At 71.0% G+C, this 55,302-nt stretch carries 56 protein-coding genes and 1 pseudogene (2 of these 57 only partly in view); 24 read left to right on the top strand and 33 right to left on the bottom strand.

Going from position 1 to position 55,302, the window contains the following annotated elements; all coding sequences use genetic code 11:
- Positions 1-567 carry the 3' portion of a hypothetical protein gene (locus JGR64_RS01030; protein WP_199374672.1) on the top strand. Its footprint begins 78 nt before the window's first position, so the window shows 567 of its 645 coding nt (coding positions 79-645); its start codon lies off the left edge, out of view; it ends in the stop codon at positions 565-567.
- A 33-nt stretch (positions 568-600) separates the two neighbouring features.
- On the opposite strand, the gene JGR64_RS01025 is transcribed toward JGR64_RS01030, so the two are convergent.
- The 3 genes and pseudogenes from JGR64_RS01025 to coaBC all read right to left on the bottom strand — a co-directional run bounded on the left by JGR64_RS01025 (position 601) and on the right by coaBC (position 4,656).
- Positions 601-2,931 (bottom strand): phosphomannomutase/phosphoglucomutase, encoded by a 2,331-nt coding sequence (locus JGR64_RS01025; RefSeq protein WP_199374670.1) that lies wholly within the window; start codon positions 2,929-2,931, stop codon positions 601-603.
- A 17-nt stretch (positions 2,932-2,948) separates the two neighbouring features.
- On the bottom strand, positions 2,949-3,407 hold the full coding sequence (gene dut, locus JGR64_RS01020; protein ID WP_199374669.1) for a dUTP diphosphatase: 459 nt from the start codon (positions 3,405-3,407) through the stop codon (positions 2,949-2,951).
- Positions 3,408-3,442: 35 nt separating this feature from the next.
- Positions 3,443-4,656, bottom strand: a pseudogene (gene coaBC / locus JGR64_RS01015) (bifunctional phosphopantothenoylcysteine decarboxylase/phosphopantothenate--cysteine ligase CoaBC).
- A gap of 202 nt (positions 4,657-4,858) precedes the next feature.
- On the opposite strand from coaBC, the gene radC reads away from it, so the two are divergent.
- The 6 genes from radC (at position 4,859) to JGR64_RS00985 (ending at position 9,901) form a co-directional block, all read left to right on the top strand.
- Entirely contained in the window at positions 4,859-5,533 is a 675-nt protein-coding gene (radC, locus tag JGR64_RS01010) for a DNA repair protein RadC (protein ID WP_199374667.1), read from the top strand.
- A gap of 97 nt (positions 5,534-5,630) precedes the next feature.
- Complete coding sequence (gene argS, locus JGR64_RS01005) at positions 5,631-7,319, top strand: arginine--tRNA ligase (protein WP_199374665.1); 1,689 nt, start codon at positions 5,631-5,633, stop codon at positions 7,317-7,319.
- On the top strand, positions 7,320-8,111 hold the full coding sequence (locus JGR64_RS01000) for an SPOR domain-containing protein (RefSeq protein ID WP_199374663.1): 792 nt from the start codon (positions 7,320-7,322) through the stop codon (positions 8,109-8,111).
- A 62-nt stretch (positions 8,112-8,173) separates the two neighbouring features.
- Positions 8,174-8,674 carry a hypothetical protein gene (locus tag JGR64_RS00995; RefSeq protein WP_199374661.1) on the top strand — a complete coding sequence of 167 codons (501 nt, stop codon included), beginning with the start codon at positions 8,174-8,176 and terminating at the stop codon, positions 8,672-8,674.
- 16 nt (positions 8,675-8,690) lie between these two features.
- Positions 8,691-9,449, top strand: a complete 759-nt coding sequence (locus tag JGR64_RS00990) for an SDR family NAD(P)-dependent oxidoreductase (RefSeq protein WP_199374659.1) — start codon at positions 8,691-8,693, stop codon at positions 9,447-9,449.
- Positions 9,446-9,901 (top strand): DMT family transporter, encoded by a 456-nt coding sequence (locus JGR64_RS00985; RefSeq protein WP_199374657.1) that lies wholly within the window; start codon positions 9,446-9,448, stop codon positions 9,899-9,901. The genes JGR64_RS00990 and JGR64_RS00985 overlap by 4 nt, the downstream gene beginning before the upstream one ends.
- Before the next feature lie 30 nt (positions 9,902-9,931).
- Here the strand turns inward: JGR64_RS00985 and speA are convergent, their stop codons facing one another.
- A complete protein-coding gene (speA, locus tag JGR64_RS00980) occupies positions 9,932-11,815 on the bottom strand; it encodes an arginine decarboxylase (RefSeq protein ID WP_199374655.1) in 1,884 nt (627 codons plus the stop codon).
- Positions 11,816-11,972: 157 nt separating this feature from the next.
- Between speA and speE the strand changes: the two genes are divergently transcribed.
- Complete coding sequence (speE, locus tag JGR64_RS00975; protein ID WP_199374653.1) at positions 11,973-12,821, top strand: polyamine aminopropyltransferase; 849 nt, start codon at positions 11,973-11,975, stop codon at positions 12,819-12,821.
- 48 nt (positions 12,822-12,869) lie between these two features.
- Here the strand turns inward: speE and JGR64_RS00970 are convergent, their stop codons facing one another.
- Positions 12,870-13,208 (bottom strand): P-II family nitrogen regulator, encoded by a 339-nt coding sequence (locus JGR64_RS00970; protein ID WP_182823362.1) that lies wholly within the window; start codon positions 13,206-13,208, stop codon positions 12,870-12,872.
- A 132-nt stretch (positions 13,209-13,340) separates the two neighbouring features.
- On the opposite strand from JGR64_RS00970, the gene JGR64_RS00965 reads away from it, so the two are divergent.
- Positions 13,341-13,631, top strand: coding sequence for an accessory factor UbiK family protein (locus JGR64_RS00965; protein WP_199374651.1), 291 nt, complete (start codon positions 13,341-13,343; stop codon positions 13,629-13,631).
- Positions 13,632-13,641: 10 nt separating this feature from the next.
- Positions 13,642-15,156, top strand: coding sequence for a YifB family Mg chelatase-like AAA ATPase (locus JGR64_RS00960; RefSeq protein WP_199374649.1), 1,515 nt, complete (start codon positions 13,642-13,644; stop codon positions 15,154-15,156).
- 90 nt (positions 15,157-15,246) lie between these two features.
- On the opposite strand, the gene aceA is transcribed toward JGR64_RS00960, so the two are convergent.
- Both aceA and aceB read right to left on the bottom strand, forming a co-directional pair.
- Complete coding sequence (aceA, locus tag JGR64_RS00955; RefSeq protein ID WP_199374647.1) at positions 15,247-16,542, bottom strand: isocitrate lyase; 1,296 nt, start codon at positions 16,540-16,542, stop codon at positions 15,247-15,249.
- A 65-nt stretch (positions 16,543-16,607) separates the two neighbouring features.
- On the bottom strand, positions 16,608-18,239 hold the full coding sequence (gene aceB / locus JGR64_RS00950; protein ID WP_199374645.1) for a malate synthase A: 1,632 nt from the start codon (positions 18,237-18,239) through the stop codon (positions 16,608-16,610).
- Positions 18,240-18,349: 110 nt separating this feature from the next.
- Here aceB and JGR64_RS00945 point away from each other — a divergent pair, with 110 nt between their 5' ends.
- Positions 18,350-19,315 carry a LysR family transcriptional regulator gene (locus tag JGR64_RS00945; protein ID WP_234446973.1) on the top strand — a complete coding sequence of 322 codons (966 nt, stop codon included), beginning with the start codon at positions 18,350-18,352 and terminating at the stop codon, positions 19,313-19,315.
- Positions 19,316-19,339: 24 nt separating this feature from the next.
- Here JGR64_RS00945 and JGR64_RS00940 read toward each other — a convergent pair whose 3' ends face one another.
- From JGR64_RS00940 to JGR64_RS00930, 3 genes are read right to left on the bottom strand one after another with little or no spacing between them, the layout of a single operon-like run.
- Positions 19,340-19,933 carry a lysophospholipid acyltransferase family protein gene (locus tag JGR64_RS00940; protein ID WP_305067918.1) on the bottom strand — a complete coding sequence of 198 codons (594 nt, stop codon included), beginning with the start codon at positions 19,931-19,933 and terminating at the stop codon, positions 19,340-19,342.
- Positions 19,934-19,961: 28 nt separating this feature from the next.
- A complete protein-coding gene (gene arfB / locus JGR64_RS00935) occupies positions 19,962-20,378 on the bottom strand; it encodes an alternative ribosome rescue aminoacyl-tRNA hydrolase ArfB (RefSeq protein WP_199374641.1) in 417 nt (138 codons plus the stop codon).
- A gap of 41 nt (positions 20,379-20,419) precedes the next feature.
- Positions 20,420-21,181, bottom strand: a complete 762-nt coding sequence (locus JGR64_RS00930; protein WP_199374639.1) for a pseudouridine synthase — start codon at positions 21,179-21,181, stop codon at positions 20,420-20,422.
- A 14-nt stretch (positions 21,182-21,195) separates the two neighbouring features.
- Between JGR64_RS00930 and JGR64_RS00925 the strand changes: the two genes are divergently transcribed.
- Positions 21,196-21,801 carry an outer membrane beta-barrel protein gene (locus tag JGR64_RS00925; RefSeq protein WP_343225142.1) on the top strand — a complete coding sequence of 202 codons (606 nt, stop codon included), beginning with the start codon at positions 21,196-21,198 and terminating at the stop codon, positions 21,799-21,801.
- A gap of 26 nt (positions 21,802-21,827) precedes the next feature.
- On the opposite strand, the gene ubiB is transcribed toward JGR64_RS00925, so the two are convergent.
- The 5 genes from ubiB to oleC form a co-directional block, all read right to left on the bottom strand.
- Positions 21,828-23,501 carry a ubiquinone biosynthesis regulatory protein kinase UbiB gene (gene ubiB, locus JGR64_RS00920; RefSeq protein ID WP_199374635.1) on the bottom strand — a complete coding sequence of 558 codons (1,674 nt, stop codon included), beginning with the start codon at positions 23,499-23,501 and terminating at the stop codon, positions 21,828-21,830.
- Complete coding sequence (locus tag JGR64_RS00915) at positions 23,498-24,157, bottom strand: SCP2 sterol-binding domain-containing protein (RefSeq protein ID WP_199374633.1); 660 nt, start codon at positions 24,155-24,157, stop codon at positions 23,498-23,500. Before JGR64_RS00915 ends, ubiB begins: the two co-directional genes overlap by 4 nt.
- A 135-nt stretch (positions 24,158-24,292) precedes the next feature.
- Positions 24,293-24,451, bottom strand: coding sequence for a DUF1328 domain-containing protein (locus tag JGR64_RS00910; RefSeq protein ID WP_182823388.1), 159 nt, complete (start codon positions 24,449-24,451; stop codon positions 24,293-24,295).
- Positions 24,452-24,510: 59 nt separating this feature from the next.
- The gene (gene oleD, locus JGR64_RS00905) at positions 24,511-25,515 is read right to left on the bottom strand and encodes a 2-alkyl-3-oxoalkanoate reductase (protein ID WP_199374631.1); all 1,005 of its coding nucleotides are present in this window, start codon (positions 25,513-25,515) and stop codon (positions 24,511-24,513) included.
- 2 nt (positions 25,516-25,517) lie between these two features.
- Entirely contained in the window at positions 25,518-27,188 is a 1,671-nt protein-coding gene (gene oleC / locus JGR64_RS00900; RefSeq protein ID WP_199374629.1) for an olefin beta-lactone synthetase, read from the bottom strand.
- Positions 27,189-27,306: 118 nt separating this feature from the next.
- Here oleC and tenA point away from each other — a divergent pair, with 118 nt between their 5' ends.
- Both tenA and JGR64_RS00890 read left to right on the top strand, forming a co-directional pair.
- Positions 27,307-27,978, top strand: coding sequence for a thiaminase II (gene tenA / locus JGR64_RS00895; RefSeq protein WP_199374627.1), 672 nt, complete (start codon positions 27,307-27,309; stop codon positions 27,976-27,978).
- Between the two features lie 81 nt (positions 27,979-28,059).
- A complete protein-coding gene (locus JGR64_RS00890; protein WP_199374625.1) occupies positions 28,060-28,512 on the top strand; it encodes a YkgJ family cysteine cluster protein in 453 nt (150 codons plus the stop codon).
- A 7-nt stretch (positions 28,513-28,519) separates the two neighbouring features.
- Here the strand turns inward: JGR64_RS00890 and JGR64_RS00885 are convergent, their stop codons facing one another.
- The 5 genes from JGR64_RS00885 to JGR64_RS00865 form a co-directional block, all read right to left on the bottom strand.
- Positions 28,520-29,437, bottom strand: a complete 918-nt coding sequence (locus tag JGR64_RS00885; protein WP_199375126.1) for an alpha/beta fold hydrolase — start codon at positions 29,435-29,437, stop codon at positions 28,520-28,522.
- Between the two features lie 82 nt (positions 29,438-29,519).
- Positions 29,520-30,299, bottom strand: coding sequence for a TSUP family transporter (locus JGR64_RS00880; protein WP_199374623.1), 780 nt, complete (start codon positions 30,297-30,299; stop codon positions 29,520-29,522).
- Positions 30,300-30,374: 75 nt separating this feature from the next.
- Entirely contained in the window at positions 30,375-31,391 is a 1,017-nt protein-coding gene (locus JGR64_RS00875; protein WP_199374621.1) for a 3-oxoacyl-ACP synthase III, read from the bottom strand.
- Positions 31,392-31,508: 117 nt separating this feature from the next.
- Positions 31,509-31,823, bottom strand: a complete 315-nt coding sequence (locus JGR64_RS00870) for a DUF4156 domain-containing protein (RefSeq protein ID WP_199374619.1) — start codon at positions 31,821-31,823, stop codon at positions 31,509-31,511.
- 70 nt (positions 31,824-31,893) lie between these two features.
- Positions 31,894-34,758 (bottom strand): pitrilysin family protein, encoded by a 2,865-nt coding sequence (locus JGR64_RS00865; RefSeq protein ID WP_199374617.1) that lies wholly within the window; start codon positions 34,756-34,758, stop codon positions 31,894-31,896.
- A gap of 121 nt (positions 34,759-34,879) precedes the next feature.
- Between JGR64_RS00865 and JGR64_RS00860 the strand changes: the two genes are divergently transcribed.
- From JGR64_RS00860 to JGR64_RS00850, 3 genes are all read left to right on the top strand, one after another.
- Complete coding sequence (locus tag JGR64_RS00860) at positions 34,880-35,593, top strand: SDR family oxidoreductase (RefSeq protein WP_199374615.1); 714 nt, start codon at positions 34,880-34,882, stop codon at positions 35,591-35,593.
- A 58-nt stretch (positions 35,594-35,651) separates the two neighbouring features.
- Positions 35,652-36,116, top strand: a complete 465-nt coding sequence (locus JGR64_RS00855) for a tRNA (cytidine(34)-2'-O)-methyltransferase (RefSeq protein WP_199374614.1) — start codon at positions 35,652-35,654, stop codon at positions 36,114-36,116.
- A 187-nt stretch (positions 36,117-36,303) separates the two neighbouring features.
- Complete coding sequence (locus JGR64_RS00850; RefSeq protein ID WP_199374612.1) at positions 36,304-36,870, top strand: diffusible signal factor-reguated Ax21 faimly protein; 567 nt, start codon at positions 36,304-36,306, stop codon at positions 36,868-36,870.
- 421 nt (positions 36,871-37,291) lie between these two features.
- On the opposite strand, the gene JGR64_RS00845 is transcribed toward JGR64_RS00850, so the two are convergent.
- The 5 genes from JGR64_RS00845 to JGR64_RS00825 form a co-directional block, all read right to left on the bottom strand.
- Positions 37,292-38,332 (bottom strand): NAD(P)H-dependent glycerol-3-phosphate dehydrogenase, encoded by a 1,041-nt coding sequence (locus JGR64_RS00845; protein WP_199374610.1) that lies wholly within the window; start codon positions 38,330-38,332, stop codon positions 37,292-37,294.
- Positions 38,333-38,338: 6 nt separating this feature from the next.
- Positions 38,339-38,863: a protein-export chaperone SecB gene (gene secB, locus JGR64_RS00840; protein WP_199374608.1), complete on the bottom strand. Its 525-nt coding sequence runs from the start codon at positions 38,861-38,863 to the stop codon at positions 38,339-38,341.
- Positions 38,864-38,919: 56 nt separating this feature from the next.
- Positions 38,920-39,360 carry a rhodanese-like domain-containing protein gene (locus JGR64_RS00835; protein WP_199374606.1) on the bottom strand — a complete coding sequence of 147 codons (441 nt, stop codon included), beginning with the start codon at positions 39,358-39,360 and terminating at the stop codon, positions 38,920-38,922.
- Positions 39,361-39,427: 67 nt separating this feature from the next.
- Entirely contained in the window at positions 39,428-39,862 is a 435-nt protein-coding gene (locus JGR64_RS00830) for a hypothetical protein (RefSeq protein ID WP_199374604.1), read from the bottom strand.
- A gap of 34 nt (positions 39,863-39,896) precedes the next feature.
- On the bottom strand, positions 39,897-40,355 hold the full coding sequence (locus JGR64_RS00825; protein WP_199374602.1) for a YiiD C-terminal domain-containing protein: 459 nt from the start codon (positions 40,353-40,355) through the stop codon (positions 39,897-39,899).
- A 60-nt stretch (positions 40,356-40,415) separates the two neighbouring features.
- Here JGR64_RS00825 and JGR64_RS00820 point away from each other — a divergent pair, with 60 nt between their 5' ends.
- The 3 genes from JGR64_RS00820 to JGR64_RS00810 all read left to right on the top strand — a co-directional run bounded on the left by JGR64_RS00820 (position 40,416) and on the right by JGR64_RS00810 (position 43,461).
- Positions 40,416-41,195 carry a uroporphyrinogen-III synthase gene (locus JGR64_RS00820; RefSeq protein WP_199374600.1) on the top strand — a complete coding sequence of 260 codons (780 nt, stop codon included), beginning with the start codon at positions 40,416-40,418 and terminating at the stop codon, positions 41,193-41,195.
- 30 nt (positions 41,196-41,225) lie between these two features.
- Positions 41,226-42,212: a uroporphyrinogen-III C-methyltransferase gene (locus tag JGR64_RS00815; RefSeq protein ID WP_199374598.1), complete on the top strand. Its 987-nt coding sequence runs from the start codon at positions 41,226-41,228 to the stop codon at positions 42,210-42,212.
- An 82-nt stretch (positions 42,213-42,294) separates the two neighbouring features.
- On the top strand, positions 42,295-43,461 hold the full coding sequence (locus JGR64_RS00810) for a heme biosynthesis HemY N-terminal domain-containing protein (RefSeq protein ID WP_199374596.1): 1,167 nt from the start codon (positions 42,295-42,297) through the stop codon (positions 43,459-43,461).
- A 50-nt stretch (positions 43,462-43,511) separates the two neighbouring features.
- On the opposite strand, the gene JGR64_RS00805 is transcribed toward JGR64_RS00810, so the two are convergent.
- Positions 43,512-44,789: an acetyl-CoA C-acetyltransferase gene (locus JGR64_RS00805; RefSeq protein ID WP_199374594.1), complete on the bottom strand. Its 1,278-nt coding sequence runs from the start codon at positions 44,787-44,789 to the stop codon at positions 43,512-43,514.
- A 78-nt stretch (positions 44,790-44,867) separates the two neighbouring features.
- Here JGR64_RS00805 and JGR64_RS00800 point away from each other — a divergent pair, with 78 nt between their 5' ends.
- Positions 44,868-45,785 carry a hypothetical protein gene (locus JGR64_RS00800; RefSeq protein ID WP_199374592.1) on the top strand — a complete coding sequence of 306 codons (918 nt, stop codon included), beginning with the start codon at positions 44,868-44,870 and terminating at the stop codon, positions 45,783-45,785.
- A 7-nt stretch (positions 45,786-45,792) separates the two neighbouring features.
- Here JGR64_RS00800 and JGR64_RS00795 read toward each other — a convergent pair whose 3' ends face one another.
- From JGR64_RS00795 to JGR64_RS00775, 5 genes are all read right to left on the bottom strand, one after another.
- Positions 45,793-46,419: a superoxide dismutase family protein gene (locus JGR64_RS00795; protein ID WP_199374591.1), complete on the bottom strand. Its 627-nt coding sequence runs from the start codon at positions 46,417-46,419 to the stop codon at positions 45,793-45,795.
- 85 nt (positions 46,420-46,504) lie between these two features.
- Positions 46,505-47,080: a superoxide dismutase family protein gene (locus tag JGR64_RS00790; protein WP_199374589.1), complete on the bottom strand. Its 576-nt coding sequence runs from the start codon at positions 47,078-47,080 to the stop codon at positions 46,505-46,507.
- Between the two features lie 58 nt (positions 47,081-47,138).
- Entirely contained in the window at positions 47,139-48,563 is a 1,425-nt protein-coding gene (gene ntrC, locus JGR64_RS00785; RefSeq protein ID WP_199374587.1) for a nitrogen regulation protein NR(I), read from the bottom strand.
- On the bottom strand, positions 48,550-49,650 hold the full coding sequence (locus JGR64_RS00780) for an ATP-binding protein (protein ID WP_199374585.1): 1,101 nt from the start codon (positions 49,648-49,650) through the stop codon (positions 48,550-48,552). Before JGR64_RS00780 ends, ntrC begins: the two co-directional genes overlap by 14 nt.
- Positions 49,651-49,721: 71 nt before the next feature.
- Positions 49,722-50,312, bottom strand: coding sequence for a YceI family protein (locus JGR64_RS00775; RefSeq protein ID WP_199374583.1), 591 nt, complete (start codon positions 50,310-50,312; stop codon positions 49,722-49,724).
- A gap of 325 nt (positions 50,313-50,637) precedes the next feature.
- Between JGR64_RS00775 and JGR64_RS00770 the strand changes: the two genes are divergently transcribed.
- Positions 50,638-51,345 carry a pirin family protein gene (locus JGR64_RS00770; RefSeq protein WP_199374581.1) on the top strand — a complete coding sequence of 236 codons (708 nt, stop codon included), beginning with the start codon at positions 50,638-50,640 and terminating at the stop codon, positions 51,343-51,345.
- A 53-nt stretch (positions 51,346-51,398) separates the two neighbouring features.
- On the top strand, positions 51,399-51,962 hold the full coding sequence (locus tag JGR64_RS00765) for a YceI family protein (protein ID WP_199374578.1): 564 nt from the start codon (positions 51,399-51,401) through the stop codon (positions 51,960-51,962).
- Here JGR64_RS00765 and JGR64_RS00760 read toward each other — a convergent pair.
- Positions 51,946-52,710: an N-acetylmuramoyl-L-alanine amidase gene (locus JGR64_RS00760; protein WP_199374576.1), complete on the bottom strand. Its 765-nt coding sequence runs from the start codon at positions 52,708-52,710 to the stop codon at positions 51,946-51,948. The genes JGR64_RS00765 and JGR64_RS00760 overlap by 17 nt on opposite strands.
- A gap of 359 nt (positions 52,711-53,069) precedes the next feature.
- Positions 53,070-54,479: a type I glutamate--ammonia ligase gene (gene glnA, locus JGR64_RS00755; RefSeq protein WP_199374574.1), complete on the bottom strand. Its 1,410-nt coding sequence runs from the start codon at positions 54,477-54,479 to the stop codon at positions 53,070-53,072.
- Between the two features lie 249 nt (positions 54,480-54,728).
- On the opposite strand from glnA, the gene JGR64_RS00750 reads away from it, so the two are divergent.
- Positions 54,729-55,302 carry the 5' portion of an undecaprenyl-diphosphate phosphatase gene (locus JGR64_RS00750; protein WP_199374572.1) on the top strand. It continues 221 nt past the right edge of the window, so only the first 574 of its 795 coding nucleotides appear in the window; it begins with the start codon at positions 54,729-54,731; the stop codon falls past the right edge of the window.

Genomic DNA, 55,302 nt, shown 5'->3' with positions numbered 1-55,302 from the left:
GCTCCCACGGGCGCTGACAAGAAACTGTACTGCTGGGACGAAGGAGGCGTGCAGGTCTGCGGCGACACGCTGCCAACCAGCGCCCTCGACCGCGCCCGCACCGAGATCAACGCCCGCAGCGGCCTGCGCACCGGCGCCGTGCCGCGTGCGCTCGAGCCCGACGAACGCGCGGCCGCCGCGGCCGCCGCGCGGCAGGCGGCCGATGACGCAGAGGCCGAGGCCGCGCGCCAGCGGCGCGACCTCGCCATGGTCGAGTCGTATGCCACCGAAGACGACCTGCGCCGCGCCTACGGCGAGCGCATCATCCTGGTGGAGGAGGCGCTGAAGACCTCGCAGCTGGGCATGACCAACCTGCGACAGAGCCTGCTCAACCTGCTCCGCCAGGCCGCCGAGCTCGAACTGCATGCCAAGCCCGTGGGCAAGGTGCTGGCCGAGAGCATCCAGACCCAGCACGCCGACCTGCTGCGCCAGCAGGCCACCCAGGTGAAGCAGCTGGCCGACCGCGCGTCGCTGGGCAGCGACCTCGACGACGCGCTGGGCCGCTACCGGGCGATGAAGGGCGGTTGACCTTCCCCCGCGTTGCGGGGGAAGGCGTCGCGATCAGAACGGAAGCGGCAGGTCCGGGTCGATCGCCAGCAGCTGCGCACGGAAGTCCTCGCGGATGCGGTGCAGGGCCTCTTCGCTGTCGGCGTCGAAGCGCAGCACCAGCACCGGCGTGGTGTTGGATGCGCGCACCAGGCCCCAGCCATCCGCCCAGTCCACGCGCAGGCCGTCGATGGTCGAGGGCCGCGCACCGCCCTCGAACCGCGCCTCGGCCACGAACCGCTCGACGAACGCGTGCGGGTTGCCATGCGGCGCATCGACCTTGATCTCGGCCGTGGCGATGCCGGTCGGCAGTGCGTTGAGCACCTCGCTCGGCGTTTCCGGGCGCGCGGCCAGGATCTCGAGCAGGCGCGCCGCGGCGTAGATGCCGTCGTCGAAGCCGTACCAGCGCTCGCCGAAGAAGAAGTGCCCGCTCATCTCGCCGGCCAGCTCCGCCTCGGTCTCGCGCATCTTCGCCTTGATCAGCGAATGCCCGGTCTTCCACATCAGCGGGCTGCCGCCGTGGCGCAGGATGTGGCTCTGCAGGCGGCCGGTGCACTTCACGTCGTACACGATCACCGCGCCCGGGTTGCGTTCCAGCACGTCGGCGGCGAACAGCATCAGCAGGCGGTCGGCGAAGATGTTGTCGCCCTCGCGCGTCACCACGCCCAGGCGGTCGCCGTCGCCGTCGAAGGCGATGCCGAGGTCGGCGTCGAAGCGCTTCACCATGTCGATCAGGTCGACCAGGTTGTGCGGCTCGCTCGGATCCGGATGGTGGTTGGGGAAGGTGCCGTCGATCTCGCAGTACAGCGGCTCCACGGTCGCGCCGATCGCTTCCAGCACTCGCGGGCCGATCTCGCCAGCCACGCCGTTGCCGGCATCCACCACCACCTTGATCGGGCGGTCCACCTGCACGTCGGACGCGATGCGCTCGACGTAGTCGTCGGAAATGTCGCGTTCGGTCACGCCACCCGGCTGTGCCGCGGTGTGCAGGCGGTCGTCGGCGATGCGCGCATGGAGGTCGGTGATGGCATCGCCGTACAGGGTCTCGCCTCCGATCACGATCTTGAAGCCGTTGTAGTCCGGCGGGTTGTGGCTGCCGGTGATCGACACGCAGCAGCCGGTGCGCAGGTGGTAGGCACCGAAGTACACCACCGGCGTCGGCGCCATGCCGATGTCGATCACCTCGCGCCCCGCCTTGCGCAGGCCGGCGGTCAGGCCCGCCACCATGTCCGGACCGGAGAGGCGGCCGTCACGGCCGATCACGATGTCCTTCAGACCCTTGTCGTGCATCAGCGAGCCGATCGAATGGCCGATGAGCTCGGCCACGCCGATATCCAGCGACTGGCCGACGATGCCGCGGATGTCGTAGGCGCGGAAGATGCCCGGGTCGATCATCACCGGCGCCGCCTTCGGCGCGTCGCGCACCGCGATGCGTGCGGCGCCATCGGGGACGCCGGCATCGACGGCACCGGGCTCGGCCACCAGCGCCTGTTCGAGCGTCGGTGCATCGTCGTGGTCGACCACGCGTGGATCGCTGATCCGCGCTGGCAGGCGCCAGGTGAGATAGGCCAGCAGCAGCAACAGCGTGGCGACCACGAATGCCGGGATCGCGGACAGCCCGAACGGCGTGGTCGCGCGCGCCGGCACGCCGGCGGCGATGCGCAGGCCGGTACCGGGCACCGGCACGGCCATGCGCTCGGCGGCCTCGGCGTAGGCGGCATCGCCACGCTCGACGAGATTGAAGCCACCCTGGCGCAGGGCGAGGTACGTCGACGCCGGCACCTCCACCGACTCCAGGCCGGCGGTGGCACGCGCCAGCGGCAGGCGCACGTAGGCCACGCCGACCACCGCGTCTCCGGCACGGGCGGGCGCTGCCAGCGCCACGCGGGCGCCGTCACCGTCACGCACGATCCACAGCACCGGCTTGCCCTCGGACAATGCGGCCTCGGCCACCGCGACGCGGCCGTAGCCTCCGTCGGCGAGACCGGCATAGGGTTCGACGAGGTCGGTCGGCAGCACCTCCACGTGTTCGACGTGCGGCCAGTCGCGGCCCAGCGCGGCGCCGGCCGCGTCCAGGTCGCCGGCGGCCAGCGCCGCCTGCACCGGCGCCGAGGCCATGCGCTCGTCCAACCGCTCGAGCTCACCCTTGAGGGTGCGCGCGGTCAGCTGCACCGCCGTGTCGCGGTTGCTGGACAGCGCGCTGCGGCGCCCGTCATCGACCGTCTGCCGCCAGCCGGCCCACGCCAGCCACAGCGCGATCAGCACCAGCACCACGGCGGCGGCCGGCAGCCACGGCCTGGATTGCGCCAGCAGCACGCGCGCCTTGTTCGGTTCGTTCTCGGACATCGTCTTCCCTTCCCCGGTCAGCGCGTGCCGGTGTGGCCGAAGCCGCCGGCACCGCGCACGCTGTGTTCGAAAGTATCCACTACCTGCAGCTGCGCACGCACCACCGGTACCAGCACCAGCTGCGCGATGCGGTCGCCGGGCTGCACCGTGTAGGCATCGCCGGAGCGGTTCCACAGGCTGACCATCAGCGGCCCCTGGTAATCGGCGTCGATCAGGCCGGTCCCGTTGCCCAGCACCAGCCCGTGCTTGTGGCCCAGCCCGGAGCGCGGCAACACCATCGCACACAGCTGCGCGTCGGCGATGTGGATCGCGATCCCGCTCGGCACCAGCGCGCTCGCACCGGCGGCCAGCAGCAGCGGCGCATCGATGACCGCACGCAGGTCCATGCCGGCGCTGCCGTCGGTGGCGTACGCCGGCAGCGGCCACGCATCGCCGATGCGCGGGTCGAGGATCTTCACTTCAAGCGTGTGCTGCATGGGGTTCCGTCGGCGGCGGGTGCGTGGTGGCGGGATCATCCGAGCCGCTCGACGATCACGTCGAGCAGGGATGCGGCGAGGTCGATTTTCGGGGCCGGCCCGAGCGTGCGTTCGCCGCCCGGCCAGTAGAGGTGCAGTGTGTTGTCGTCGGCCTCGAAGCCGCTGCCGGCCACGCCGACGCGATTGCCGGCGATGAGGTCGACGCGCTTGCGGGCAAGCTTGTCGCGCGCGTTGCGTTCGACGTCATCGGTCTCGGCGGCGAAGCCGACCACCAGGCGCGGCCGCGCCGCATGCGCGGCGACGTCGGCGAGGATGTCGGCGGTGCGCTCGAGCTCCAGCACGAGGCCGTCGTGGCCGGGCTGCTTCTTGATCTTGCCGGCGGCCACGCGCGCTGGAGTGAAATCCGCCACCGCCGCGGCACCGATGTACACGTCGGCCGGCAGCGCGGCCATCACCGCCGCATGCATCTGCGCGGCGGAGCGCACGTCGAGGCGCGCCACGCCATCCGGCGTCGCGAGCGCCACCGGGCCGGCCACCAGCACGACATCGGCACCGCGACGCGCGGCCTCGGCGGCGATCGCGAAGCCGGTCTTTCCGCTGCTGCGGTTGCCGATGAAACGCACCGGATCGATGTCTTCGAACGTCGGGCCGGCGCTGACCACGATGCGCACCCCGCGGAGCGACGCCGGGCTCACGCGTTGGCCGCCAGCGCGGCGACGATCTCCAGCGGCTCGCTCATCCGCCCGGGGCCGGATTCGCCTTCGGCCAGCGGCCCATCGGCGGGGCCGACAACCTGCGCGCCGCGCTCGCGCAGCAGCGCCATGTTGGCCTGCGTGGCCGGGTGCAGCCACATGCGATGGTTCATGGCCGGCGCCAGCGTGAGCGGCGCGGTGGTGGCCAGGCACAGCGTGGTCACCAGGTCGTCGGCAAAGCCGTGTGCAAGCCGGGCGAGGGTGTTGGCGGTCGCCGGCGCCACCAGCACGCGGGTGGCCCAGCGCGCGAGTTCGATATGCCCCATCGCGGCTTCGGCCGCCGGATCCCACAGCGAGGTGCGCACGGTCTCGCCGGACAGCGCCTGGAAGGTGGTGGCGCCGACGAAGTGCGCGGCGTTTTCGGTCATCGCCACGCGCACCGTGGCGCCGGCGTCGCGCAGCCGGCGCACGAGATCGGCAGCCTTGTAGGCGGCGATGCCGCCGCAGACACACAGCAGGATGCGCTGGCCGTGGAGATTGGCGGTCGCGGTGCTCATGCAGCCTTCGGAGTGTCCTGACGCGGCAGCGGTCGGACAGCTTACCCGAAGCACCATGGCCGGCCGGCGGCGGCAACGGGCGCGATGGCGTGCAATGACCCCACGTCGGCCGTCGGCACGGACCCCCCGGTCACTGCCCGCCGCGGTCCACCCCTGCCGCAGCCGCGCCGGCGGCCGACGACCATCCTCCGAGGCAACGCCCATGCACATCCGCGACTGGCCCAGCGGCGAGCGTCCGCGCGAGAAACTGCTGGCCCGCGGCGCGGCGGTACTTTCCGACGCCGAGCTGCTGGCGCTGTTCCTCGGCTCCGGTGTGCGCGGCCTGGACGCGGTGGCCACCGCGCGCCAGCTGCTGGCGGGCCACGGCCCGCTGCGCCGGCTGCTGGAGCGGCCGGCCACCGAGCTGGTGAAGCTGCCCGGCCTGGGACCCGCCAGTGCCTGCCAGCTGGCCGCGGCGCTGGAGCTGTGCGGGCGCTACCTGGCTGCGGGCCTGGAGCGCGGCGAGGCGCTCACCGATCCGCAGGCCGCCGGGCGCTACTTCGCGCAGCGCCTGCGCGGGCATGCCAGCGAGGTGTTCGCGGCCCTGTTCCTGGACACGCGGCACCGCGCGCTGGCGTTCGAGGAGCTGTTCCGCGGCACCGTCGACGGCGCCGAGGTGCACCCGCGCGAGGTCGTGCGCCGCGCGCTGGCGCACAACGCGGCGGCGGTAATCGTCGGCCACAACCACCCCAGCGGCAGCGCGGAGCCCAGTGCCGCCGACCGCGCGGTCACCTCCCAGCTCAAGCAGGCCTTGCGCCTGGTGGACGTGCGCCTGCTCGACCATTTCGTGATCGGTGACGGCGCGCCGGTGTCGCTGGCGGCGCGCGGCTGGGTCTGACCCCCCGCGGCAGCCGCGCCGGGCCTGCACAAGCACGGCCGGCCGCGCCCGGGCGCTCGCGTACAATGGCCGGCCGTTTGCCCTGCTGCCCGCCCCCGTGAAATCCAAGCTCCAGGCCCTGGTCGACCAGGGCATCGCCATCCTCCGCGAACGCGGCACCCTGCCTGCCGACCTGGTCACGCCCGCATTCGTGATCGAGCGGCCCAAGGACCGCACGCACGGCGACTTCTCGAGCAACGCGGCGATGGTGCTGGCCAAGCCCGCGCGCAGCAATCCGCGCGCGATCGCGCAGGCGCTGGCCGAGGCCATTCCCACCGGCGGCGATATCGCCGCGGTCGAGATCGCCGGCCCGGGTTTCCTCAACTTCCGCCTCGCGCCCGACGCCTGGCAGCGCCAGCTGCGCGAGGTGCATGCGCAAGGCAGCACCTACGGCCGGAATGACAGCGGCGCGGGCCGCGTGGCCGGCGTGGAATATGTCTCGGCCAATCCCACCGGCCCGCTGCACGTCGGCCACGGCCGCGCGGCGGTGATCGGCGACTGCATCGCGCGCGTGCTCGACGCCAACGGCTGGAAGGTGGCGCGCGAGTACTACTACAACGACGCCGGCGTGCAGATCGAGAACCTCGCGCACTCGGTGCAGGCGCGCGCCAAGGGGCTCACGCCCGACGACGCGGGCTGGCCCGAGGCCGGCTACCGCGGCGACTACATCGCCGACGTCGCCCGCGCCTTCCTCGACCGCGCCAGCGTCGATGTCGAAGACCACGTGGTCACCGGCAGCGGCGACGCCGACGACTTCGACGCCATCCGCCGCTTCGCCGTGGCCTGGCTGCGCAAGGAGCAGCACGGCGACCTTGCCGCGTTCGGCGTCGACTTCGACGTGTATTTCCTCGAGTCGTCGCTGTATGCCGACGGCAAGGTCGAGGAGACCGTGGCCGCGCTGGTGGCGGCCGGCCACACGTACGAGGACGGCGGCGCGCTGTGGCTGCGCAGCACCGATTTCGGTGACGACAAGGACCGCGTGATGCGCAAGTCCGACGGCACCTATACCTACTTCGTGCCCGACGTCGCCTACCACCTCGGCAAGTGGCAGCGCGGCTACGAGCGCGCCATCACCGAACTCGGCGCCGACCACCACGGTTCGCTCGCGCGGGTGAAGGCCGGATTGCAGGCGCTCGATGCCGGCATCCCGCAGGGCTATCCCGAGTACGTGCTGCACCAGATGGTCACCGTGATGCGCGGCGGCGAAGAAGTGAAGCTGAGCAAGCGCGCCGGCAGCTACCTCACGCTGCGCGACCTGATCGACGAAGCCGGGCGCGACGCCACGCGCTGGTTCCTGGTGGCGCGCAAGCCGGACTCGCAGCTGGTGTTCGACATCGACCTGGCCCGCAGCCAGTCGCTCGACAACCCGGTGTACTACGTGCAGCTCTCGCACGCGCGCATCTGCGGCCTGCTGCGCCAGCTCGACGAGCGCGGCATGGCGTTCAACCTCGACAACGGCCTGGCGCAGCCTCTCGATCTCGACAGCGCCGCCACGCACGCGCTCATCACCGCGATCTCGCGCTGGCCGGAGCTCCTGGCCGTGGCCGGGCAACTGCTCGAGCCGCACCTGGTGGCGCAGTACCTGCTCGAACTGGCACAGGCGTTCCAGACGTATTACAACGATCACCAGTTCCTGGTCGACGACGGCGACCTGCGCGATGGCCGCCTGGCGCTCGCGCTGGCGACCCGCCAGGTGCTGGCGAACGGACTCGACGTGCTGGGCGTGCAGGCCCCGGAGGCGATGTAAGTGGCAGTCAAGCGTGGCAAGTCCCAGGCCCGTCGCAGCGGTGGCGGCAACGCGTCGCTCCCCGGCTGGGCATGGATGATCATCGGCGTGCTGCTGACCATCGTGGCGGTGATGGCGGCACCCAAGCTGCTGCGCTCCGAAGGCGAGGACGGCTTCTTCCGCCCTCGGCCCAATCCCGACGCACGTCCCGCGCCCGCGACCTCGGGCGCCGACGACAGCGTCGCCGCCGACACGCCGGCCCCGGCCGGCCGGCGTGCCGCGCCCGCGGCGGAGCCCGAGGCGGCGGAGACGAAGTACGACTTCTATACCCTGCTGCCGGGCCAGGAGGTCGCCATGACCGACGCCGAACTCGCGGCCAGCGCGCGCGCCGAACAGCAGCGCCAGCAGGCGCTGCTCGACCAGGCGCGCAAGGCCGGCCAGCAGCCGGACCGGGCGCAGGCGCCCAACCCCGACGCCGCCGATCCCGCGCCGGTCGCCGCCGCGCAGCCGAAGCCCGCCGCCAACGCGGCTGCCCCGGCCGCGGCCAGCCCCGCCGCCACACCGACCGCCGCCGCCGATGGGGTCCGCTACATCCTCCAGGCGGGCTCGTTCGGCAGCAGCGGCGATGCCGACGCGCTGAAGGCGCGCATCGCGCTGCTGGGCCTCAGCGCGCGCGTCGAGCCCGCGCAGATCGACGGCCGCACCATGTACCGCGTGCGCATGGGGCCCTACGCCACTGCGTCCGAACTCGCCGAGGCCAAGCAGAAGCTCGGCAACGGCGGCCTGCCGGCACTCGCCATCCGCGCGCAGTAGCGCGCGATCGCGGCGGCTGAGACCGGCAGGGCGCACGCTGTGCAGGCCCTGGAGGATCCGCGATGCCGATCGAAGCCGCACTCATCAAACCCGTTGTGGACGCGCTGCTGGCGCTGTTCCGCCAGGGCAGCGACATCCAGCTCAAGCGCAACGCGGAAGCCGCGCTGCGCGAGGCGATCCGCGAACTGCTGATGGCCAATCCCGACGAGAACCGCGCCGAAGCGCGGATCGCGATCGCACGCGCCGCCGGCATCCTCTCCGAGGACATCGTGCTCGCCGAGGACATGCTGAAGAAGCATCGCGCCACCAAATCGCGCACCGCCGGCAAGTCGGCCACCGGTCGCAAGCGCAAGCCGGCCGCGGCCGCCGCGGATGTGCCAGCCAAGCCGGCGCCCGCACGCAAACGCGCAGTGGCCAAGGCGCCTGCGAAAGCGACCGGAGCAACCACGAAGGGCGACGCGGCGGCCAAGCCCGCAGCCCGGTCGTCGAGCCGCGACAAGCCGGCCACGCCCGAGACACCTCCCGCACCAGGCAAGCCAGCCAGGCCGACGCCAAAGGGCTGAGGCTTACAATCCGCCGATGGACAGAACCCTGCTGGTCACCGGCGCCACCGCCGGCTTCGGCGCCGCCATCGTCGAACGCTTCGTCACCGCCGGCTGGCGCGCGATCGCCACCGGCCGCCGCGCCGACCGCCTGCAGGCGCTGGTCGATCGCCACGGCGCCGACCGCATCCACGCCGCGGCCTTCGACATCCGCGACCTGGACGCCATGCAGGCCGCACTCGCCGCCATCCCCGCGCCGTTCCGCGACATCGACCTGCTGGTCAACAACGCAGGCCTCGCGCTCGGCACCGCGCCGGCGCAGTCCAGCGACCTCGGCCAGTGGCGGCAGATGATCGACACCAACGTCACCGCGCTGGTCGCCATGACCCACCACCTGCTGCCCGCGCTCATCGCGCGCCGCGGCACGATCGTCAACATCGGCTCGATCGCCGGGCTGTACGCGTATCCGGGCGGCAACGTGTACGGCGCGACCAAGGCGTTCGTCGACCAGTTCTCGCTCAACCTGCGCTCCGACCTGCACGGCACCGGCGTGCGCGTGACGGTGGTCGAGCCGGGCCTGGCCGAAACCGAGTTCACCCTGGTGCGCACCGGCGGCGACCGCGCGGCATCGGACACGCTGTACGCCGGCACGCAACCGATCACCGCGGCCGACATCGCCGAGCAGGTGTGGTGGGTCGCGAACCTGCCGCCGCACCTCAACCTCAACCGCCTCGAGCTGATGCCGGTGAGCCAGTCGCTGGCCGGCCTGCAGATCCATCGCGGCACCGCGCCGTGAATACCTGGCTGGCGATGCTGGCGATCGTGCTGGTCGGCGCGATCCTGCCGCTGCAGGGGTTGATCAATGCGCGCCTGTCGGTGGCCCTGCACGGCGCGGTGGCCACGGCGTTCGTGTCGTTCCTGGTCGGCGTGCTGCTGCTGGCCGCGTGGCTGCTGGTCACGCGCACGCCGCTCGGCCCGGTGCCCGGCGCGCGCTTCCCGCCGTGGATCTGGCTGGGCGGCATCCTCGGCGCGGTCTACGTGGTGGTGTTCACCCTGCTGATCGGCCGCGTGGGCGCCGCCGCAGCCATCTGCCTGGCGGTGCTCGGCCAAGTCATCGCGTCGCTGGCGCTCGACCATTTCGGCGTTCTGCAGGCGCCACGACCCGTGGACTGGACGCGCATCGCCGGCGCGGCCCTGGTGCTGGCCGGCGTGCTGCTGGTCGCGGCGCCGTGGCGGGCGCCAGCCTAGCTTCCGCGCTCAGTCCTGAGGCCTGCTGTCCTACGGCGTGTCGTCGAGGTAGGTGTAGCCGGTGAGACCGGCTTCCAGGTCCGCGGCCAGGCGTGCGGCCTCGTCCGCCGGCAGCCCTGCCGCGGCCACCTTGTCGGCATAGCTCTGGCGCAGGTCCTCGAGCCTGTAGCCGACGTAGTCGAGCATGACGTCGGTGGTGTCGCCGCGGCGCTGCTGCGCGATCGCGTAGCCGTCGCCGTCCACCTTCACCGCGATGACGTCGGTGTCGCCGAACAGGTTGTGGATGTCGCCGAGGATCTCCTGGTAGGCGCCCACCAGGAAGAAGCCCAGCCGGTACGACTCGCCCGCGCGCAGCTCATGCAGCGGCAGCGAGGTGTCGAGGTCCTCGTTCTGCACGTAGGTGTCGATCTTGCCGTCTGAGTCGCAGGTCAGGTCGGCGATGATCCCGCGCCGCGTGGGCCGCTCGTGCAGGCGTTCAATCGGCACGATCGGGAACACCTGGTCGATCGCCCACACGTCGGGCATCGACTCGAACACGCTGAAGTTGACGAAATACTTGTCCACCAGGCGCTCGCTCAGCTCGTCGAGGAACGGGCGGTGGCTCTTCTCGTCGTACGTCAGGCGCGCCTTGACCGCATGCGCGATGGCGTAGAACAGGTCGTCGATGCGCGCACGGTGCACCAGGTCGAGCTGGCCCAGCGCGTACAGCGACAGGCCCTCGGCGTGGAAGTGCTGCGCCTCCTGCAACAGCTCGATCGCCGGCCGCGCGTCGAGCTCGGCATGGATCTCGCGCAGGTGGCGGATGACCATCGGCTCGTCGTCGTGGGCGTCGGGCACGCGGCCTTCCGGCGCGGCTTCCACCTCGGACACGTTGGCCACCAGCACCGCGTGGTGCGCGGTCATCGCGCGGCCGCACTCGGTGACGATGCGCGGCGGCTTGAGTCCGGCCTCGGTGCAGGCATCGGCCAGCGGCTGCACGATGTTGGACGCGTACTGCGCCACGCCGTAGTTGACCGAGTTGTAGCTGCGCGAGCGGGTACCTTCGTAGTCGATGCCGAGGCCACCGCCGACGTCGACATAGTCGATCACCGCGCCCAGCTGCGACAGCTCCACGAAGTAGCGCGTCGCCTCGCGCATGCCGCGCGCGATGTCGCGCACGTTGGAGATCTGCGAGCCCATGTGGAAGTGCAGCAGCTTCAGCGCGTCGCCGTGGCCGGCGTCGCGCAGCGTCTTCCACAGGTCGAGCAGCTGCCGCGGGCTGAGGCCGAACTTGGCCTTGTCGCCGCCGGAGTTCTGCCACTTGCCCGCGCCCAGCGAGGCCAGGCGCATGCGCACGCCGAGCACCGGCGCGACGCCCAGCGCCTTCGACTCTTCCATCACCAGGCGCAGCTCGGACGGCTTTTCCACCACGATGAAGGTATTGATGCCGAGCTTGCGGCCGATCAGTGCCAGGCGGATGTACTCGCGGTCCTTGTAGCCGTTGCAGATCACCAGGCCCCCGGGACGCGACAAGGCAAGCACCGCCATCAGCTCGGGCTTGCTGCCGGCTTCCAGGCCGAAGCCCTCGCCGGCGTGCGACGCCAGCGTGCCGGCGACGCCCTGGTGCTGGTTGACCTTGATCGGATAGACCGCGGTGTAGCCGCCGCCGTATTCCCAGTCGGCCTGCGCCTGCGCGAACGCCGCCTGCAGCTTGCCGAGCCGGTCGCCGAGCACGTCCGGGAACCGCACCAGCATCGGCAGGTTGGCGCCCTGGGCGAGTGCCGCGTCGATCACGTCGGGCAGCACGACCGTGGGGCCGCCGGCGCCGCGCGGACGCACCACCACGCGGCCGGCGTCGTCGGCGTCGAAGTAGCCCGAGGACCAGTGCGGGATCGAATAGGTCTTGCGGGCTTGGTCGATGGACCAGGCGGTCATGGGCGGCAATCCGGAAGCGTGGTGGAGGCGCGCATTCTAACGCCCGCGGCCGCGCGCCCCATTGACGATGGCGATGCGGCCGGCGCAGCCGCCGGGCTGCTCCGGGCACGGTTGCTACAATGCGCGGCTTCCACGCCCCCGCATTCCGGACGTCCCCATGAGCGCCCCGCACTGGCTTTACGAGAACTTCGAACCCTCCGGCTCCGCGATCGGCTTCCGCGTCACGCGCAAGCTCGACGAGGTGCAGTCGCCGTTCCAGAAGATCGAGATCTTCGAGTCGACCGACTGGGGCAACGTCATGCTGATCGACGGCGCGATGATGCTGACCTCGCGCGACAACTTCCTCTACCACGAGATGATGTCGCACCCGGCGCTCTTCACGCATGCCGATCCGAAGCAGGTGGTGATCATCGGCGGCGGCGACTGCGGCACGCTGCGCGAGGTGCTGAAGCACCCGGGCGTTGCGAAGGCGGTGCAGTGCGACATCGACGAGCAGGTCACGCGCATGGCGGAGAAGTATTTCCCCGAACTGTGCGAATCCAACGCCGATCCGCGCGCCGAGGTGATGTTCGACGACGGCATCGCCTGGATGGCGAACTGTGCTCCGGGCAGCCTGGACGTGGTGATCGTGGACGCGACCGACCCGGTCGGCCCGGCCGTGGGCCTGTTCAACCAGGCCTTTTTCGAGAGCTGCTTCCGCGCGCTCAAGGACGACGGCATCCTGGTGCAGCAGTCGGAGTCGCCGCTGGTGCTCCTCGATCTCATCAAGGACATCCGCGCAGAAATGGGCAAGGCCGGCTTCGACAGCTTCCAGACCCTGCCGTTCCCGCAGCCGTGCTACCCGACCGGCTGGTGGAGCTGCACGCTGGCGCGCAAGGGCGGGCGCGGCTTCGATTTCCGCGAAGCCGACGCACGCGCCAAGGCGTTCGCCGCGAAGTACTACAGCGCCGACATCCACAAGGCCGCGCAGGTGCTGCCGCCGTTCGTGGCCGAAGCCCTGGGCTGAGGGGTTCGGCGCGCGCCGCTCGCGCGCGCCCATGCGGCGGAGGCGCGCCTAGAGCGCGTCGCCGTCGATCTCGCCGGTGCGGATGCGCACCACGCGCTCCAGGTCGTACACGAACACCTTGCCGTCACCGATCTTGCCGGTGCCGGCTGCTTTCAGGATCGCTTCGGTGACCAGTTCGGCCTGCTCGTCGCTCACCGCGACCTCGAGCTTGATCTTGGGCAGGAAGTCGACCACGTACTCGGCGCCGCGGTACAGCTCGGTGTGGCCCTTCTGGCGGCCGAAGCCTTTCACCTCGGTGACCGTGATGCCGGCCACGCCGGCCTCCGACAGCGCTTCGCGCACGTCGTCGAGCTTGAACGGCTTGATGATCGCCATGACCATCTTCATCACGCACTCTCCCCTTTCACTGCGCGCAGCATAACGCGACCGGGGATTCACCCACCCACCCACCCGCGCGGCCCGGGCCGACTGCGCGCCGCCGGCGTCCGGACCAGGATGCAGGCACCACCGGAGACCACCATGATCGACCTCAGCCACATCGACGACCTTGCCCGCCGCCTTGGCAGCCTCGTACCGCCGGGCCTGCGCGAAGGCCGCGAGGAAATGCAGGAGAACTTCAAGTCGGTGCTGCAGGCCGGGCTGTCGCGGCTCGAACTGGTGACCCGCGAGGAGTTCGAGGTGCAGCGCGCGGTGCTGCTGCGCACGCGCGAGAAGCTCGACGCGCTGCAGGCGCAGGTCGCGCGCCTGGAAGCCGAGGCCGCGCAGGCCACGCCGGGCGGCACGCTGCCCGGCACCCACGTTCCGCACTGAGCCACCCGCCATGGCCGGGCTCGCCATCGTGCACGGGCGTGCACGCGCCGGCGTGCGCGCGCCGGAAGTGACCATCGAGGTGTACATGAGCGGCGGCCTGCCGCGCATGAGCATGGTCGGCCTGCCGCAGGCCACGGTGCGCGAGTCCAAGGACCGCGTGCGCGCCGCCATCCGCTGCGCACAGTACGAGTTCCCGCCGCGGGTCACCACGGTCAACCTCGCCCCCGCGGACCTGCCCAAGGGCGGCGGCCGCTTCGACCTGCCGATCGCGCTCGGCATCCTCGCCGCCAGCGACCAGCTGCCGCGTACCGCGCTGGCCGGCCACGAATTCCTCGGCGAGCTCGGCCTCAGCGGCGAGCTGCGCGCGATCGACGGCGTGCTGCCCGCGGCACTCGCCTGCGGCGAGGCCGGGCGCGTGCTGGTGGTGCCGGCCGACAACGGCGCCGAGGCCGCACTGGCGCGCAACGTGGACGTGCGCGTGGCGCGCACCCTGTCGGAGGTCTGCGCGCACCTCACCGGCGAGCGGCCGCTGCCGCGCGCCTGCGCCGCACCGGTGGTCGCGGCCATGCCGCCCGACCTTGCCGACGTGCGCGGCCAGCTGCACGCGCGGCGCGCACTCGAGGTCGCCGCCGCGGGTGGCCATCACCTCCTGCTGGTGGGAAGCCCCGGCTGCGGCAAGACCCTGCTGGCCTCGCGCCTGCCCGGGCTGCTGCCCGAAGCGAGCGAGGCCGAGGCGCTCGAGGCGGCGGCGATCGCCTCGGTCAGCGGGCGCGGCATCGATCCCGCGCGCTGGCGGCAGCGCCCGTTCCGCGCGCCGCACCACACCGCCAGCGCGGTCGCGCTGGTCGGTGGCGGTAGCGAGCCACGGCCCGGCGAGATCTCGCTGGCCCACCACGGCGTGCTGTTCCTGGACGAGTTGCCCGAATGGAGCCGCCAGGCGCTCGAGGTGCTGCGCGAGCCGCTGGAGTCGGGGACGGTCACGGTGTCGCGCGCGGCGCGGCAGAGCGATTTCCCGGCGCGCTTCCAGCTGGTGGCGGCCATGAACCCCTGCCCCTGCGGCTGGGCCGGCGACGTCTCCGGCCGCTGCCTGTGTACGGCGGATGTCGTGCAGCGCTACCGCATGCGAATTTCCGGCCCCCTGCTCGACCGCATCGACCTGCACGTCGACGTGCCGCGGGTCGCGCCGGCCGAGCTGCGCCCCGATGCCGTGGCGGGCGAATCCAGCACGGCGGTCCGCGACCGGGTGTGTGCCGCGCGTGCCCTGCAGCTCGCGCGCGCCGGCTGCCTCAACGCCCACCTCGACCAGGCCGGCACCGCCGCGCACTGCCGTCTGGCGCCGCGCGACCAGGCGTTGCTGGAGCGGGCGATCGACGCGCTGCAGCTCTCGGCCCGCGCCATGCACCGCATCCTGCGCGTGGCGCGCACCATCGCCGACCTCGCCGCGAGCGATGCGATCGCCAGCGACCACCTGGCCGAAGCGCTCGGCTACCGGCGCGTGGATCGCGGCGTGGCGCAGGCCGCGTGATGCCGCGGGTGCGATGGTAGCGGCCACGACGGCCGCGAAGCGTCGCGGCAGCGGGCCTCCACTGCCGCGACCTGACCCGGTGGCGCGGCCTCAGGCGGCCACCACCTCCTGCTGGAACTGCTCTTCCTCGGTCGAGCCGCTGAGCGCGGTGGTCGACGACTGGCCCTGCTGGATCGCCTGGGTGACCGCGTCGAAGTAGCCGGTGCCGACCTCGCGCTGGTGCTTGACCGCGGTGAAGCCGCGGTCGGCGGCGGCGAACTCCGCCTCCTGCAGCTCCACGAACGCGCTCATGTTGCGCCGCGCATAGCCGTGCGCGAGGTTGAACATCGAGTAGTTGAGCGCATGGAAGCCCGCCAGGGTGATGAACTGGAACCTGTAGCCAAGCCGCGCGAGTTCGTGCTGGAACGTGGCGATGGTGGCGTCGTCGAGGTTCTTCTTCCAGTTGAAGCTCGGCGAGCAGTTGTAGGCGAGCAGCTTGCCGGGGTACTTCGCGTGGATCGCCTCGGCGAACTTCCGCGCGAACTCGAGATCCGGCTTGCCGGTCTCGCACCACACCAGGTCCGCGTACGGCGCGTAGGCCAGGCCGCGGCTGATCGCCTGGTCCAGGCCGTTGCGCGTCTTGTAGAAGCCTTCCACGGTGCGTTCGCCGGTGGTGAACGGCGCATCGTTGTCGTCGACGTCCGATGTCAGCAGGTCCGCGGCTTCGGCATCGGTGCGTGCCACGATCAGCGTCGGCACGCCCATGACATCGGCGGCGAGGCGCGCGGCGTTGAGTTTCTCCACCGCCTCGCGCGTCGGCACCAGCACCTTGCCGCCCATGTGCCCGCACTTCTTCACCGACGCCAGCTGGTCCTCGAAATGCACGCCGGCGGCACCCGCCTCGATCATCGCCTTCATCAGCTCGAAGGCGTTGAGCACGCCGCCGAATCCGGCCTCGGCATCGGCCACGATCGGCTGCAGGAAGTCGATGTCGTCATTGCCTTCGGCATGGTGCAGCTGGTCGGCGCGCAGCAGCGCGTTGTTGATGCGCTTGACCACCGACGGCACCGAGTCCGCCGGGTACAGCGACTGGTCGGGGTACATCTGCCCGGCGAGGTTGGCGTCGGCCGCCACCTGCCAGCCGCTCAGGTAGATCGCCTTCAGCCCGGCCTTGACCTGCTGCATGGCCTGGTTGCCGGTGAGCGCGCCCAGCGCGTTGACGAAGTCGCTTTCGTGCAGCGACGTCCACAGCTTTTCCGCGCCCAGGCGCGCCAGCGAGTGTTCGACCTTGACCGTGCCGCGCAGGCGCACGACGTCGGCAGCGGTGTAGTTGCGGGTGATCCCGGCCCAGCGCGGGTTGCTGTCCCAGTCGCGCTGCATGTCCTGGGCGGTTGGCATCGTGGTCATGGCAAGTCCTTTACGTGGGGATCGCAGCTGGCGATCGTGGGGGGGGTCAAACGGGGGTCGGGAGATCAGGAAAGACGTTCGTAGGCAGGCAGGGTCAGGAACGCGGCGAGCTCGTCGGCGCGCGTGAGTTCCTCGAGCAACGCGATGGCCTCGTGCACGCGGCCGGCACCGGGCATGGGCTCCGCGGCGAGGCGCGATGGCAGGTTGAGCAGCGCGCATTCCAGCAGCGCGAAGTCGATGGCATCGCCGTCGTGCAGGTGCAGCAGCGGGCGCACGCCGTGGACGTCGCCACCGTCGCCGTGGTGCAGCCACTGCCACAGCTGCGCGCGCGCGATCTCGGCGGTGGCGGCGTCTTCCATCAGCCAGTGGATCGGTACGCAGCCGTTGCCGTCGAGCCATGCGGCGAGATAACGCACGCACACCTCGACATTGCCCTCGAAGCCCTTGCGGGTGATGGTGCCGGTGGGTGCGGCGAGCAGCGCGTCGCGGTCGGCGCCGGCATCCCCGCGCAGCACGTGGTGCTGGTTGGCACCGGGCATCGCCGCGTCGAAGATGCCGCGCGCGATCGGCACCAGCGCCGGATGCGCCACCCAGGTGCCGTCATGCCCGGCCGACGCCTCACGCAGCTTGTCGGCGCGCACGCGCTCCATCGCCGCCTCGTTGGCAACCGGATCGCCGGCCACCGGCACCTGCGCCGCCATGCCGCCCATCGCGTGCGCGCCGCGGCGGTGGCAGGTGCGGATCAGCAGCTCGGAGTAGGCCTTCAGGAACGGCGCGGCCATGGTCACCTGGCCGCGTTCCGGCAGCACCCGGTCGCGGTGGCGGCGGAAGGTCTTGATGTAGGAAAAAATGTAGTCCCAGCGCCCGCAGTTGAGTCCGGCGATGCGCCCGCGCAGCGCATGCAGGATCTCGTCCATCTCGAACACCGCCGGCAGCGTTTCGATCAGCACCGTCACCTTGACCTGCCCCGGCGCCAGGCCCAGCACGTCCTCGACATGCGCCAGCACGTCGTCCCACAGCCGCGCCTCCTCCATCGACTCCAGCTTGGGCAGGTACAGGTAGGGGCCGCGGTCCGCGGCGGCGAGCGCGGCGGCGTTGTGGAAGCAGAACAGCCCGGCATCGAACAGGCTGGCGCTGATCCGGGCACCGTCGACGGCCACGTGCTTCTCGTCGAGGTGCCAGCCGCGCGGGCGCACCATCAGCACCGCGCGCTCCGCCTCCGGTTTGAGCCGGTACGCCTTGCCGGCGTCGCTGGTGAATTCGAGGTCGCCCGCCACCGCCGCGCGCAGCGCGCGCTGGCCGGCCACCAGGTTGTCCCAGGTCGGCGAGGTGGAATCCTCGAAGTCCGCCATGTAGCAGCTGGCGCCGGAGTTCAGCGCGTTGATCACCATCTTCGCGTCGACCGGCCCGGTGATCTCGACGCGCCGGTCCTGCAGCACGGGCGGCAGGGGCACCACGCGCCAGTCGCCGGCGCGGATGGCGCGGGTATCGGCACGGAAGTCGGGCAGCGCCCCGTCGTCGAACCCCGCCTGGCGCTCCCGGCGCGCGGCCAGCCGCCCCAGGCGCTCCGACTCGAAGCGGTGGTGCAGGTCCGCGAGGAAGGCCAGCGCGTCGCCGCCCAGGACATCGGGCGCCGGGGCCACGCTGGCGCTGACGACAGCCGGCGCCGGCACGACGGGGTGGAGGACTGCGGACATGGCGGCTCCTGTGCAAACGGGGGCGTGAACCATTGCCCGGCAGGAAGTATTTGACAAAGCAGGAATAGCAATGCGATCTATAACTTTGCGTTATAGACAAGGACGACCTAGTGCCAGACACCGCGCCACTGCGCCGCTTCAGCTACAAGGGCGACCGCCTGAAGCCGCTGCGCGCCTTCTGCCAGGTCATCCGCCTGGGCTCGGTCTCACGCGCGGCAGAGGCGCTGTATGTCAGCCAGCCCGCCGTGACCCAGCAGCTGCAGGCCCTGGAGCGGGAACTTGGCGTGCGCCTGTTCGAGCGCAGTGGCCGCCGGCTGCTGCCCACCCGCGAGGGCGAGGCGCTGTACGAACTCGCCCGCCCTCTTGTCGAAGGCCTCGATGCCCTGCCGGGAGCGTTCCGCCGCCAGCTGGCGGGCATGGATGCCGGCGAGCTCGAGATCGCCGCCAACAGCTCGACCATCCTCTACCTGCTGCCGCGGATCGTCGAAGCGTTCCGCCGCCAGCACCCCGAAGTGCGCCTGCGCCTGCACAACACCATCAGCGCCGACGGCACCGACCTGCTGCGCGCCGACACGGTGGAACTGGTCGTCGGCTCGATGCTCGACGTGCCCGCGGACCTCGGCTACGTGCCGGTGTATTCGTTCACCCCGATGCTGATCACGCCGCGCGACCACCCGCTGGCGTCCATCCCGCGCCTGTCGCTGGCCGACATCTCGAAATACGGACTGATCCTGCCGCCGCAGCGCCAGATCACCTGGCGGCTGGTCGACCTGGTGTTCCACCAGGCACGCGTGCCGTACACGGTGTCGCTGGAGGTCGGCGGCTGGGAGGTGATCAAGCAGTACGTGGCGATGGGCATGGGCATCTCCATCGTCAGCTCGATCTGCCTGGACGCGGACGACCACCAGCGGCTCGCGATCCGCCCGCTCGACGCGTGGTTTCCGGCGCGCAGCTACGGCGTGGTGGTGCGCAAAGGCAAGCTGCTGTCGCCGCAGGCGCGTGCGTTCATGGACCTGATCCAGCCGGACCTGTTCGTGCGCCGCGGGCACGACGAGGGAGGGCATTCGGAACGCTGAGTGAGGGCCGGCAGGCGCCGGGGCTCACTGCGTGCCGCGGTTGCGTCCCTGCCACGGCCGGTACCACTCGCGGATGCGGCGCATGTCGGCGTCTTCGTCATCGCCGACGTGGAACAGCGGGCCGATGCCGATGACCCGGTCCGGGTAGTGGAAGTACGCCGGCAGCACCGGCACGTCGGCGGCGCGGGCGATCTTCAGGAAGCCGCGCTTCCAGTGTTCCACCGGCTTGCGCGTGCCCTCCGGCGCCAGCCCGAACCAGAAGCGCTCGCTGCCGCAGATCAGCGCGACGACCTGCTCCACCACGCCGGACGACACGTTGCGATCGACCGCGGTCACGCCGAGCGCGCGCAGCAGCGACCCCAGCGGCCACCAGAACAGCTCGCGCTTGCCGATGATGCGGATGTCGAGGCCCATCGCGAGCTTGGCGGCAAAGCCCCACACGCCGTCCCAGTTCGACGAATGCGGTGCGGCGATCAGCACCAGCCGCGGTACGTCGGGGAACTCACCGACCATGCGCCAGCCGCCGAGCCGCAGCACCGTGCGTCCGAACCAGCGGGTGAAGCGGTTGTGCCGGACCCGCGGCGCGTTCGGCGGCAGCGCCGGCACGATGTCGTTCACGCCTGCAGGCATCCCGCGCTCGCCCCCGTCAGTCCCAGCCGCGCCCGGTGCGGCCCCGCTTGATCGTACTCCGCTCACGCTTGTCATCCATCCGCCGGGCCTTGGCGGCGCGGCTCGGACGCGTGGCGACGCGCGGCTTGGGGACGTGCGTGCCGGCCGCGATGAACGCCGCCAGGCGCTCGCGCGCATCCTCGCGGTTGCGCTCCTGGGTGCGGAAGCGCTGCGCGTTGATCACCAGCACGCCGTCGAGGGTGACGCGGCGGTCGCGACGCGCGAGCAGGCGCTCGCGCACAGGCTCGGGCAGCGTGGGCGAATTGGCGATGTCGAAGCGCAGCTCGACCGCGGTCGACACCTTGTTGACATTCTGCCCGCCGGGGCCCGACGCGCGCACGAAGCGTTCGACGATCTCGTCTTCGGGGATGGCGATGGCAGGCGTCGTGGTCATGGCGTGTCGGCGCGGATTGTACGGCGCGCCACTGCCGTGGCCTACGCGTGCGGTGGTTCGAACAGGGCCAGTGCGCGCATGAACTCCGCGTCCGGTGGCGCCACCACGTCGACGCGCCTCGCGGGATCGTGCGGGTGCGGAAACGACAACCGTTCCGCGTGCAGCAGCATGCGGTGGATGCCGAGCATGCGGAAGCTGCGGTTGTGGCGGCCGTCGCCGTGGCTGGTGTCGCCGATCAGGTGGTGCGACAGGTGCTTGAGGTGGCGGCGGATCTGGCGGAAGCGCCCGGTCTGCGGCCAGGCGCGCAGCAGCGCGTAGCGCGAGGTCTCGAAGCCGGCCGACGGCAGCGCCAGCTCCGCCGTTGCCAGGCGCTCGAAGCGCGTCACCGCCGGCTTCTTCTGCGGCTTGCCGGGACCGCCATCGAGCGCATGGTCGACTTCGAACAAGGCCTCGGCCGGCCAGCCGCGGCACACCGCGAGATAGCCCTTGTCGAGGCCACCGGCCATCAGCGACTTGCCGAGCAGCGACGCGGTCTCGCGATCGAACGCCAACAGCAGGCAGCCGCTGGTGGCGCGGTCGAGGCGGTGCACCAGGTGGATCGGGCGGCCGAACTGTTCGCGCAGGCGGTCGGCGGCAAAGTCGGTCTCGCCGCGCGCGAGCTTGCTGTCGTGGACCATCAGCCCGGCGGGCTTGTCGATCACCGCGAAGCCCGGCTCTTGATAGAGTGCCGCGAGACGCCCTGCAACGGGGACCGGCGCAGCCGTGTCAGCGGGCGCCGCGGGGAAATGGGCGGGCGTCTTCATCAGGCCATCATCACATGGAGGTCGCCATGCACTGCAGTTCGTTCAGGATGTTCGCACCTGCTGTTCTCCTTCTCGCACTTGCCCCGGGCGCCCATGCCCAGGATGCAGGCAGTGGCGGCGCTTACGTCGGAGCCAGCGTGGGCAATGCCGACGTCGAGGGCTACGACCGCGACGACACCGCCTATTCGCTGCGCGGCGGTTACCGGTTCAACCGCTACCTCGCCGTCGAGGCCAGCTATGCCGACCTCGGTGAGATCGCGTGGTCCTTCGGCAGTTGCATCGAGCTCTGCGCGCCCGAAAGTGCGGTCACCCACTACTCGCTGGCCAATGATCGCTGGGACGTGGCGATGCTGGGACTCCTTCCGCTCGGACGACAGTTCGAACTGTTCGCCCGACTGGGCTATGCGCGCGCGGGCTACGACGTCGGCTCGTCCAACATGCTCGGCTCGGCCACGTATTCGAGGAACGATTCGACGGAGACCTACGGCGTCGGCGCCCGCTTCCATTTCGACGCGCCCTGGACGCTGCGCCTGGAATGGGAACGGCTCCACGACGTTGGCGACGCCTACGACGTCGACACGGTCTGGCTCGGCGCCGAATACCGCTTCCAGGGCCGCTGACCCAAGGGCTGCCCGGCCGCGGCGGATCAGCGCCGCGGCCAGGCCGCGAACAATCCCCACAGGCCGGCCACGCCCGCCACCCACGCTGCCACGGGCACCGACATCAGCGCGGGGCCGCCGGCTTCAAGCGCATACAGCACGCTGGCGACAAGCAGCAGGCCTGCGCCGACGATGGCCGACACCGTGCGCCGCTGCATCGCGGCCATCACCTGCACCAGCTGGCCGATGTCCTCGGAGCGCATCGACAGCTGGTGGCGGCCTTCGACCTGCTGCTGCAGCCAGGCGTGCAGCAGGCGCGGCATGTCCGGCGCGTGGGTGACCATCTCCGGCAGGCGCTTGCGGAACTCGCGGGCCAGCCGCTGAGGGCTGTAGCGCTCGGCCAGGATGCGCTCCAGTACCGGCCGCGCCACCGCCCAGATGTCGATCTTCGGGTCGAGCTGGCGGCCGACCCCTTCGATGTTGAGCAGGGTCTTCTGCAGCAGGATCAGCTGCGGCTGCAGGGTGAGCTCGAAGCGCTGCGCGGTGCGGAACAGCTTCAGCAGCACCTCGCCCAGCGAGATCTCCGACAGCGGCCGGGTGAAGTACGGCTCGCACACGCCGCGCACCGCGGCCTCCAGCTCGTCGATGCGCAGGTGCGACGGCATCCAGCCGGCCTGCACGTGCAGCTCGGCGATGCGCCGGTAGTCGCGGTTGAAGATCGCCATGAAGTTCTCGGCGAGGTAATACTGGTCCTCGCTGGAGAGCTGTCCCATGATCCCGAAATCCAGCGCGATGAAGCGCGGATTGGCGATGCGCGCCGGGTCGTTGTCGACCCAGATATTGCCGGCATGTGCATCGGCGTGGAAGAAGTTGTCGCGGAACACCTGCGTGTAGAACACGCGCACGCCCTTGGCGGCGAGCGCCTTGCGGTCGATGCCGGCCGCGTCGATCGCGGCGATGTCGTCGCTCGGAATGCCGCGCACGCGCTCCAGCGTCAGCGCGCGCTCGGCGCTGTGGCTCCACACCGGCTCCGGCACGTACAGGTCGGGCGAACCAAGCCAGTTGCGACGCAGCACCGACGCGTTGGCGCCTTCGCGCTGCAGGTCGAGCTCGGCCGCGAGCGTGGACTCGACCTCGGCCACGATCTCGCGCGGGCGGATCTTGTCGGCGCGCGGATGCGAGCGGTCGACCAGCGCGGCGATGCGCTTGAGCAGCGCGACGTCGCCCGCGATCCGCGCCTCGATGTCGGGGCGCAGCACCTTCACCACCACCTCGCGCGGCGCGGCGCCGTCGACCGCGTGCAGGGTTGCCGCATGCACCTGGGCGATCGACGCGGAAGCCAGCGGGCGCGTGTCGAAGCTGGCGTAGGCCTCGTCGATGCTGCGGCCCAGCGCGCGTTCGACGATGGCGCGCGCGACGACGCCGTCGAACGGCGCCACCTGGTCCTGCAGCAGCGCCAGCTGGTCGGCGACGTCGGGCGGGATCAGGTCGCGTCGCGTGGAAAGAATCTGCCCGAACTTGACGAAGATCGGCCCCAGCTCCTCGAGCACCAGGCGCAGGCGCGCGCCGCGCGGCAGCGCCGCGATCTCGGGGGAGGCACTCGGCACGAACGGCCGCATCAGCCGCAGCCAGCGTTCGGCCGGCGTGCCGTCCAGCATTTCATCGAGGCGATAGCGCAGCAGCACGCGGCCGATGCCGAGCGCGCGGAGCGCCGTCTTCATGCACGCACCCCGCTGCCGCGCCCGAGGCGCGCGACGCGCGCGGCCAGGCGCTCGACATCGTCGCGGATCGCGTCGACGTCGTCGTGGAAGGCGTCGAGCTCGTCGCGGCCGATGACGTCGCGCGATTCCTCGACCACGTACTCGGCGGCGCTGCCGGCGAGGTTGGCGCCGGCACTGCGCGCGCCCTTCAGCGCCGCGGCCACGGCATTGGCGACCTGCACGCCCATGACCTCGCCGAACGCCGCGACAAACGGCCGCTGCCAGTCCGGATCGAAGCGCGTGGCCATGCGCTGCAGCGCGCGTGCCAGCTCGGCATCGCCCTCGATGCGCAGGCGGCCGCTGGGCGTGGCGTGGTCGTCGCGGCCACGGCCGAGCAGCGCGGGCAGCTGTGCCAGCAGCCCACCGAGGGTGCTGCGGATCGAGAGGTCGGCCGGTGCGTCGGCCTCCACCGGCCCCACCCGCAGCGCGTCACCGTCGACGCGTATCGCGAGCGCCAGCGGCGGTGCCGCCAGGTGCAGGGCGACGTTGCGCCCGGCGAGTCGCGCCAGGTCGCGACGGGTGTCGTCGTCAAGCGCCAGCGCGCGGTTCAGCGCGGCTTCGAGGGCACGGCCGGCGAGCGGCTTCCAGGCGGGGAACGGGAACGGGGTTTCGGCCATGGCGGCATTGTAGCGACCTGCCATCGGCGACCGCGGCAGCACGCGCGGCAACGGCGCGACGCCGCGGCAAGGGTGCGGGCCGGCGGCGGGCGGTGGCGGCAAGCCGCGGCACCACGCGCCGACCGGCCCCGCCGGTCAGACCTTCCGGCCGCGGAAGAACGACACGGCAGCCAGCACCAGGAACACCACGAACAGGATCCAGGCGATGTTGGTGGCGGCACCGGCGATACCGCTGAAACCGAGCACGGCGGCGATGATGGCGATGACGATGAAGATCAGGGCGTAGCTGAGCATGGCGGTCTCCTTTCCGGCATTCGGCCGGCGCGGGACCAATGGTGGCCAAGCCCGGGTCGTCAGCGGGTGACGGAGCCGCCCGCGCTTTCGGCAAGCCGGCGCAGGCCTTCGGCGATCGAGACCCGCGGCACGTAGCCGAAATCGCGCGTCGCCGGTGCCATGTCGTACCAGTGCGTGGTGCTGAGCTGCTCGGCCAGGAAGCGCGTCAGCGGCGGCTCGCCGCGCAGCCGCAGCAGTGGCCACAGCGCTTCGCAGGTGGCGCCGATGGCGTAGGCGACGCGGAACGGGATCGTCTTGCGCACCTGCGGCGCGCCCACCGCCGCCAGCAGCCCGTTGACGATGTCACGCACCGCCATCGGCTCGCCGTTGCTGATGAAGTACGCGCGCCCGGCGCAGGCGGCGCCCGGTGCCAGCACGGCCAGCGCATCGAAGTGCGCCTGCGCGGCGTTGTCGATGTAGGTGGTGTCGATGCGGTTGAGGCCGTCGCCGACGAAGCGCAGGCGACCGGCGCGCGCGCGTTCGGCCAGGCGCGGCAGCAGCTGGTTGTCGCCCGGGCCCCAGATCAGCCGCGGACGCAATGCGATGGTGGCGAGTTCGTCGTCGTTGGCCGCCAGCACGATCCTTTCGGCGATCAGCTTGGTGGCGGCGTACGGGGCCTTGAGGTCCTCGCCGTAGGGCACCGTGTCGGCGGTGCCGCCTTCGACCGGATGCGTTGCGCGGTGGGTCACGCTGGGCGACGACGTGTACACCAGCCGGGTGACGCCGTGCTCGCGGCAGCCGGCCAGCACGTTGCCGGTGCCCATGACGTTGGCGCGGTGGTAGCTGTCGTAGCTGCCCCAGGCGCCGGCCTTGGCGGCGTTGTGCAGCACCGCGTCCATGCCGGCGCAGGCATCGATCACGGCGTCGCGATCGGCCAGGTCGCCGCGCAGCTGGCGCACGCCCAAGGCGTCAAGCGCGGGGTAGTGCCCGCGGTTGAAACTCGTGACCTCGTGCCCCGCCGCCACCAGGCCGCGGCACAGCGCCTGGCCAAGGAATCCGCCACCGCCCGTGACCAGCACCCTCACGCTCAAACCTCCTGCTTCACCGGTTCGAAGACCCTGCCGCGGCGCAGTTCGCGCGCGGCCCACGCGGCCAGCTTCTCGCGGCCGATTTTCGCATTGTGGCGGATGTCGACCGGAAATGCGGAGTGGAACAGCACGCTGTCGACGCGCGCCGTGTGCACGAAGCCTTCGCCGAGATGGCGCAGCTCGGCGGCGATCCGCGCGTGTTCGCCACGCGCCACGCCCTTGTGCAATTCCACGCACAGCAGGGGCCGCTGCGCGTCGCGCGCACCAAGGCCGACCAGCGCCGTGCGCCGCACGTCGGGATGGGTGTCGAACACCGGCTCGACCTGCTCGGTGCACAGCGTCGTCGCGGCCGTGACCACGCGCTGCGACTTGCGGCCGCAGAACCAGAGACGGCCGTCCGCGTCGAAGTAGCCGAGGTCGCCCATGCGATGGACGATGCGCTCGCCCGTGGCGCCGTCCTCATGGATCTTGGCCAGCCGCGTCTGTGCATCGCGCTTGAAATAGGTGTCGGTGGTGGTCGGCCCGGCGACGGTGATCTCGCCGACCTGGCCCGACTTCACCAGCAGGTCATCCGACCATCGGGCGATGGCGTCATCGGTGACGCGGATGATGCGCACCTCGTTCGGCGGCACCGGGCGGCCGACGCAGGTGCCGGCGCCGGTTTCGGTGCGTTCGCGCAGCGTCATCAGCTCGCGGCCTTCGATCACCGCCACCGGCAGGCATTCGGTGGCCCCGTACGGCGTCCAGAACTGCGCGTCGGGCGGCAGCAGCGCGCACATCTTCGCCACGACATCCGCCGGCACCGGCGCGCCGGCCGAGGTCACGCGCGTGACCGTCGGCAGCGGCGCGCCGTGCTCGGCCAGCACCCGCATCAGTGCGGGCGAGCCGAACAGCTGGGTCACGCCGAAGCGCGCGATCGCGGCGTGCAGCTTGCGCGGGTCCGCGCTGGCCGGGCGCGTGGGGTCCATGTCCGGGATGACCGAGGTCAGGCCGAGGGCGGGATCGAACAGCGCGAACGGCGGGAAGGTCGGCAGGTCCACCCCGCCGGGCGCCAGGCCGAAGGCATCGCGCAGCATGGCGACCTGGGCCGCGAAATGGCGGTGGCGGTACACCACGCCCTTCGGCACGCCGGTCGAGCCGCTGGTGAACAGGATCGCGGCGACATCGTCCGGCGCAGTCGCGGCCAGTTGCGGTCCGGCACCGGCGCCGGCGCGCTCGACCGCGGCCAGCGTGGCATCGGCGAACCACGGCCGCGCCCCGGTGGTGATGCGCACCCGCGCCGCGCGCGACCAGCCGAGCAGCACGCGCGCGAACATCGCCAGCGGAATGCCGACGAACACCTCGGCACCCGCTTCGTCCAGGCACTGCTTCAGCGCGCGCCGGTCGATGCCCGGATCCACCAGCACCGGGACCGCGCCGGCCTTGAAAAGCGCATACATCAGCAGGAAGAACTCCGGCGTGGGCCGCACCATCACCACCGTGCGCGTGCCGTGGCCGATGCCGCGCGCGGCCAGACCGGCGGCGATCGCGTCGCTGCGCGCGTCGAGTTGCGCATACGTCACTGCGGTCGCGTAGCGACCGTCGCTGCCGGGGCAACGCATGGCGATGCGGTCGGGTGCTTCGGCCGCAAGCCGCGGCAGCGCCGCGGCGATGTTGCAGGGTTCGCTCATGCGGCGATTATCGCCCGGCGCCGCAGCGCGTCCACGCCGTCGCATGGACCCCGCCCGCGCCGATGGCCGACAATCGCGCGTCCTTCGTCGCGGCCTCCGCCGCTGGAGCACCCTCGACATGTCGCTGTTCGAACGCCTCAAGACCGCCGCTGCCACCGACTGGAACGCCTACGTGGACCACGCCTTCGTGCGCGGCCTCGGCGATGGCACGCTTCCCGAGGCCGCATTCCGCAACTACCTGGTGCAGGACTACCTGTTCCTGATCCAGTTCGCGCGCGCGCACGCGCTGGCGGCGTACAAGAGCCGCACCATGGCCGACATGCGCGCGGCCAAGGACGGCCTGGCGGCGATCGTCGACGTGGAAATGAACCTGCACCTGCGCCTCTGCGAACGCTGGGGCCTGTCGGCCGCCGACGTGGAGGCCGCGCCCGAGCAGCGCGCAACCGTCGCATATACCCGCTTCGTGCTCGACATCGGCATGTCCGGCGACCTGCTCGACCTGCAGGTCGCGCTCATCCCGTGCACGCTCGGCTATGCGGAGATCGGCCGCCGCCTGGCGCCCGGCGGCATCGGCACCCTCGACGCCACGCACCCCTATCGCGAATGGATCGCCGAGTACGCCGGCGAAGCATTCCAGCAGGTAGGCCATGCCGCGCATGCCTGGCTGGACGACCTCGGCCGGCGCTACGCCAGTGACAACCGCTTCGGCGAGCTGGTCGACATCTTCGCCAAGGCGGCGCGGCTGGAAGCCGACTTCTGGCAGCAGGGCCTGGACGCGGCGCAGGGCTGAGGCGGTCCCCGCCGCCACCGGCACTTGCGCCCTGGCGCGGCTGGCCGAAGAATCCGCTGCCCGGCCCCCGGCGACGCCCAAGTGCCCCATCCCTGCCTGAGCTGCGGCGCCTGCTGTGCCTTCTACCGCATCAGCTTCCACTGGTCCGAAGCCGACCCCGCGCTGGGTGGCACGGTGCCGCCGGAACTGACCATGCCGTTGCGCAGCCATGAACGTGCCATGCGCGGCACCGTGGGCGGCGGCGAGCCGCGCTGCGTCGCCCTGGATGCCGACATCGGGCGCCATTCGCGTTGCACGATCCACCCGGTGCGCCCGCAGGCGTGTCGCGACGTGCCCGCATCGTGGGAATTCGGCGCGGCGAGCCGCCAGTGCGACAACGCGCGCATCGCCCACGGCATGCCGGCGCTGACGCTTGCCGACTGGGCGTGGCGCGAGGCCGCGGCCAACGACCGCGACGGCAACCCCGATGGCAACGACACGCCCCATGATGGCGGCACGCCGCCACCCGCCCTGCCGCCGCCGATCGCCGCCTGAGCCGCGCCTACAGCGGATTGCGCTCGAGGAAATCGCGCACCGCGGGCACCAGCACTTCGTGTTTGTCTTCGAGGACGTAGTGACCGGCGTCGTCGAACGCCATCACTTCGGCGCCCGGCAGCTCCGCCTGGAAGCGCTGCAGGAAATGCCGGTCGAACACGAAGTCCTTCAGCCCCCAGCCGATGAAGGCCGGCAGCGCCGCGTATTCGTGCAGCCGCTGCCCCGCGGCCTCCACCAGCGGCCAGGCGCGATCTTTCGGCGACAGCGGGATGTCCTGCATGAAGCGCACCGTGGAGATGCGGTTCTTCCAGCTGTCATAGGGTGCGACGTACGCGCGGCGCACGTCGGCCGGCATCTTCCGCTCCACGCCGAGCCATGAGGCGCCGCCGGAAAACGCGTTGAAGCCGCGGATCACCAGCTCGCCGATGGTGTAGTCGCGGCCCAGCGCGATCTGCCACGGCATGGCCTTGGTGCCGGGCATCGGGAACGCCGCGGTGTTGGTGATCACCAGCCGCTTCACCTGGTGCTGGTGCGACAGCGCCCAGCCGAAGCCGATCATGCCGCCCCAGTCGTGCACCGCCAGCGTGACCGGGCCGTCGATGCCGAGGTGCGCGAGCAGCGCGGCAAGGTCGTCGACGCGCGACTGCAGCGTGTAGTCGTAGCGCGGCAGCGCGTTGGGCGCGTCGTCCGGCTTGTCCGACAGGCCCATGCCGACGTGGTCGGGCACGATGCAGCGATAACCCGTGCCCAAAGCCGGATCCGACAGCCCCGACACCAGGTGCCGCCAGTAGTAGCTCCACGACGGGTTGCCGTGGACCATCACCACCACTTCGCCATCGCGCGGGCCCTCGTCGAGGTAGCTCATGGCGATGCCCGGGCGCACCTGGAAGCGCTTCGGGGTGAAGGGATAGTCGGGGTAATCCATCGTCGAAACCGCCATCGCGTTGCGCTTGCTGTTCACTGGGGGGGCCATTATCGGCCAAGCGATGCCCAGCGCAGGGGCGCGCCTAGCCCGCCCAGAGCGCGGTGAGTGGATTGCCCGGATCGGAGAGCAGCTTCACCGTCAATGCCAGCGACATCACCACCAGCAGCGGCCGGATCGCGCGGCCGCCCACGCGCAGCGCGAAGTGCGCGCCCACCTGGCCACCGGCGATGCTCGCCACTGCCATCACCAGGCCCACCAGCCACAGCACCTGTCCGCCGATGACCAGCGTGGCCAGCGCGGCGACATTGCTCGCGAGATTCAGGAACTTGGTGTGTGCCGTCGCCGACACCAGCCCCATGCCGAACAGCGCCACCAGCGCGGTGGCCATGAACGAGCCGGTGCCGGGGCCGAAGAAGCCGTCGTAGAAACCGAACGCGAACATCACCGTCACCAGCGCGGCCTGGCCCAGGCGCGCACGCGTGTCGGCTTCGCTGGCCTTGGGGCCGAACACGAAGTAGGCGGCCATCGCCACCAGCAGCACCGGCACCAGGCCGGCGAGGAAGGACGGATCCAGCGCGAGCAGCGCCAGCGCGCCGCCCACCGAGCCCGCAAACGCGGCCACGGCCGGCCACAGGAAGCGCCTGAAATCGATGCGCCCCTTGCGCGCGAACGCCAGCACGGCGCCGGCGGTCCCGAAGCTCGACTGCAGCTTGTTGGTGGCGATGGCCTGCACCGGCGGGATGCCGGCCGCCATCAGCGCGGGAATGGTGATCAGGCCACCGCCGCCGGCCATCGCATCGATGATGCCGGCAACGAACGCCGCCAGCGCCAGCAGCGCCAGCACCTCGATTCCGAATTCCACGCGCGTGCGCTCAGCTGTCGGTCGCGTCGGCGCGGACAGGCCGCGCCACGTGCCGCACAGGTGCAGGGATCACGATTACCAGACCACCTCGGCCATCGAGCAGTTCAGCCCCGAGCCGATGCCGAGCAGCGCCACGCGGTCGCCCTTCTTCAGGCGGCCTTCCTCGCGCAGCTTGCTGAGCACGATCGGCACCGAGGCCGGGCCGATGTTGCCGTGCTCGCCGAAGATGGTCATGACTTTCTTCGGGTCGATGCCGAAGGCCTTGATGAAGGCCGCGGTGTGCGCCTTGCTGACCTGGTGGATGACGAACTCGTCCATCTCCTCCACCACCCAGCCCAGCGCCTGACGCGCGGCGATGAAGGTCTTCTGCGCCAGCTTCATGCCTTCGATCAACAGCGTGCGGGTGTCGGTGACCATGCGGTCGAGGTTGCCGCGGCACAGGCCGTTCCACTCGGTGGCGGCGCGGGTCACGCCGCCGCGGTAGCGCGGTGCTCCCGGGGCGAGCTCGGCACGGGCCAGCACCATGCCCGCGGCGCCACAACCAAGCGTGAGCGTGGCCATCTCGTTGCGGAACTCGGCCTCGGTGGAATCCGGGCGCAGCAAGCGCTCGATGGTGCGTTCGTAGGCGAGGTTGGCGGTTTCGCCGTCGACGATCAGCGCGTAGTCGATCTCGCCGCGCTCGATCATGCGGCTGGCGACGTCCATGCCGTTGATGAAGGCCAGGCAGGCGTTGGCCAGGTCGAAGTTCTGGCAGGTATCGGACATGCCCAGGTTGCCGCTGACGATCGACGCCGTGGACGGCTCGAGGAAATCACGGCTCACCGAGGTGTTCACCAGCAGGCCGACGCGCGAGGGATCGATGCCGGCATCGGCCAGCGCCTTGACGCCGGCGAGGGTGGCGGCGTCGGAGGCCAGCACGTTGTCGTCCCACAGTCGGCGGGCGTGGATGCCGGCGACATCGCCGAGCACGTCGGTCTTGATGCCGAGGCGGTCGAGCGTCGGCTTCAGGCGCGCGTTGATCTCTTCGGAGGACAGCCGCCGGGGGGCGTCGATGTGCGCAAGACCGGCAATGGCTACGTGCTGGAACAACATGGGCTGGCCGCCGATGGGATGTGCAAAAAAGGCCGTCTAGATTACCGGCTTAGCGCCCCCCGCGCACTTGCGGGGCCGCGGCGTGACGGCCCTCGCATATGCAAGGGCCGCTATCGTTCAGCCCCCGCAGCGCCAGGCGGCCCAGCGCTGCGCGCCGCGCAGCGGTCCGCCGAGCGGGTGGATGGTGTCGGCGCCGAGGCCCGGCGCCTCGTTGCGGGCCAGCGTTTCAAGCTCTTCGCGCACCCGCAGCTCGTTGCGGTCGATGAACGCGACGCTGTGTTTCACCGCCACTTCAACCTCGCCGCGCTTCTCGCAGCCGTTCGGGGCCGATGCCGCCACGCGCACCGCCGACGCCCCTGGCGCCATGTGCACCCAGGTGCACCCGCCCATGGCGAGGACGAACAGCGGCACGAACACGAACGACTTGCGCATGGATGTGGCTCCGTGGATGGCGGTGCCGGCCATCTTCGCCGATGGCACGGCACCGCGTATCGCTGATGGCTTAACGGTCGGCGACGGCCTTGCCGTCGCCGTCGATCACGGTGACATCGCCGAAGCCGAGCGCGCGCACCGGCGCCTCGATCTTCGACAGGTCGCCCACTACCACCCAGGTCAGGGTGTCGGCGTCGAGGGTCTTCGCCGCTTCGGCGACCTGCGCCGGCGTCATCGCTTCGATCTCGGCCTTGCGACGCACCACGTAGTCATCGGGACGGCCGTACAGCACGATGCCGCCGATGGTCGACGCCACCGACGCCGCGGTTTCGTAGGCACCCGGCAGGCTGAGCGTGTTGATGGCGCGGATGCGTTCGACCTCGGCCGCGGTGGGCGGCGTTTCGCCGCTGGCGAACGCCGCGATCTCGCGGCGCATCTCGGCCATCGCCTCCGCGGTCTTGTCGATCTGCACCGGCGCCGACGCCAGCCACGGCCGCTGGCCGAGCGCACCCGACGCACCGCTGCGCGCGCCATACGACCAGTGCTTGTCTTCGCGCAGGTTCATGTTCAGGCGCGCGGTGAAGTCGCCGCCGATCACGCCGTTGGCGATGTCGAAGCGCACCGCGCCGGCATCGGTCGTCGACGGCACCAGCTGGCCGGCATAGATGTTGGCCTGCACCGCGCCCGGCTGGTCGACCAGGAACACGCGCGCCTTGGCCGGGCGTGCAACCGTGGCCGGCACGGCCTGCGCCGCGGGCGCGGTGCCGGTGCCACGCCAGTCGCCGAAGTGCTTCTCGAGCATCGGCACCACCTGCTTGAGCGTGGTGTCGCCGACGACCACCAGCGTCGCGCCCTCGGGGCGCACCCAGGCCTGGTGGAACGCGACCAGGTCATCGCGGTCGAGTGCGGCGATCGACGCTTCGGTGCCGGAGCCGGTGAATGGCATCGCGTAGGCATGGCCTTCGCCGTACAGCAGCGGCGGCAGCACGCGCATCGCCGCGGTCTGCGGGCGGGCCTTTTCCTGGCCGATGTTGGCGATCCAGGTGGCGCGCACGCGCTCGATCTCGGCCGCGCTGAACTGCGGGCGGCGCAGCATGTCGGCATACAGCGCCAGCGATGCGTCGAGGTTTTCGGTGAGTCCCGAGAACCAGGCGCTGGCGCTGTCGAGCCCGGCGCCAGCACCCATCTGCGCGCCGAGCGACTCGGCACGGTCGGCGAACGCCAGCGCGCCCAGGTCGCCCGCGCCTTCGTCGAGCATGCCCATGGTGAAGCTGGACGTACCCGCGGCGCCGTCGGCGTCGGCGCTGTAGCCACCGGCGAACTGGTAGTCCATCTGCACCACCGGCAGGCCGGCGCGACGCGCGAGGATCACCGTCGTGCCGTTGGACAGGCGCGCACGTTCGAGTGCGGGAAACACCAGGTCCGGGAACGCATCAGGCATCGGCACGCCCTGGCTGCGATCAACGGTCGCGGGCGTGGTGGACAAGGCGGCATCAACCGCCGGCAGCTGCCACGGCGCCGGCGTGCCGGCCGGCTCCTCGGCCAGCGGCGTGCGCTCGCCTTCCAGGATCACCAGGGTGTGGTCACCCTTGCCCAGCCACGTGCGGCCAACCGCCTGCAGCTCGGCGGCCGAGGTCGCATCGATGATCGCCAGCGATTCGCGGAAGCAGCCCGGATCGCCGGTGTACACGGCGCATTCGGCCAGCGCGTCGGCCTTGCCGCCGAAGCCGCCGATGCGCTCGATGCCGCGGATGAAGCCGGCGCGGAACACCGTGCGCGCGCGCCCGAGTTCGTCGGCGGTCGGGCCCTCGGCCAGCAGGCGTTCGAGCTCTTCGTCGATGACCGCCTCGACCTTCGCCGGATCAACGCCCTTCTTGACCTGCGCCATGATGATGAAATTGGAGCCCAGCTGCTTGCCGTACGCGCCGGCGCTGATGCTGTCGACCAGCTTCTCTTCATGCACCAGGCGCTTGTCCAGGCGCGACGACTTGCTGCCGCCGAGCACCTGGCCGAGCAGCTGCAGGCGGTCGAGGTCGGCGTTGGCCACTTCGGCCACGTTCCACAGGCGGTAGACGCGCGGCTGCGGGACCTTGTCGTGCATGGTCTCGCGCGTGGATTCGGCGCGCTGCGCCACGTCCACCTTGGGCTGCGACATGGAGGGACCGGCGGGGATGTGGCCGAAGTACTTCGCGACCTTGTCCTTCGCGGTGGCCACGTCGATGTCGCCGGCCAGCACCAGCACGGCGTTGTTAGGGCCGTACCAGGCGCGGAACCAGGTCTTGACGTCTTCCAGCGAGGCGGCGTCGAGGTCGTTCATCGAGCCGATCACGCTGTGGTGGTACGGGTGGCCGGCCGGATACAGCGCCTTGTTGAGCTTCTCCCAGGCCTGGCCGTAGGGCTGGTTCTCGCCCTGGCGCTTCTCGTTCTGCACCACGCCGCGCTGCTCGTCGAGCGCGGCCTGGTCGACGGCGCCGAGGAAATGCCCCATGCGGTCGGACTCCATCCACAGCGCGGTGTCGAGCGCGGTGGTGGGCACGTTCTGGAAATAGTTGGTGCGATCGGTGTTGGTGGTGCCGTTCTGGTCGGTCACGCCGATGCGCTTGAACGGCTCGAAGAACTCGCCGCCGTGGTTCTCCGACGACTGGAACATCAGGTGCTCGAACAGGTGCGCGAAGCCGCTGCGCCCCCTCGGCTCGTCCTTGCTGCCGACGTGATACCAGATGTTGACCGCGACGATCGGCGCCTTGCGGTCGGTGTGCACCACCACGCGCAGGCCGTTGGGCAGGGTGAAGGTTTCATACGGGATGTCGACCACCGCGGCCGTGGCCGCCTGCGGCACCTTCGCGTAGCCGGCCGGGGCGAGCGTGCCGAGGGCAGCAGCCATGGCGAAGGCAAGGAAAGTGGCGCGGCGCGGCATGCGCGTGGGCATCTGCATGGTGTGGTGATCCTGTGTACGGTCCGACCGGCGATGGTAGCGCCCCCCGCCATCGCCGCCCCCGGGCCATTGGTCCCGGTCGGCCACGGCACGCCGACGCCGGCTGGTGCATGCTCGCGGCATGGACACTCCTCCCCTGCACGCGCTGATCACCGGCGCCAACCGTGGCCTCGGCCTGGAACTGACCCGCCAGTTGCTGGCACGCGGCGACCGGGTGGTCGCCACCTGCAGGCAGCCCGGCAAGGCGGGCACGCTCAATGCGCTGGCCGGCGCGCACCCCGGTCACCTGCACGTGCTGCCGCTCGACGTGGCGGACGGCAGGTCCCGCGCGCGGCTGGCGCATGAGCTGCCACTGGTGCTCGGCGACGATGGCCGCATCGACCTGCTGATCAACAACGCCGGCGTGCTGCACTCCGGCGAGCGCTTCGGGCACCTCGACCAGGCGCAGCTCGAGGACAGCCTGCGCATCAACGCGCTGGGCCCGCTGCTGGTGACCGAAGCGCTCGCGCCGCTGCTGGCCGACGGCGCACGCGTCGCCAACCTGTCGTCGCAGCTCGGTTCGATCGCCGGGACCGCGCGTTTCGGCACGCCGGGCTACGCGATCGGCAAGGCCGCGCAGAACATGGCGACGCGGCTGCTGGCGCAGGCGCTGGCGGAGCGCGGCATCGTGGTCGCCGCGTTCCATCCCGGCTGGGTGCAGACCGACATGGGCGGCGCACAGGCGACCGAGCCGGTGGACGCGGCGGCGAGTGGCCTGCTCGATGTCATCGCAGGACTTTCGCCGGCGGCCAGCGGCAGCTTCCTCGACTGGCGCGGCGAAACGATGGCCTGGTAGCCATGCGCCCGGCGGCGGCGGCTATCCTGCGGCGCCACACGCCGCGTGCCCAGTCGCGATGATCGACATCATCCTGTTCCAGCCGGAAATCCCGCCCAACACGGGCAACGTGATCCGCCTGTGCGCGAACACCGGCGCGCGCCTGCACCTGGTGCGGCCGCTGGGCTTCGACCTCGACGACCGCCAACTCAGGCGCGCGGGCCTCGACTACCACGAGTACGCGCGGCTCGCGGTGCACGACACGCTTGATGCGGCGCTGGCCGAGATCCAGCCGACGCGCCTGTTCGCGCTCAGCAGCCACGGCCAGGCCCGCTACGACCAGCCGCGCTACGCCAGTGGCGACGCGTTCCTGTTCGGCCGCGAGAGCAGCGGCCTGCCGGATGCGGTGATGGCCGGCATCCCAGCGCACCAGCGGCTGCGCCTTCCCATGCGTCCGGACAACCGCAGCCTCAACCTGTCCAACGCGGTGGCGGTGGTGGCGTACGAAGCCTGGCGGCAAATGGGGTTCGACGGCGCGGGGTGATCCCCGACCCGGGCAGTGCACGAAAGTTCCTGCACTGTCCAGTTCACTATTCAGCTGGTGTTACCGCGTGATGACGAGAATACGTGCTCCGGCCATGGGCGGTTCCGATTTCCCCGATCGGTTCTCTCCCTCCCCTGCTGCCCATGGCCGGACCTAATAACAACAAGCACGCACGAGGTTTTCCCAGATGAAGCGCTCCCTGATCGCCATGACCCTGGCGGCGTCGCTGCCGTTTGCCGCTACCGCTGCCGAAGGCGTCTCCTACAACTACCTCGAGGCCGGCTACCAGGCCACCAATGGCGACGTCGATGCCGACGGCGTCGGTGTCAACGGCTCGTTCTCGTTCCACCCCAATTTCCACGTCTTCGGCGGCTACAGCAGCCAGGAGATCGACAACACCAGCATCGACATCGACCAGCTGAAGGTCGGCCTGGGCTACAACCTCGAGATCTCGCCGCGCGCCGACCTGCTGGCCCGCGTCGCGTACCAGAAGCTCGACGCCGGCCGCGTGCTCGGCACCGACCTGGAGTTCGACGGCTGGAGCACCGAAGTCGGCGTGCGCGGCTTGCTGGCCACGAACTTTGACGGCTACGCGCTGGCCGGCTACGAAGACTACGACGGCGGCATCGACGGCGATTTCTACGGCCGCCTGGGCGCCAACCTGAAGCTCAACACCAACTGGGGCATCAACGGCGACGTCAAGTTCGCCGACGGCGACACCGAATGGTTCGTCGGCCCGCGCTTCACCTGGTAACACCGTTCCATGGGAAATCGCACAGGGACTCTCTCCCCTCTGTGCGACATAGACCCCGGCCGCAAGGTCGGGGTTTTTTTTGTGTGGTGCTGGTGGGTGCCGGGCACCAATGGCCTTGAGTGCTCATGTCCCCCGGCGATGGCCTGGCGGCCATCGCCTCCTCCTTGACTTCGCTCTCAAGGCCATTGGCACCCGGTACGCCGCACCGCGCGGTGGTTTGAGGGCAAAGCCCGCAAGCTCGCGTACGCTTCCGTACTTGTAGCCATCGCAGAGCCGCAAAGTGGCCGTGAGGCCTTCGCGGGGAAGTCAAGGAGGAGGCATCCGCCGCCAGGCGGATGCCGGGGGACATGAGCCGCGAAGGCCTCACGGCCACCACAGCGCTCAGGCGCTCAGGCGCTCAGGCGCTCAGGCGCTCAGGCGCTCAGGCGAAGAGCTTCGCCGGGTACTCGGCTTTCTGCTCGCGTGCCAGCAGACGCGCCAGGCCTTCGGCCGGGGTGATGTCGCCGTGCAGCACGTCGCGCACGTTGCTGGCGATCGGCAGCTCGACGCCGTGGGCATCCGCCTGGCGCATGACCTCGTCGGCCGTCTGCACCGACTCCACCACCTGGCCGATCTCGCGCACCGCGTCTTCCAGCGTCTGGCCGCGGCCCAGCGCCAGGCCCAGGCGGCGGTTGCGCGACAGGTCGCCGGTACAGGTCAGCACCAGGTCGCCGAGGCCGGCCAGGCCCATGAGGGTTTCCGGCTTGCCGCCGATGGCGATGTTGAGGCGCAGCATCTCGTTGAGGCCGCGGGTGATCAGCCCGGCGCGGGCGTTGAGGCCCAGGTTCATGCCGTCCGCCACGCCGGTGGCCACCGCCAGCACGTTCTTCATCGCGCCGCCCAGCTCGGCGCCACGCATGTCGTCGCCGGTGTAGGCGCGGAACGCGGGGCCGTGCAGCACGTCGGCAACCGCCTGTGCGAAGGCGGGATCGTCGCCATGCACGGTGAGCGCGGTCGGAAGCCCCGACGCGACCTCCATGGCGAACGACGGACCGGTCACCACCGCCAGCGGCACGCCGGGGCCGATGACTTCAGCGGCGACCTCATGCAGGAAACGCCCGGAACCGGGTTCGAAGCCCTTGGTGGCCCAGGCCACGCCGGCATGCGCGGGGCGCAGCGGCGCGAGCGCGCGCAGGGTCCCGGCAAACGCATGCGAAGGCACCACGACCAGCACCAGGTCGGCCGTGGCCAGGGCCGCGGCCAGATCGGTGGTGGCGCGCAGCGACGCCGGCAGGGCGATGCCCTGCAGGTAGCGCGGGTTCTGGTGGTCGGCATCGATCGCGCCGACCACCGTGGCATCACGCCCCCAGAGGACCGTGGGATGGTCGTGGCGCGCGATCAGCGCCGCCAGCGCCGTGCCCCAGGAGCCGGCGCCCAGCACCGCGACCGCCGGCTTGGCCGCCTGCGTGACCGAGGGCTCCATCACCACTCAGGCAGTGCCGCCGGTCTCGGTGTTGGCCAGGTCGCCTGCGGCCTGCTGCGCGGCACGCTGGCGCACGCCTTCGGCATACAGGGACTCGAAATTGATCGGCTGCAGCAGGAACGGGGTGAAGCCGCCCGCCTGGATCAGGTCGCCGATGACCTGGCGCGCATACGGGTAAAGGATCGCCGGGCAGTGCGTGCCGAGCATGACGTCGAGCGCCTGGTCGTCGAAGTCCACCAGGTTGAACATGCCGGCCTGCTGCACCTCGACCACGTAGAGGGTCTTGTCCTCGCCCATGTTGCAGGTCAGGTTGATGCCCAGCACGACCTCGAAGGCGGAGTCGGCAAGACGGGTGACGCGCTGGTTGAGGTTCATCTGCAGCTGCGGCTGGCCCTGTTCGCCAAACGCCTGCGGGGTCTTGGGCGCCTCGAAGGACACGTCCTTGACGTAGATCTTCTCGACGGTGAACTGCGGGCCGGCGGGCTGTTCGGCAATTGCGCCGGCGGCGCCGTTCTGGGCTTGGTCGGACATCTGGGGAAACTCCAGCGGATTCGGGAAAGTGGGGATTATCGCACGCGACCGGCGCGCTACTTGCCGCGGCCCTTGGCCAGCGGCAGGTCGGCCTGTTGCCAGGCGGCGATGCCGCCGTCCAGCACATAGACCCGTTCGAAACCGGCTTTGCGCAGTCGCTTGGCAGCCTGCGCCGCGGTCACGCCGGTCTTGCAGACGGTCACCACCGGCAGCGCCTTGGCGCCGGCGAGCAGCTTGTTCTCGGGATCGAACTGGCTCATCTGCACGTTCTTCGAGCCCGGGATGTGTCCCTTCTCGAAGTCGCCGGCCGGCTGCAGATCGACGACCAGCGCGTTCTCGCGGTTCATGAGCGCGGTCAGCTCCGCCGGACGCAGGCCCTTGAAGCCGCGGAACAGGCGTGCGAACTCGGTGTAGAGGATCGCCAGGGTGATGCCGGCGAGCGCCAGCGCGAGCATGGGGTTGCGGCCGGCGAAGGCCGACAGTTCTTCAAGGTTCAAGGCGGGGGCCAGCATGGCAGCGGGCCGCGATTGTCGCCCAGCGCCGGCGGCGGCGCAAAGCGCCCCGTTACTCGCCGCGCCAGAAGTCCGGCAGGCCACTGGTCAACACCCAGGCGCGGCTGTCGGCGTCGTAGCGCCAGGCTTCCTGGTAGCGCAGGCTGCGCTCGGCCATCGTGTGGCGGTTGATCACGCCGATGTCGATCTCGCGCACGGCCGTGTCCTCGCCGGCCTGGGCGCTGAGATCGCGGTAGTGCGAGACCTGGATCTGCTTGTAGCGCTCGAGCTGCACCTCGGTCATCGGATGCTTCTCGCGGTACTCCGCTTCCACCATGTTCCAGGCGCCCTCGAAATCCCCCCAGCGGATCGCCGCCGAGTACGCGTACTGCACGCGCTGCAGGGCGTCACCCCTGCCGCGGGCGCTCGCGCAGGCAGTCACGACCAACAGGACGCACAGCAGCAGGACAGCCCGGGCGGACGCGGGGACGTAGGGCGGTGAGCGCATGGCGACGGATCCGGAAGTCGGCGTGGCCGGCATGCTAACCCCTGGCGATCGCGGCGTAACTGGCGCGCATGGTGGTGGCCTCGCCGCCCGCCGGCAGCGGCACGGTGGCGGCGATGGCGACGCGGGCGCGGCCGCGCGCACGCAATGTCGCGTCGAAGTCGCTCCAGTGCGCACCTTCTTCGAGCCGCGCGCTGGCCTCGAGGTCGGCATACAGCGGCGCCAGGTAGCGCACCGTGCTGTCGGCGACGAAAACATCGGCCTTGATGCCCAGCTGCGCGCAGCGCAGCGTCACCAGGCCCCAGCCGGCGAGCGTCATCAGCGACACCAGGCTGCCACCGAACGCGCAGCCCTTGTCGTTGACGTTGCGCGCCAGCGGCGCGCGCAGCCGCAGCTGGCCGCCATCGTGGCCGGCAATGGTGACGGCCATCGCCGCGACCGGCGGCATCGACCGGTAATGCGCGTCAAGCGCAAGCAGTTCATCTTCCAGGCTCATGCGTGGTCCTCTGCCGGGCGGCGCCTTGCAGGGGGCATCGACAGGCACCAAGCTGCTGCGATGCCCACGAACGCCACGCCCGGACGCCTGTCCGGATGCTACGTCATCTCGCTGCGCCCGGTGGGCGGCCACGACGCCATCCGGCGCGCCGCCGCGCGCCATGGCGCGCGCACGCTGGCGCTCTCGCCGTGGCGCATCGAAACGCACGGCGACCGCACCACCCGTGCCGCGCTGCGCGCCGCGCTCGCCGCGCCACGAGTGCTGTTCACCAGCCCGGCGGCGGTCGCCGCGGCGGTGCGGTTGCGGGCGCTGCGCGTCGGCCGGGGCCAGGTGTTCGTGGCAGTCGGCGCCGGCACCGCGCTTGCCCTGCGCCGCGCAGGCGTGGCCGCGGTGGATGCGCCGCAGCGGATGGACAGCGAAGGCCTGCTCGCGCTGCCGTCGCTGGGGTCCGTGCGCGGGCTCGACATCGGCCTGGTCACCGCGCCCGGCGGCCGCGGCGTGATCGCCACCACGCTCGCCGGCCGCGGCGCACGGGTGCTGCGCGCCAACGTCTACGCGCGCGTGCCGATCGCGCCTCCGCCGCGCGCGGTCGCGGCACTGCGCGCGCTCGACGCGCCCGCCTGGCTGCTCGCCAGCAGCGGCGAGGCGCTCGAGCACATCGTCGCCCGGCTTCCGGACGACGCCCTTGCGGTGCTGCGCCGCGCGCACGTGGTCGCGGCCAGCGAACGCCTCGCCACGCTGGCCCGCGGCCTTGGCCTGCGCGTGGCGGCAGTGGCGTCGAGCGCGCGCCCGGCGGCCATGCTCGATGCCGCCTGCGCCGGAGCCGCGGCGAAGCCCTAACATGTGCGCCCCCACCCCGCGCCTGCAGCCGTGAACTCCCCCGAACTTCCCGCGCGACCGCACCGCACCTCCGCCCTCGCCTGGCTGCTCCTGCTGCTCGTACTCCCGGTCGCGGCGTGGCTGGGCTGGCAGGCATGGCAGGCGCAGTCCGCCGAGCGCCTCGCCGCTGCCGCCGCAGAGCTGCAGCGACTCACCGCGCTCGAAGAGCGCATGGCCGCCGTGCGCCGCAACCAGCAGGCGCAGGGCAAGCGCCTGCAGCAGGCCGAGACCACCAACCGCGTGCTGCGCGACGAACTGCTCGGCGTCAGCCAGCGCGCCGCCCTGCTCGAGGAAAGCGTGCAGCGCCTGGCCGGGCCGGTCGAAGGCGGTGCGCAGGCACTGCGACTGGACGACATCGAACTGCTGCTCGCGCAGGGCCAGCAGCGCCTGCTGCTGGCCGCCGACCTCGACGGCGCCCGCCGCGCCTACGCGCTGGCGGCGCGCCTGCTCGACGCCGTCACCGACCCCGGCTTCCTCGACATCCGCCAGGTGCTGGTGCAGGAGCGCACGGCGCTGGACGCCCTGGGCGACGACCCGCGCGTGGTCGCGCTGGCGCGCCTGGATGTCTTTGCCGCGCAGCTGGACGCGTTGCCCTTGCAGGCTCCGCCGCGCGACCCGGCTGGCACTGGCGACACCTGGTGGGAGCGGCTTGCCCATCGCGTGGTGGACGTCCGGCGCAGCGATGCGCGGCAGGCCGTCGCGCCGGCCGAACGCGCTGCCGGGATCGCCACGCTGCGGCTCGAGCTGGCGCTGGCGCGCACCGCCGCCGAGCGCCGCGATGCCGGCGGCTGGCGCGCGGCACTGGCGCGCGCCGAAGCCTGGCTGCCGCGCCTGTGGCCGGACTCGCCGACGCTGCAGGCGCGCATGGGCGACCTGCGGGCGCTGGGCGCGCTGCCGCTCGCGGTGGCGCTGCCCACGCTGGGCAGCACGCTGCAGCAGCTGCGCCTGCGTCGCGGCGCGCCCAGGGCGGCCCGCTGAACGACGGCGACACCGCGCCCGCATTCATACACGGCCGCGACACCGCACCGTCTACTGTGATCCGGAATTCAGGAGCCCCGCCATGAACCTGTTCCGAAACCTTCTGCTCTGGATCCTGCTGGCGATCGTCGGCGCGCTCGCCTGGCACCTGCTCGCCCAGGACCCAGGTTACGTGCTGGTCCGCTACCGCGGCTGGGACTACACCACCAACCTGCTCTGGGTCGGCGTCGCCGCGGTCGTGGCGCTGTTCGTGCTGTGGCTGCTGTGGGCGCTGATCGCGTTGCCACTGCGCGCCTGGCGCCAGCGCCGCGACCAGCAGTCGCGCGCACGGCTGGGCACCGGGCTGGAGGCGCTGTACCACGGCCATTACGCCCGCGCCGAAAAACTCCTGCCGCAGGCCGGCGACGACAGCGATGCCGCGGTCGCCCTGCTCGCCTCGTCGCGGGCCGCGCTCGCCCGCGGCGACCACGACGCGGCGCGCCGCCACCTGGACGCCATCGACGTGCGCCACGCGCTGACCCGCGCCATCGGCCACGCCGAGCTGTCGCTCGCCGAGGAGCGCCCGACCGACGCGCTGGTCGCGCTGGACGCACCGGCGGCGCAGCCGCTGTCGCCGCGCGGACTCGCGCTGCGCGCCGAAGCGCTGGCCGTCTCCGGACAGGCGGGCGAGGCCTACGCGCTGCTCGGCGCACTGCGCCAGCAGCAGGCGCTGCCCGACACGGTGCTGGCCGAGCGCGAACTGCGCTGGTCGGCCGCCGCCATGCGCCAGGCGGCCGACGCCAACGCGCTCGCCGACCGCTGGGAATCACTGCCCAAGCCGCTGCGCTCCGAACCCACGATCGTCACCGCGTATGCCGAACGCGCGGCCGCGCTGGGCTGGGACGCGGCGGCGACGTCGAGCATCGAACAGGCGCTCGCCACGCGCTGGGACGAACGGCTGGCCGCGCGCTACGGCAGCCTGCCGCTGGCGCGCTACGCCGAGCGCCAGGCCGCGGCGGAGCGCTGGCTGCAGCAGCATCCGGGCAGCCCGGCGCTGCTGCTCACGCTCGCACGCCTGGCGCGGCTCCAGGACCAGCCGCAGCCGGCCATGGACTACCTGCAGCGCGCGCTGGCACAGGGTGCCGGCGGCGAAGGTTGGGAAGAGCTGGGCCACAACTACGCGCAGCTCGGCGATGACGCCCGCGCGCGTGCCGCGTATGGCAACGCCCTGCGCGCGATGCGCGGCGAACCGGTGGTCGTGATCGAGTGACGCGTGGCAGCCGGTGCGCGATCCGCGCGCCGGCTGTTGGCGGAGCGGCGTCAGCGCTCGAGGATCGCGACCACGCCCATGCCGCCGGCGGTGCAGATCGATACCAGGCAGCGGCCGCCGCCGCGTTCGCGCAGCTGCTTGGCGGCGCTGGCCACGATGCGCGCACCGGTGGCGGCGAACGGATGGCCGGTGGCCAGCGACGAGCCGAGCGGGTTCATTTTCGCCGGATCGATGCGGCCCAGCGGCGCGTCCAGGCCCAGCCGCGTGCGGCAGTAGTCCTCGCTTTCCCAGGCGCGCAGCGTGCACAGCACCTGCGCGGCGAAGGCCTCGTGGATCTCGTAGATGTCGAAGTCCTGCAGCGTGAGGTTGTTGCGCGCCAGCAGCTGTGCCACCGCCACCGTCGGCGCCATCAGCAGGCCTTCGCCATGCACGAAATCGACCGCGGCCACCTGCGCGTCACGGACGTGGCACAGCACCTCGTGGCCATGCGCCGCGGCCCATTCGTCGGTCGACAGCAGGCAGGCCGATGCACCATCGGTCAGCGGCGTGGAATTGCCTGCGGTGAGCGTGCCGCGCCCCGACACACGGTCGAACGCCGGCTTGAGGGTGGCGAGCTTTTCCAGGGTGGAATCGGCGCGCAGGATGTTGTCGCGCGACACGCCGCGGAACGGCACCACCAGGTCGTCGAAGAAGCCGCGCTCGTAGGCCGCGGCCAGCCGGTGGTGCGAGGCCACCGCGAGCTGGTCCTGCGAGTCGCGCGAGATGCTCCACTCCTTGGCCATGTCCTCGCAGTGCTCGCCCATCGACTTGCCGGTGCGCGGCTCGGCCACGCCGGGGAAATCCGGCTTCAGCTCGCCGAAGCGGAAGCCCGCGAACTGCGCCAGCTTGTCGCGCGTCGTCTTCGCGGCGTTGGCCGCCAGCAGGCGCCGGCGCAGCGCCCTGCCGTAGACGATCGGCACGTCCGAGGTGCTGTCGCTGCCGCCACCGATGCCGGACTCGATCTGCCCGCAGGCGATCTTGTTGCCGATGGTGATGATGGAATCCAGCGACGTGCCGCAGGCGCGCTGCAGGGTGATGCCCGGCGTCAGCGGCGACAGCCCGGACGACATCGCCGCCTCGCGGCCGAGGTTCCAGTCGCTGGAGTGCTTGATCACCGCACCCATCGCCACTTCGCCGAGCTGCTGGCCGTGCAGGCCGAAGCGTTCGACCAGTGCGCCAAGCGTGCGCACCGACATGCCGAGGTTGCCGACGTCGGCGTAGGCCGTGTTCTGCCGGCAGAAGGGAATGCGGACGCCGCCAAGGACGGCGACGGGGCGACCATGCAGCATGGATGACCTCTCGGGACGGCGCGCCTGCGCGGGCGGGCATAATGGGCGCCAGTTTAGCGCTGCATATGCGCAGGGCCAATGAACGACATCACTCCACCGGTTCCCGGACATGGCCGCGTGCTCGGCGCGCTGGCACTTGAACTCGCCTACGGCGCCGCCGTGACGCACGACAGCGTGGCGCAGGAGCAGGCCGGCGCGCTGGCCGCGCTGGTTGCCGCCGACCTCGCCGCGTTCGCGCCCGATGCCGCGCGGCTCGACTGCACGCTGGTCGCGGCGCACTACGACCCGGTCGAGCTGCTTCGCCCGGGCTGGCCACTGCACCAGGAGCTCTGGCAACTGGCCACGCGCGCGCCGCGCGCGAGTGGCGGCGGCGCGCGCGTGATCGCATTCGGCAGCCATGCCGGCCAACTGCCGGGCGCGCTGTCGCCATCGGCGGACTTCCGCGGCGGTCCCCTGCGCCTGCTGCCGTTCGTGCTGGACGGCGATGCCGCGATTGCCGCACGCGTCGCCGCGCGCTGCGAGGCCGACCTGATGGAAGAAGGCATGGCCGGCGCGGCCACCGCGCTGGCGATGCAGGAGGTCTTCGGCCTGAGGGTCGAGCACGCCCGCTACCTCACCGTGCACGACCTGTGCGCGATGACCGCGCTGCAGTACGGCCACGCCGGCCTCGAGCCGTTGTGGCCGCTGCTCGAGACCGCGTTGCTGTCACCGGCGCGCGAGGCCTGGCTCGATGCGCCGCCCGAGCCGCTGTTGCGCTATGCGGACGGCGAAGTGCGCATGGCGCTGCTTTCGCCCGACGCGTGGCGCGCCCTCTATGCGCCTGACGACGCGCCGTCCGGCGACAACGACAACGTCGACGACGCGCGCCATGCGCGGCTGGCGCGCGGCTTCGCGCATTTCGAAGCGCGCCAGCGCCAGTTCGCGAGCGTGCTGCGCGCGCACGGCATCCCGGTGGCGTTCGCGCACGCCACCGGCGACCCGCGCGACGCGCTCTGACGCGGTCTTACGACCCCGCGCCGATCACGCCGCAGGCCAATCGCGCGCCGGCATTGCCAGTCGGCTGCGTGGTGTAGTCGTCCGGGTCGGCATGCACGATCACGCCCTTGCCGATCACGTCGGTGGGCGCGCCATCACCGAGCGTGGCGCCTTCCAGGCGCGTATCGACCTGCGCCACGCCCGCATCGTCGGCGGTGATGTTGTTGGTGTCGCCGGCGTGGTGGGCCGCGACGCCCACGCGACCATGCGCGCTGCCGGCAGGATTGAAATGTCCGCCGGCACTGCTGCCATCGGGCGCGCTGCAGTCGCCGGTCTCGTGCACGTGGAACCCGTGTTCGGTGCCGGGCTTGAGGCCGGTGACCTGGCCGGTGATGTGCACGCCACCGTCCACGGCGGCAAAGCGCAGCTGGCCGCTGGTGGTGTTGCCGGCGGTCGCGGCGAGCGCGGCCACCGCGGCGGCGGCCGGGACTTCGTCGATCGGCGCGTAGCCCGGCGCTGTCGCATCCGGCGGCGACTCGCCGGGCAGCGCGGCGGCGGGCGGGGTGGCGGCTTCATCGACGCCGGCGCGGTCGCCACAGGCGGACAGCGCGAGCGCCAGCGCGGCGGTGAGCACGGTGAGGGTGGTGGTACGCATGGGGAACTCCCTTCGGGGCGCGCCGGATGGCGCGGGACGGAAACCAGGGTTCAGGCGACAGTGCTGAAAACCCGTGCCGCACGGCTCATGGTGCCAGCCGGATCACGCCGCAGGCCACGCGCGCGCTGGTGGCGCCGGATGTCGCGCCCATGACCACCAGCGCGCGGCCGGCGATGTCGTTGGCAGCGCCACCACCCAGCACGGCGGCGGGCACCAGCTGTGCCACGCGGGCCACGCCCTGCGCGTCGGCAATGATGCGGTCGCTGCCGCCGTCCACGCCGCCGCGGCCGGTGGCATCGAAATACGGGCCGGCGCTGGACGCATCGACCGCGCTGCAGTCGCCGCGCGCGTGCACCTGCAGCACGTGGGCGCCATGCCGGGTCAGGCCACCGATCTCGCCGGCCAGGCGCACGCCGCCGGCCTCGGCCCTGAGCGCGATGCGACCGCTGACCAGGGTGGCCGATGCCGCGGCCAGGTTGGCCACGGCCGCCTGCGCGGTGCCGACCTCCGCGCGTGGCAGTGCCGCAGGCGAGCCGGGTGCCGCGGCGGGCGCGCGTGGCGGCGCGCTTGCGCAGGCCGACAGCAGCGCGGCGACGACCACGGCGCAGGCGGCTGCGCAAAGCGGGCGGCTGCGGTGCGGTTGGGGGACGGGTGCGCTCATCGGGGCCAGAGCCTAACGCCAGCCGCCGTTGCCGCCACGTGATCCGCATTGCATGCGTTCAGCGCCGCCCACGACTGGTGCCGAGCTTGCGGGTCAGGGTGTTGCGGCCGAGGCCGAGGCGCGCGGCGGCCTCGCTGCGGCGGCCACCGGTGTGTTCCAGCGCGGCCTGGAGCAGCACCTGGTCGAGGCGCTCGCGGGCGCGGGCGTGGATGTCGTCACCATGCGTGGCCAGTGCCGCCAACGCCCATGCACGAAGGCTTGCTTCCCAGGCGTCGCCGGGCGCCGCCGCGGTGGAGGCGGCAGCCAAGGTCTCGCCAAGGTCGTCCACTCCCGCCACTTCGCCCGGTGCCAGCGCCGCCACGCGCCAGCACAGGTTTTCGAGCTCACGCACGTTGCCCGGCCAGTCATGGGCCATGAGCCGCGCCAAGGCCGCTGGCGCGAAACGCTTGGGTGCGGCATCGAAGCGCGCCGCGGCACGTTGCAGGAATCGCTCGGCCAGCCGCGGGATGTCCTCGCGGCGCTCGCGCAGCGGCGGCAGGCGCAGGCGCACCACGTCGAGGCGGTGCAGCAGGTCGGCGCGGAAGCTGCCGTCGCCGACCTTGGCCTCGAGGTCCTGGTGGGTCGCGGCCACGACGCGCACGTCGACGCGGATCAGTTCGCGTCCGCCGACGCGGAAGAACTCGCCTTCGGCCAGCACCCGCAGCAGCCGCGTCTGCAGCAAGGCCGGCATGTCGCCGATCTCGTCGAGGAACAGGGTGCCGCCGTGCGCCTGTTCGAAGCGGCCGACGTGGCGGCGGTTGGCTCCGGTGAAGGCGCCGGCTTCGTGGCCGAACAGCTCGCTTTCCAGCAGTTCGGAGGGAATGGCGGCGGTATTGAGCGCGACGAAGGGCCGCTGCGCGCGCGGCGATTCGCGGTGCAGCGCGCGCGCCACCAACTCCTTGCCGGTGCCGGTCTCGCCGGTGATCAGCACCGACAGCGGCGCCTGCGCCAGCCGGCCGATCGCGCGGAACAGCTGCTGCATCGCCGGCGCATCGCCGACCAGGGCGTCGGCGGCGCCGACATCGGCTGCGCTGCCCGGGCCGTCCAGCGCAGCGTCGGCGGCATGGCTGTCGAGCGCGCGTGCCGCCAGCGCCACCGCGTCGTCGAGGTCGAAGGGCTTGGAGAGGAACTCCTGCGCGCCGCCGCGGAACGCGCCGGCGGTGCTGGCGATGTCGGTATAGGCGCTCATCACCACCACCGGCAGCGCGGGCAGGCGCTGCCGGAGCGCGTCGAGCAGCGCCAGGCCGTCGTCGCCGGGCATGCGCACGTCGGTGAACAGCAGGTCCGGCCGCGCACCGCCGCGGTCCAGCGCGGCCATCACATCGCTGGCCGACTCGAAGCCGGTCACTGCGTAGCCGGCCTCGCGCAGGGCGGTCGCCAGCACGAAGCGCACCGAGCGGTCATCGTCGACCACCCATACGCGTGCGCCGTCAGCGCTGGTCATTGCCCGCCTCCTTTTCGTCGGACCCGACCGCTTCGCCGACGTGGGCTGCGTCACGCGCTGCCTCCGCGGGCGGCGGATACGGCAGCAGCAGGGTGAACACGGTATGCCCGGCGCGCGAGCGGTAGGCGATGCTGCCGCGGTGCTCGCGCGCGACCTGCTGGGCGAGCGCCAGGCCGAGCCCGGTGCCTTCCGCGCGGCCCGACACCAGCGGCAGGAACACCTGTTCGGCCAGCGCCTCGGGCACACCACGGCCGTCGTCGACGATCTCCAGGCGCAGCGCCAGCGCGTGCGGTTCGCCTCCTATGCGCAGGCCGTGCTCCACGCGCGTGCGCAGCACCACTTCGCCGGCGCCGGCTTCGATGGCGTTGCGCACCAGGTTCCAGACCGCCTGGGTGAGCCGGTCCGGGTCGCCCTCGAGTTCCGGCAGGCTGGGGTCGTAGTCGCGCACCAGCTTCACCGCCCAGCCGGCATCGTTCTCGGCCAGCCGCAGCACGCGTTCCAGCACGGCGTGGATGTTGAGCGGGGCGTGTGCCCGGGGCGGCACCGGCTGCAGCAGCTGGTCGATGAGCTGGGTCAGGCGCCCGACTTCGGATTCCATCAGTTCGACCAGTTCACGCGAGTCGGCGTCGTCGCCGACGCGGCGGGCAAGCAGCTGGGTCGCACCTTTCAGCCCGGCTAGCGGGTTGCGCAGCTCGTGGGCCAGGCCACGGAGCGCGGCGGAGAGCGCCGACGGCAGGGCGGCGACCGGGTCGCCACCGCCGAATTCGTCCACCGGATGCGCCTCCAGCAGCCAACCGCCGTCGTCCTGTGCCGTCAACCAGGCATCGGCGAAATGGGCCGCGGCGCCGGGAAAGGCCAGTGCCATCCGCGGCAGGCGCACGGTTTCTCCCGGCCCGTGCGTGTGCAACGCGCGTTGCAGGCGGTCATCGCCGTGTTCCAGCGCGGCCAGCGGCAGGCCAGGCAGGCGCTTGGCGCCGACCCCCAGCCATTGCGCGCAAGCGCGATTGCCGCCCAGCACCACGCCGTCCGCGGCGGCCAGCAGCAGCGGGGTGGCCAGGGTGTCGTGGGCGGGGCTGAGGCCGGTCATTGCACCAATCTAGTGCAAACCCGGCCGCCGGCGCGAGTGCCGCGCCGGCGGTGGATCCTTGCGGGCGAGTCTTACTTCGCCTTCGGCACCGAGGCTTCGGTGGTGATGCGGATCTGCACTTCGTCGCTGACCGCCGGCGCGTACAGGCCCAGGCCGAAGTCGGAGCGCTTGAAGGTGGCGGTGGCATCGAAGCCCGCGGTCGGCTGCTTGCTCATCGGATGGTCGGCCACCTTGTTGATGGTGGCGGCCAGCACGACCGGCTTGGTCACGCCCTTGATGGTCAGGTCACCGGTGATGGTGAGCTTGCCTTCGCCGGCGGACTCGACCTTGGTGCTCTTGAAGGTGGCTTCCGGGAAGTTGGCGACGTCGAACAGCTCGGCGCTGCGCAGGTGCTCGTCGAACTTGGCCACGTGCGAGGACATGCCGCTCATCGGCAGGGTCACTTCGACGCTGGACGCGGCGATGTTCTCGGCGTCATACACGATGGTGCCGTCGACGCTGCCGAAATGGGCGATCGGGTTGGAATAGCCGAAGTGGCTCCACTGCGCGATCACGTCGGTATGCGCCGGGTCCATCTTGTAGCTGAGCGGCGCGGCGAAAACGCTGGCGGTGGCCAGCGACAGCGCGCCGGCGAGGAGGATGCGGTTGAAGGTGCTGGTCATGTCTGTGTCTCCGGGGAATCTGGTTGGATGATGATCGAGTGCGATGACGGAAATGGGAACGCCGTGCGCTCCACGTCCGCTGCTGCAGCCGGGGGAGTCTATCGTTCTGACAAACTCTGTATACAGCCATGAAAGACATTAATCATCACAAATACAGAACAATAGACGTCGAGGCAGCCAGCAAGCAGGCAACCTCGGAATTCGGCCGATTGTTCTATTTTTATATGCATAAGTTTGTTTAATCGATATTTATCCTGATTTTGAAAGCAATCAGACTTCCTCCCAGCGCGGCGAACCGACCGACGCCCGACATTGGAGGCAACCCATGATCACCCTTCGCCCGGCCAAGGCCCGCGGCCACGCCAATCACGGCTGGCTCGATTCCTGGCACAGCTTCTCTTTTGCAGGCTACTCCGATCCCGAGCACGTCCACTGGGGCCCCCTGCGGGTCATCAACGAGGACCGCATCCAGGCCGGCCAGGGCTTCGGCACGCATTCGCACCAGGACATGGAGATCATCAGCTACGTCCTCGATGGCGCGCTGGCGCACAAGGACTCCATGGGCAACGACGGCACCATCGTGCCCGGCGAAGTGCAGCGGATGAGCGCCGGCACCGGCGTCGCCCACTCGGAGTACAACCACGAGCGCGAGCGGACCACGCACTTCCTGCAGATCTGGATCATTCCGTCGAAGCGCGGCATCGCGCCCGGCTACGAGCAGAAGGCGTTCCCCGATGTCGACAAGCGCGGCCGCCTGCGGCTGGTCGCCAGTCCGGACGGGCGCGACGGTTCAGTGACCCTGCATCAGGATGCGACGATGTCCGCAGGCCTGTTCGATGGCGACGAGTCGGCGATGCAGGAGATCGCCCCGGGACGGCTGGCGTACGTGCACGTGGTGCGCGGCGCGGTGACGGTCAATGGCCATGCGCTCGAGGCCGGCGATGCGCTGCTGTACGCCGACGAGCCGCGGGTCGAGATCGCGCACGGCACCGGCGCCGAGGTCCTCGTGTTCGACCTGCCGCGCATCCAATGACATCGCCGCGGCGCAACCCGCGCCGCGGCCCGCACTTTCTTCCGGAGATCGACATGCGTTCCAGCCACCTGCTCCTCCCGCTCGCGCTTGCCGCGACCCTCGCCATCGCCGCGCCCGCGTCCGCCGCCGACTACGTCCAGGCCGCCGGCTCGGCGCTGACGTTCGCCAGCGAATACGACGGCGAAACCTTCACCGGGCAGTTTCCGGGCTTCACCACCACGCTCAGCTTCGACCCGGCCGCGCCTGCCGCCGCGAAGCTCGACGTGCTGATCCCGCTGGCGGGCGCGGTCACCGGCAACGCCGACCGCGACTCCACGCTCGCCAGCAAGGACTTCTTCGACATCGCCAGCTTCGCGCAGGCCCGCTACACCGCGAGCGGCTTCCGCAGCCTCGGCGGCAACCGCTACGCCGCCGATGGCACGCTCAGCCTGCACGGCGTCAGCAAGCCGGTGACGCTCACCTTTACCTGGACACCGGGCGCGCAGCCGCTGCTGGCGGGCAATGCGGTCGTCAAGCGCCTGGCGTTCGGCGTGGGCGGCGGCGACTGGGCCGACACCGCCACCATCCCGGACGAGGTCGCGATCTCGACCCGCATCCGCTTCACTGCAGCGAAGTAGGCTTCAGCAGGCCGGCACCGTCCGGCCGGGTCAGTGCGTGCAGGATGCGGTGGTCCTCGGCATCCAGCACGTTGCCGGCATCGCCGCGGAAGCGCATGCGGAACGCGCGGATCGTCGCCTCCGGTGCATCCAGCGGATAGCCGAGCAGGCGCAGCGCCTGCAGGGCGTCGAAGCCTTCGGGCGCCGGTGGCGCATCGTCGGCCGGCCAGATGCCGAAGCCGGCCTCGGCCAGCCGCCGCCACGGGAAGCGCGTACCGGGATCGATCTTGCGCGACGGCGCCAGGTCGGAATGGCCGATCACCTGGCTGCGCGGGATGCGCAGCCGGGTGGTGAGGTCGTCGAGCAGGCGCAGCAGTGCATCGACCTGCGCGCCGCTGAAGTCCTCGACACCGTCGTTGTCGATCTCGATGCCGATCGAGGCCGAGTTGAGGTCGGTGATGGTGCCCCAGCTGCCGCCGCCGGCGTGCCAGGCGCGCTGGCTGTCGGCGACCAGCTGGTAGATCGCGCCGTCGTCGCCCACCAGGTAATGCGAACTCACCGGACCACCGCTGTTGTGCGTGCGCAGCGTGTGCAGGCTCTGCTCGACCGACTGCTGCTCGGTGTAGTGCAGCACGATGATCACCGGGCGGCGCGCATCGTGGTTGGGCGACGGCACCCAGGTCGCCATCGGGTTGCGTGGTGCCTGGTGGGCGCAGCCGGCGAGCAGTGCGAGGCAAAGGACTGCCGCAAGAGGTTTGATGTTCTTCATGGGGCAATCGAACCCGTGATCGCGATGCAATGCAACCGTGCGGGGCCCCTGTGGTGGCCGGGAGGCCTTCGCGGCTCATGTCCCCCGGATCCGCCTGCGGCGGATGCCTCCTCCTTGACTTCCCCGCTAAGGCCTCCCGGCCACTTCGGGGCTCCGCGCAGCCCGCGGGTAACGAAAAGCATCCGCCAGATTGCGGGCTGTGGCCATTGCTCCTCACACCACCGCGCGCTGCGGCGTACCGGGTGCCAATGCCCTTGAGGGCGAAGTCAAGGAGGAGGCGCTGGCCGCAAGGCCAGCGCCGGGGGACATGAGCCCTCAAGGGCATTGGCACCCGGCACCCGCACTCGACGCCCCCATCGTCAGATCGCGTAGTACATCTGGTACTCGAGCGGATGGGTCGCGGCGCGGAACGCGGTGACTTCCTTCATCTTCAGCGCGATGTAGGCGTCGATGAAATCGTCGCTCATCACCCCGCCGGCCTTGAGGAACTCGCGGTCGGCGTCGAGCGCTTCCAGCGCCTGATCGAGCGAATGGCAGACGGTCGGGATGCCCTTGGCTTCTTCCGGCGGCAGGTCGTAGAGATCCTTGTCGCTCGGGCCACCCGGGTCGATCTGGTTCTTGATGCCGTCGAGGCCGGCCATCATCAGCGCGGTGAAGATCAGGTAGCCGGAATTCATCGGATCCGGGAAGCGGAACTCGATGCGGCGCGCCTTCGGGTTGGACACAAACGGGATGCGGCAGCTCGCCGAACGGTTGGACGCCGAGTAGGCCAGCATCACCGGCGCCTCGAAGCCCGGCACCAGGCGCTTGTAGCTGTTGGTGCTGGAGTTGGCGAACGCGTTGATGGCGCGCGCGTGCTTGAACACGCCGCCGATGTACCACAGCGCGGTCTGGCTCAGGCCGCCGTAGCCGTCGCCGGAGAACAGGTTCACGCCGCCCTTGGCCAGCGACTGGTGCACGTGCATGCCGCTGCCGTTGTCGCCGACCAGCGGCTTGGGCATGAAGGTGGCGGTCTTGCCGTTGCGGTGCGCCACGTTCTTGACGATGTACTTCATGGTCAGCAGTTCGTCGGCCTTCTGCACCAGCGAGCTGAACTTGGTGCCGATCTCGCACTGGCCGGCGTTGGCGACTTCATGGTGGTGCACTTCCACTTCGATGCCGACGGCTTCGAGCGTCTTGCACATCTCGGCGCGGATGTCGTGCAGCGAGTCGAGCGGCGCGACCGGGAAATAGCCGCCCTTCACGCCCGGGCGGTAGCCGGTGTTGCCGCCCTCGTACTCGCGGCCCGAGTTCCACGCGGCCTCTTCCGAATCGACGTGGAAGAAGGTGTGGCCCATGTCGTTGGCGTAGCGCACCGAGTCGAAGATGAAAAACTCGGGCTCGGGGCCAAAGAACGCCTGTTCGGCGATGCCACTGGACTTGAGGTAGGCCTCGGCGCGGCGCGCGATGCCGCGCGGGTCGCGGTTGTAGGCCTGCATGGTGGTCGGGTCGAGCACGTCACAGGTGATCACCAGCGTCGGATCGGCGGTGAACGGATCGAGGAACGCGCTGTTGCCGTCGGGCAGCAGCACCATGTCGGACTGGTGGATGCCGCGCCAGCCACCAATGCTGGAACCGTCGAACATCTTGCCGTCCTCGAACAGCGCCGGCTCGACGATCGAGGTCGGGAAGGTCACGTGGTGCTGGACGCCACGCATGTCGGTGAAACGCAGGTCGACGAATTCGACCTTGTGGTCCTTGATCAGCTTTTCGACGTGTTCGAGGGACATGGCGGGCTCCTGGGGCATTGGGATGGGTCGCGGGCGACCCTGACCGGTTGATCGACGCAAGCCGCGTGCCAACCCGCAAGCAATTGAATTTTATGGGATTCCAGCCAAGGCTGGTGACACATTGCACCAAGACAGATCGATAAACACGGCTTCGTGCACCTGATTGGTGCGTAACGCTTCCGCTATGCTGCCGCCGCGCCGCGCATTGTGTCCGCGCGCCCTGCCACCCATTCACGGAATTCCGCGCCGATGACCGATCCGCTGGCCGCCCTGCTGCTGGGCATCCTTGAAGGCCTCACCGAATTCCTGCCGATTTCGAGCACCGGGCACCTGCTGATCGCCCAGTACTGGCTGGGCGCGCGCTCGGACTTCTTCAACATCGTCATCCAGGCCGGCGCGATCCTGGCGATCACGCTGGTGTTCCGCGAGCGCATCTGGGCCCTGGCCACCGGCCTTGGCGAGGCCCGCCACCGCGACTACGCGCTGAAGCTCGCCACCGCGTTCCTGGTCACCGCGATCGTCGGCCTGCCGGTGCGCCTGCTGGGCTGGGAGCTGCCCGAGACCGTGACCCCGATCGCCTGGGCGCTGGTGCTCGGCGGCGTGTGGATGCTGGTCGCGGAACGCATGGCCGAACGCCGCCCCGAGAGCATCGACGTGACCTGGACCGTGGCCATCCTGGTGGGCCTGGCGCAGGTGGTCGCGGGCGTGTTCCCCGGCACCTCGCGCTCGGCGGCGGCGATCTTCATCGCCATGCTGTTCGGGCTCAACCGGCGCCCGGCGGCGGCCGAGTTCGTGTTCCTGGTCGGCATCCCGACCATGTTCG

The sequence above is a fragment of the Luteimonas sp. MC1572 genome, assembly GCF_016615815.1.
GTDB lineage: Bacteria > Pseudomonadota > Gammaproteobacteria > Xanthomonadales > Xanthomonadaceae > Luteimonas.
This window is presented reverse-complemented; position numbering and strand designations above follow the sequence as displayed.

Bases quoted from the DNA above. Each gene is read 5' to 3' on its own strand.
- radC (WP_199374667.1), top strand. From the start codon at position 4,859: ATGCACATCCGCGACTGGCCCAGCGGCGAGCGTCCGCGCGAGAAACTG.
- JGR64_RS00830 (WP_199374604.1), bottom strand. From the start codon at position 39,862: ATGCGCTCACCGCCCTACGTCCCCGCGTCCGCCCGGGCTGTCCTGCTG.
- JGR64_RS01025 (WP_199374670.1), bottom strand. From the start codon at position 2,931: ATGTCCGAGAACGAACCGAACAAGGCGCGCGTGCTGCTGGCGCAATCC.
- JGR64_RS00780 (WP_199374585.1), bottom strand. From the start codon at position 49,650: ATGACCGGCCTCAGCCCCGCCCACGACACCCTGGCCACCCCGCTGCTG.
- JGR64_RS00805 (WP_199374594.1), bottom strand. From the start codon at position 44,789: ATGCTGCATGGTCGCCCCGTCGCCGTCCTTGGCGGCGTCCGCATTCCC.
- aceB (WP_199374645.1), bottom strand. From the start codon at position 18,239: ATGTCCGCAGTCCTCCACCCCGTCGTGCCGGCGCCGGCTGTCGTCAGC.
- JGR64_RS00930 (WP_199374639.1), bottom strand. From the start codon at position 21,181: ATGAAGACGCCCGCCCATTTCCCCGCGGCGCCCGCTGACACGGCTGCG.
- tenA (WP_199374627.1), top strand. From the start codon at position 27,307: ATGTCGCTGTTCGAACGCCTCAAGACCGCCGCTGCCACCGACTGGAAC.
- JGR64_RS00995 (WP_199374661.1), top strand. From the start codon at position 8,174: ATGCCGATCGAAGCCGCACTCATCAAACCCGTTGTGGACGCGCTGCTG.
- JGR64_RS00825 (WP_199374602.1), bottom strand. From the start codon at position 40,355: ATGAGCCTGGAAGATGAACTGCTTGCGCTTGACGCGCATTACCGGTCG.
- JGR64_RS00800 (WP_199374592.1), top strand. From the start codon at position 44,868: ATGAACGACATCACTCCACCGGTTCCCGGACATGGCCGCGTGCTCGGC.
- ntrC (WP_199374587.1), bottom strand. From the start codon at position 48,563: ATGACCAGCGCTGACGGCGCACGCGTATGGGTGGTCGACGATGACCGC.
- JGR64_RS00775 (WP_199374583.1), bottom strand. From the start codon at position 50,312: ATGACCAGCACCTTCAACCGCATCCTCCTCGCCGGCGCGCTGTCGCTG.
- JGR64_RS00855 (WP_199374614.1), top strand. From the start codon at position 35,652: ATGATCGACATCATCCTGTTCCAGCCGGAAATCCCGCCCAACACGGGC.
- glnA (WP_199374574.1), bottom strand. From the start codon at position 54,479: ATGTCCCTCGAACACGTCGAAAAGCTGATCAAGGACCACAAGGTCGAA.
- JGR64_RS00770 (WP_199374581.1), top strand. From the start codon at position 50,638: ATGATCACCCTTCGCCCGGCCAAGGCCCGCGGCCACGCCAATCACGGC.
- JGR64_RS00850 (WP_199374612.1), top strand. From the start codon at position 36,304: ATGAAGCGCTCCCTGATCGCCATGACCCTGGCGGCGTCGCTGCCGTTT.
- JGR64_RS00760 (WP_199374576.1), bottom strand. From the start codon at position 52,710: ATGAAGAACATCAAACCTCTTGCGGCAGTCCTTTGCCTCGCACTGCTC.
- JGR64_RS00845 (WP_199374610.1), bottom strand. From the start codon at position 38,332: ATGGAGCCCTCGGTCACGCAGGCGGCCAAGCCGGCGGTCGCGGTGCTG.
- speE (WP_199374653.1), top strand. From the start codon at position 11,973: ATGAGCGCCCCGCACTGGCTTTACGAGAACTTCGAACCCTCCGGCTCC.
- JGR64_RS00965 (WP_199374651.1), top strand. From the start codon at position 13,341: ATGATCGACCTCAGCCACATCGACGACCTTGCCCGCCGCCTTGGCAGC.
- aceA (WP_199374647.1), bottom strand. From the start codon at position 16,542: ATGACCACGATGCCAACCGCCCAGGACATGCAGCGCGACTGGGACAGC.
- JGR64_RS00885 (WP_199375126.1), bottom strand. From the start codon at position 29,437: ATGGATTACCCCGACTATCCCTTCACCCCGAAGCGCTTCCAGGTGCGC.
- JGR64_RS00860 (WP_199374615.1), top strand. From the start codon at position 34,880: ATGGACACTCCTCCCCTGCACGCGCTGATCACCGGCGCCAACCGTGGC.
- JGR64_RS00870 (WP_199374619.1), bottom strand. From the start codon at position 31,823: ATGCGCAAGTCGTTCGTGTTCGTGCCGCTGTTCGTCCTCGCCATGGGC.
- arfB (WP_199374641.1), bottom strand. From the start codon at position 20,378: ATGACCACGACGCCTGCCATCGCCATCCCCGAAGACGAGATCGTCGAA.
- JGR64_RS00795 (WP_199374591.1), bottom strand. From the start codon at position 46,419: ATGCGTACCACCACCCTCACCGTGCTCACCGCCGCGCTGGCGCTCGCG.
- JGR64_RS00910 (WP_182823388.1), bottom strand. From the start codon at position 24,451: ATGCTCAGCTACGCCCTGATCTTCATCGTCATCGCCATCATCGCCGCC.
- JGR64_RS00810 (WP_199374596.1), top strand. From the start codon at position 42,295: ATGAACCTGTTCCGAAACCTTCTGCTCTGGATCCTGCTGGCGATCGTC.
- JGR64_RS00790 (WP_199374589.1), bottom strand. From the start codon at position 47,080: ATGAGCGCACCCGTCCCCCAACCGCACCGCAGCCGCCCGCTTTGCGCA.
- ubiB (WP_199374635.1), bottom strand. From the start codon at position 23,501: ATGAAGACGGCGCTCCGCGCGCTCGGCATCGGCCGCGTGCTGCTGCGC.
- JGR64_RS00970 (WP_182823362.1), bottom strand. From the start codon at position 13,208: ATGAAGATGGTCATGGCGATCATCAAGCCGTTCAAGCTCGACGACGTG.
- JGR64_RS00990 (WP_199374659.1), top strand. From the start codon at position 8,691: ATGGACAGAACCCTGCTGGTCACCGGCGCCACCGCCGGCTTCGGCGCC.
- JGR64_RS00765 (WP_199374578.1), top strand. From the start codon at position 51,399: ATGCGTTCCAGCCACCTGCTCCTCCCGCTCGCGCTTGCCGCGACCCTC.
- secB (WP_199374608.1), bottom strand. From the start codon at position 38,863: ATGTCCGACCAAGCCCAGAACGGCGCCGCCGGCGCAATTGCCGAACAG.
- JGR64_RS00915 (WP_199374633.1), bottom strand. From the start codon at position 24,157: ATGGCCGAAACCCCGTTCCCGTTCCCCGCCTGGAAGCCGCTCGCCGGC.
- JGR64_RS00925 (WP_343225142.1), top strand. From the start codon at position 21,196: ATGGAGGTCGCCATGCACTGCAGTTCGTTCAGGATGTTCGCACCTGCT.
- JGR64_RS00875 (WP_199374621.1), bottom strand. From the start codon at position 31,391: ATGTTGTTCCAGCACGTAGCCATTGCCGGTCTTGCGCACATCGACGCC.
- dut (WP_199374669.1), bottom strand. From the start codon at position 3,407: ATGCAGCACACGCTTGAAGTGAAGATCCTCGACCCGCGCATCGGCGAT.
- JGR64_RS00865 (WP_199374617.1), bottom strand. From the start codon at position 34,758: ATGCAGATGCCCACGCGCATGCCGCGCCGCGCCACTTTCCTTGCCTTC.
- oleC (WP_199374629.1), bottom strand. From the start codon at position 27,188: ATGAGCGAACCCTGCAACATCGCCGCGGCGCTGCCGCGGCTTGCGGCC.
- speA (WP_199374655.1), bottom strand. From the start codon at position 11,815: ATGACCGCCTGGTCCATCGACCAAGCCCGCAAGACCTATTCGATCCCG.
- JGR64_RS00820 (WP_199374600.1), top strand. From the start codon at position 40,416: ATGCCCACGAACGCCACGCCCGGACGCCTGTCCGGATGCTACGTCATC.
- JGR64_RS00960 (WP_199374649.1), top strand. From the start codon at position 13,642: ATGGCCGGGCTCGCCATCGTGCACGGGCGTGCACGCGCCGGCGTGCGC.